63 protein-coding genes and 1 pseudogene (1 of these 64 cut by a window edge) are annotated in these 57,671 nt (G+C 32.5%); 33 read left to right on the top strand and 31 right to left on the bottom strand.

Going from position 1 to position 57,671, the window contains the following annotated elements:
* Positions 1 to 48 precede the first annotated feature (48 nt).
* Both ACFSR1_RS02595 and ACFSR1_RS02590 read right to left on the bottom strand, forming a co-directional pair.
* Entirely contained in the window at positions 49 to 579 is a 531-nt protein-coding gene (locus tag ACFSR1_RS02595) for a hypothetical protein (RefSeq protein ID WP_378289323.1), read from the bottom strand.
* A gap of 6 nt (positions 580 to 585) precedes the next feature.
* Positions 586 to 1,038, bottom strand: coding sequence for a DUF4870 domain-containing protein (locus ACFSR1_RS02590; RefSeq protein WP_378289321.1), 453 nt, complete (start codon positions 1,036 to 1,038; stop codon positions 586 to 588).
* Positions 1,039 to 1,192: 154 nt separating this feature from the next.
* On the opposite strand from ACFSR1_RS02590, the gene ACFSR1_RS02585 reads away from it, so the two are divergent.
* The 3 genes from ACFSR1_RS02585 to ACFSR1_RS02575 all read left to right on the top strand — a co-directional run bounded on the left by ACFSR1_RS02585 (position 1,193) and on the right by ACFSR1_RS02575 (position 2,922).
* Complete coding sequence (locus ACFSR1_RS02585; protein ID WP_378289319.1) at positions 1,193 to 1,648, top strand: DUF4442 domain-containing protein; 456 nt, start codon at positions 1,193 to 1,195, stop codon at positions 1,646 to 1,648.
* A gap of 143 nt (positions 1,649 to 1,791) precedes the next feature.
* Complete coding sequence (locus ACFSR1_RS02580; RefSeq protein ID WP_378289317.1) at positions 1,792 to 2,592, top strand: TIGR00266 family protein; 801 nt, start codon at positions 1,792 to 1,794, stop codon at positions 2,590 to 2,592.
* Between the two features lie 132 nt (positions 2,593 to 2,724).
* Positions 2,725 to 2,922, top strand: coding sequence for a hypothetical protein (locus ACFSR1_RS02575; RefSeq protein WP_027392192.1), 198 nt, complete (start codon positions 2,725 to 2,727; stop codon positions 2,920 to 2,922).
* A gap of 18 nt (positions 2,923 to 2,940) precedes the next feature.
* Here ACFSR1_RS02575 and ACFSR1_RS02570 read toward each other — a convergent pair whose 3' ends face one another.
* A complete protein-coding gene (locus tag ACFSR1_RS02570) occupies positions 2,941 to 3,891 on the bottom strand; it encodes a LysR family transcriptional regulator (protein WP_378289315.1) in 951 nt (316 codons plus the stop codon).
* 163 nt (positions 3,892 to 4,054) lie between these two features.
* Here ACFSR1_RS02570 and ACFSR1_RS02565 point away from each other — a divergent pair, with 163 nt between their 5' ends.
* Entirely contained in the window at positions 4,055 to 4,375 is a 321-nt protein-coding gene (locus ACFSR1_RS02565; RefSeq protein ID WP_378289313.1) for a hypothetical protein, read from the top strand.
* 40 nt (positions 4,376 to 4,415) lie between these two features.
* Positions 4,416 to 4,718, top strand: coding sequence for a hypothetical protein (locus ACFSR1_RS02560; protein WP_378289311.1), 303 nt, complete (start codon positions 4,416 to 4,418; stop codon positions 4,716 to 4,718).
* An 82-nt stretch (positions 4,719 to 4,800) separates the two neighbouring features.
* Here the strand turns inward: ACFSR1_RS02560 and ACFSR1_RS02555 are convergent, their stop codons facing one another.
* The 7 genes from ACFSR1_RS02555 to ACFSR1_RS02525 all read right to left on the bottom strand — a co-directional run bounded on the left by ACFSR1_RS02555 (position 4,801) and on the right by ACFSR1_RS02525 (position 11,776).
* Positions 4,801 to 5,220: a DUF2141 domain-containing protein gene (locus ACFSR1_RS02555; RefSeq protein WP_378289309.1), complete on the bottom strand. Its 420-nt coding sequence runs from the start codon at positions 5,218 to 5,220 to the stop codon at positions 4,801 to 4,803.
* A gap of 269 nt (positions 5,221 to 5,489) precedes the next feature.
* On the bottom strand, positions 5,490 to 6,821 hold the full coding sequence (locus ACFSR1_RS02550) for a DUF58 domain-containing protein (RefSeq protein ID WP_378289681.1): 1,332 nt from the start codon (positions 6,819 to 6,821) through the stop codon (positions 5,490 to 5,492).
* Between the two features lie 5 nt (positions 6,822 to 6,826).
* On the bottom strand, positions 6,827 to 7,918 hold the full coding sequence (locus tag ACFSR1_RS02545; RefSeq protein WP_378289307.1) for an AAA family ATPase: 1,092 nt from the start codon (positions 7,916 to 7,918) through the stop codon (positions 6,827 to 6,829).
* Positions 7,919 to 7,966: 48 nt separating this feature from the next.
* Entirely contained in the window at positions 7,967 to 9,181 is a 1,215-nt protein-coding gene (locus ACFSR1_RS02540; RefSeq protein WP_378289305.1) for a DUF4350 domain-containing protein, read from the bottom strand.
* Position 9,182: 1 nt separating this feature from the next.
* On the bottom strand, positions 9,183 to 9,935 hold the full coding sequence (locus ACFSR1_RS02535; protein ID WP_378289303.1) for a DUF4129 domain-containing protein: 753 nt from the start codon (positions 9,933 to 9,935) through the stop codon (positions 9,183 to 9,185).
* 1 nt (position 9,936) lies between these two features.
* Complete coding sequence (locus ACFSR1_RS02530) at positions 9,937 to 10,815, bottom strand: hypothetical protein (RefSeq protein ID WP_378289302.1); 879 nt, start codon at positions 10,813 to 10,815, stop codon at positions 9,937 to 9,939.
* Entirely contained in the window at positions 10,805 to 11,776 is a 972-nt protein-coding gene (locus ACFSR1_RS02525) for a stage II sporulation protein M (RefSeq protein ID WP_378289300.1), read from the bottom strand. The genes ACFSR1_RS02530 and ACFSR1_RS02525 overlap by 11 nt, the downstream gene beginning before the upstream one ends.
* A gap of 36 nt (positions 11,777 to 11,812) precedes the next feature.
* Here ACFSR1_RS02525 and ACFSR1_RS02520 point away from each other — a divergent pair, with 36 nt between their 5' ends.
* Together ACFSR1_RS02520 and ACFSR1_RS02515 are read left to right on the top strand one after the other, a co-directional pair.
* Positions 11,813 to 12,526: an RDD family protein gene (locus ACFSR1_RS02520; protein WP_378289298.1), complete on the top strand. Its 714-nt coding sequence runs from the start codon at positions 11,813 to 11,815 to the stop codon at positions 12,524 to 12,526.
* Between the two features lie 64 nt (positions 12,527 to 12,590).
* On the top strand, positions 12,591 to 14,099 hold the full coding sequence (locus tag ACFSR1_RS02515; RefSeq protein ID WP_378289296.1) for an Ig-like domain-containing protein: 1,509 nt from the start codon (positions 12,591 to 12,593) through the stop codon (positions 14,097 to 14,099).
* A 42-nt stretch (positions 14,100 to 14,141) separates the two neighbouring features.
* Here the strand turns inward: ACFSR1_RS02515 and ACFSR1_RS02510 are convergent, their stop codons facing one another.
* Positions 14,142 to 14,900 carry a peptidylprolyl isomerase gene (locus tag ACFSR1_RS02510; RefSeq protein WP_378289294.1) on the bottom strand — a complete coding sequence of 253 codons (759 nt, stop codon included), beginning with the start codon at positions 14,898 to 14,900 and terminating at the stop codon, positions 14,142 to 14,144.
* On the opposite strand from ACFSR1_RS02510, the gene ACFSR1_RS02505 reads away from it, so the two are divergent.
* Complete coding sequence (locus tag ACFSR1_RS02505; RefSeq protein ID WP_378289292.1) at positions 14,894 to 15,538, top strand: NUDIX hydrolase; 645 nt, start codon at positions 14,894 to 14,896, stop codon at positions 15,536 to 15,538. The two genes, ACFSR1_RS02510 and ACFSR1_RS02505, sit on opposite strands and share 7 nt — an antisense overlap.
* A 164-nt stretch (positions 15,539 to 15,702) precedes the next feature.
* Entirely contained in the window at positions 15,703 to 16,506 is an 804-nt protein-coding gene (locus tag ACFSR1_RS02500) for a lysophospholipid acyltransferase family protein (protein ID WP_378289290.1), read from the top strand.
* 37 nt (positions 16,507 to 16,543) lie between these two features.
* Here ACFSR1_RS02500 and ACFSR1_RS02495 read toward each other — a convergent pair whose 3' ends face one another.
* From ACFSR1_RS02495 to ACFSR1_RS02465, 7 genes and pseudogenes are all read right to left on the bottom strand, one after another.
* Complete coding sequence (locus ACFSR1_RS02495; RefSeq protein ID WP_378289288.1) at positions 16,544 to 16,969, bottom strand: hypothetical protein; 426 nt, start codon at positions 16,967 to 16,969, stop codon at positions 16,544 to 16,546.
* 162 nt (positions 16,970 to 17,131) lie between these two features.
* Positions 17,132 to 17,314 (bottom strand): hypothetical protein, encoded by a 183-nt coding sequence (locus ACFSR1_RS02490; protein ID WP_378289286.1) that lies wholly within the window; start codon positions 17,312 to 17,314, stop codon positions 17,132 to 17,134.
* A gap of 503 nt (positions 17,315 to 17,817) precedes the next feature.
* Entirely contained in the window at positions 17,818 to 18,018 is a 201-nt protein-coding gene (locus ACFSR1_RS02485; RefSeq protein ID WP_378289284.1) for a hypothetical protein, read from the bottom strand.
* A gap of 142 nt (positions 18,019 to 18,160) precedes the next feature.
* Positions 18,161 to 18,313 carry a hypothetical protein gene (locus tag ACFSR1_RS02480; protein ID WP_378184021.1) on the bottom strand — a complete coding sequence of 51 codons (153 nt, stop codon included), beginning with the start codon at positions 18,311 to 18,313 and terminating at the stop codon, positions 18,161 to 18,163.
* Between the two features lie 207 nt (positions 18,314 to 18,520).
* Positions 18,521 to 18,679, bottom strand: coding sequence for a class I lanthipeptide (locus ACFSR1_RS02475; RefSeq protein WP_378289282.1), 159 nt, complete (start codon positions 18,677 to 18,679; stop codon positions 18,521 to 18,523).
* Positions 18,680 to 18,812: 133 nt separating this feature from the next.
* Entirely contained in the window at positions 18,813 to 20,429 is a 1,617-nt protein-coding gene (locus ACFSR1_RS02470) for a tetratricopeptide repeat protein (protein WP_378289280.1), read from the bottom strand.
* 133 nt (positions 20,430 to 20,562) lie between these two features.
* Positions 20,563 to 20,661: pseudogene (locus tag ACFSR1_RS02465) on the bottom strand (DNA-binding response regulator); the annotation flags it as partial.
* A gap of 324 nt (positions 20,662 to 20,985) precedes the next feature.
* Here ACFSR1_RS02465 and ACFSR1_RS02460 point away from each other — a divergent pair.
* Both ACFSR1_RS02460 and ACFSR1_RS02455 read left to right on the top strand, forming a co-directional pair.
* The gene (locus tag ACFSR1_RS02460) at positions 20,986 to 21,936 is read left to right on the top strand and encodes a hypothetical protein (protein ID WP_378289278.1); all 951 of its coding nucleotides are present in this window, start codon (positions 20,986 to 20,988) and stop codon (positions 21,934 to 21,936) included.
* An 84-nt stretch (positions 21,937 to 22,020) separates the two neighbouring features.
* Positions 22,021 to 22,683: a hypothetical protein gene (locus ACFSR1_RS02455; RefSeq protein WP_378289276.1), complete on the top strand. Its 663-nt coding sequence runs from the start codon at positions 22,021 to 22,023 to the stop codon at positions 22,681 to 22,683.
* 121 nt (positions 22,684 to 22,804) lie between these two features.
* Here ACFSR1_RS02455 and ACFSR1_RS02450 read toward each other — a convergent pair whose 3' ends face one another.
* The 9 genes from ACFSR1_RS02450 to ACFSR1_RS02410 form a co-directional block, all read right to left on the bottom strand.
* The gene (locus ACFSR1_RS02450) at positions 22,805 to 25,747 is read right to left on the bottom strand and encodes a response regulator (protein WP_378289274.1); all 2,943 of its coding nucleotides are present in this window, start codon (positions 25,745 to 25,747) and stop codon (positions 22,805 to 22,807) included.
* 404 nt (positions 25,748 to 26,151) lie between these two features.
* Positions 26,152 to 26,907 carry a LytR/AlgR family response regulator transcription factor gene (locus ACFSR1_RS02445; protein WP_378289272.1) on the bottom strand — a complete coding sequence of 252 codons (756 nt, stop codon included), beginning with the start codon at positions 26,905 to 26,907 and terminating at the stop codon, positions 26,152 to 26,154.
* Between the two features lie 179 nt (positions 26,908 to 27,086).
* Positions 27,087 to 27,392 (bottom strand): 2TM domain-containing protein, encoded by a 306-nt coding sequence (locus ACFSR1_RS02440; protein ID WP_378289270.1) that lies wholly within the window; start codon positions 27,390 to 27,392, stop codon positions 27,087 to 27,089.
* 142 nt (positions 27,393 to 27,534) lie between these two features.
* Positions 27,535 to 27,849, bottom strand: coding sequence for a 2TM domain-containing protein (locus ACFSR1_RS02435; protein ID WP_378289268.1), 315 nt, complete (start codon positions 27,847 to 27,849; stop codon positions 27,535 to 27,537).
* Positions 27,850 to 28,069: 220 nt separating this feature from the next.
* Positions 28,070 to 28,384 carry a 2TM domain-containing protein gene (locus tag ACFSR1_RS02430; protein WP_378289266.1) on the bottom strand — a complete coding sequence of 105 codons (315 nt, stop codon included), beginning with the start codon at positions 28,382 to 28,384 and terminating at the stop codon, positions 28,070 to 28,072.
* An 11-nt stretch (positions 28,385 to 28,395) separates the two neighbouring features.
* Positions 28,396 to 28,728 (bottom strand): 2TM domain-containing protein, encoded by a 333-nt coding sequence (locus ACFSR1_RS02425; protein ID WP_378289265.1) that lies wholly within the window; start codon positions 28,726 to 28,728, stop codon positions 28,396 to 28,398.
* 11 nt (positions 28,729 to 28,739) lie between these two features.
* On the bottom strand, positions 28,740 to 29,105 hold the full coding sequence (locus tag ACFSR1_RS02420) for a 2TM domain-containing protein (protein ID WP_378289263.1): 366 nt from the start codon (positions 29,103 to 29,105) through the stop codon (positions 28,740 to 28,742).
* Complete coding sequence (locus ACFSR1_RS02415) at positions 29,077 to 30,435, bottom strand: 2TM domain-containing protein (protein ID WP_378289261.1); 1,359 nt, start codon at positions 30,433 to 30,435, stop codon at positions 29,077 to 29,079. The genes ACFSR1_RS02420 and ACFSR1_RS02415 overlap by 29 nt, the downstream gene beginning before the upstream one ends.
* A 6-nt stretch (positions 30,436 to 30,441) precedes the next feature.
* Entirely contained in the window at positions 30,442 to 31,062 is a 621-nt protein-coding gene (locus tag ACFSR1_RS02410) for a tetratricopeptide repeat protein (protein WP_378289259.1), read from the bottom strand.
* A 277-nt stretch (positions 31,063 to 31,339) separates the two neighbouring features.
* Between ACFSR1_RS02410 and ACFSR1_RS02405 the strand changes: the two genes are divergently transcribed.
* Entirely contained in the window at positions 31,340 to 32,086 is a 747-nt protein-coding gene (locus ACFSR1_RS02405; protein WP_378289257.1) for a GLPGLI family protein, read from the top strand.
* A gap of 45 nt (positions 32,087 to 32,131) precedes the next feature.
* On the opposite strand, the gene ACFSR1_RS02400 is transcribed toward ACFSR1_RS02405, so the two are convergent.
* Both ACFSR1_RS02400 and ACFSR1_RS02395 read right to left on the bottom strand, forming a co-directional pair.
* Complete coding sequence (locus ACFSR1_RS02400) at positions 32,132 to 32,560, bottom strand: DUF2141 domain-containing protein (protein ID WP_378289255.1); 429 nt, start codon at positions 32,558 to 32,560, stop codon at positions 32,132 to 32,134.
* 108 nt (positions 32,561 to 32,668) lie between these two features.
* Complete coding sequence (locus ACFSR1_RS02395; protein WP_378289253.1) at positions 32,669 to 34,822, bottom strand: TonB-dependent receptor; 2,154 nt, start codon at positions 34,820 to 34,822, stop codon at positions 32,669 to 32,671.
* 178 nt (positions 34,823 to 35,000) lie between these two features.
* On the opposite strand from ACFSR1_RS02395, the gene ACFSR1_RS02390 reads away from it, so the two are divergent.
* Genes ACFSR1_RS02390 through ACFSR1_RS02375 form a run of 4 tightly spaced genes read left to right on the top strand, consistent with a single transcriptional unit; the run spans position 35,001 to position 37,667 of the window.
* Positions 35,001 to 35,864: a GLPGLI family protein gene (locus ACFSR1_RS02390; protein ID WP_378289252.1), complete on the top strand. Its 864-nt coding sequence runs from the start codon at positions 35,001 to 35,003 to the stop codon at positions 35,862 to 35,864.
* Positions 35,865 to 35,880: 16 nt separating this feature from the next.
* Entirely contained in the window at positions 35,881 to 36,765 is an 885-nt protein-coding gene (locus tag ACFSR1_RS02385; protein WP_378289250.1) for a GLPGLI family protein, read from the top strand.
* A 16-nt stretch (positions 36,766 to 36,781) separates the two neighbouring features.
* Positions 36,782 to 37,312 carry a hypothetical protein gene (locus ACFSR1_RS02380; protein ID WP_378289248.1) on the top strand — a complete coding sequence of 177 codons (531 nt, stop codon included), beginning with the start codon at positions 36,782 to 36,784 and terminating at the stop codon, positions 37,310 to 37,312.
* Positions 37,263 to 37,667, top strand: coding sequence for a GLPGLI family protein (locus ACFSR1_RS02375; protein ID WP_378289679.1), 405 nt, complete (start codon positions 37,263 to 37,265; stop codon positions 37,665 to 37,667). The genes ACFSR1_RS02380 and ACFSR1_RS02375 overlap by 50 nt, the downstream gene beginning before the upstream one ends.
* 13 nt (positions 37,668 to 37,680) lie before the next feature.
* Here the strand turns inward: ACFSR1_RS02375 and ACFSR1_RS02370 are convergent, their stop codons facing one another.
* The gene (locus ACFSR1_RS02370) at positions 37,681 to 38,979 is read right to left on the bottom strand and encodes an NAD(P)/FAD-dependent oxidoreductase (RefSeq protein ID WP_378289246.1); all 1,299 of its coding nucleotides are present in this window, start codon (positions 38,977 to 38,979) and stop codon (positions 37,681 to 37,683) included.
* Between the two features lie 209 nt (positions 38,980 to 39,188).
* Between ACFSR1_RS02370 and ACFSR1_RS02365 the strand changes: the two genes are divergently transcribed.
* Entirely contained in the window at positions 39,189 to 39,683 is a 495-nt protein-coding gene (locus ACFSR1_RS02365; RefSeq protein WP_378289244.1) for an RNA polymerase sigma factor, read from the top strand.
* Between the two features lie 2 nt (positions 39,684 to 39,685).
* Complete coding sequence (locus ACFSR1_RS02360; protein ID WP_378289243.1) at positions 39,686 to 40,309, top strand: hypothetical protein; 624 nt, start codon at positions 39,686 to 39,688, stop codon at positions 40,307 to 40,309.
* Positions 40,310 to 40,347: 38 nt separating this feature from the next.
* On the opposite strand, the gene ACFSR1_RS02355 is transcribed toward ACFSR1_RS02360, so the two are convergent.
* Positions 40,348 to 41,529, bottom strand: coding sequence for an LETM1-related biofilm-associated protein (locus tag ACFSR1_RS02355; protein ID WP_378289241.1), 1,182 nt, complete (start codon positions 41,527 to 41,529; stop codon positions 40,348 to 40,350).
* 169 nt (positions 41,530 to 41,698) lie between these two features.
* Here ACFSR1_RS02355 and ACFSR1_RS02350 point away from each other — a divergent pair, with 169 nt between their 5' ends.
* The 15 genes from ACFSR1_RS02350 to ACFSR1_RS02280 form a co-directional block, all read left to right on the top strand.
* Entirely contained in the window at positions 41,699 to 42,370 is a 672-nt protein-coding gene (locus ACFSR1_RS02350; protein ID WP_378289677.1) for a DUF4331 family protein, read from the top strand.
* Positions 42,371 to 42,396: 26 nt separating this feature from the next.
* Positions 42,397 to 43,005 carry a DUF4331 family protein gene (locus ACFSR1_RS02345; protein ID WP_378289239.1) on the top strand — a complete coding sequence of 203 codons (609 nt, stop codon included), beginning with the start codon at positions 42,397 to 42,399 and terminating at the stop codon, positions 43,003 to 43,005.
* Positions 43,006 to 43,161: 156 nt separating this feature from the next.
* Positions 43,162 to 44,454 carry a tetratricopeptide repeat protein gene (locus tag ACFSR1_RS02340; protein ID WP_378289237.1) on the top strand — a complete coding sequence of 431 codons (1,293 nt, stop codon included), beginning with the start codon at positions 43,162 to 43,164 and terminating at the stop codon, positions 44,452 to 44,454.
* A gap of 26 nt (positions 44,455 to 44,480) precedes the next feature.
* Positions 44,481 to 46,712 carry a TonB-dependent receptor gene (locus ACFSR1_RS02335; RefSeq protein WP_378289235.1) on the top strand — a complete coding sequence of 744 codons (2,232 nt, stop codon included), beginning with the start codon at positions 44,481 to 44,483 and terminating at the stop codon, positions 46,710 to 46,712.
* 329 nt (positions 46,713 to 47,041) lie between these two features.
* Positions 47,042 to 47,983, top strand: coding sequence for an SH3 domain-containing protein (locus tag ACFSR1_RS02330; RefSeq protein WP_378289233.1), 942 nt, complete (start codon positions 47,042 to 47,044; stop codon positions 47,981 to 47,983).
* A 156-nt stretch (positions 47,984 to 48,139) separates the two neighbouring features.
* Positions 48,140 to 48,826, top strand: a complete 687-nt coding sequence (locus tag ACFSR1_RS02325; protein WP_378289231.1) for a tetratricopeptide repeat protein — start codon at positions 48,140 to 48,142, stop codon at positions 48,824 to 48,826.
* 94 nt (positions 48,827 to 48,920) lie between these two features.
* Complete coding sequence (locus ACFSR1_RS02320) at positions 48,921 to 50,051, top strand: alpha/beta hydrolase-fold protein (protein WP_378289229.1); 1,131 nt, start codon at positions 48,921 to 48,923, stop codon at positions 50,049 to 50,051.
* A gap of 92 nt (positions 50,052 to 50,143) precedes the next feature.
* Positions 50,144 to 50,935, top strand: a complete 792-nt coding sequence (locus tag ACFSR1_RS02315; RefSeq protein WP_378289227.1) for a hypothetical protein — start codon at positions 50,144 to 50,146, stop codon at positions 50,933 to 50,935.
* Between the two features lie 127 nt (positions 50,936 to 51,062).
* On the top strand, positions 51,063 to 51,779 hold the full coding sequence (locus ACFSR1_RS02310; protein WP_378289225.1) for an SMI1/KNR4 family protein: 717 nt from the start codon (positions 51,063 to 51,065) through the stop codon (positions 51,777 to 51,779).
* Between the two features lie 101 nt (positions 51,780 to 51,880).
* Positions 51,881 to 52,216: an alpha/beta hydrolase family protein gene (locus ACFSR1_RS02305; RefSeq protein WP_378289224.1), complete on the top strand. Its 336-nt coding sequence runs from the start codon at positions 51,881 to 51,883 to the stop codon at positions 52,214 to 52,216.
* A gap of 81 nt (positions 52,217 to 52,297) precedes the next feature.
* The gene (locus tag ACFSR1_RS02300; RefSeq protein WP_378289222.1) at positions 52,298 to 52,864 is read left to right on the top strand and encodes a dienelactone hydrolase family protein; all 567 of its coding nucleotides are present in this window, start codon (positions 52,298 to 52,300) and stop codon (positions 52,862 to 52,864) included.
* A 165-nt stretch (positions 52,865 to 53,029) separates the two neighbouring features.
* Positions 53,030 to 54,157, top strand: a complete 1,128-nt coding sequence (locus ACFSR1_RS02295; protein ID WP_378289220.1) for a helix-turn-helix domain-containing protein — start codon at positions 53,030 to 53,032, stop codon at positions 54,155 to 54,157.
* 63 nt (positions 54,158 to 54,220) lie between these two features.
* Positions 54,221 to 55,609, top strand: coding sequence for a S41 family peptidase (locus tag ACFSR1_RS02290; protein ID WP_378289218.1), 1,389 nt, complete (start codon positions 54,221 to 54,223; stop codon positions 55,607 to 55,609).
* 167 nt (positions 55,610 to 55,776) lie between these two features.
* A complete protein-coding gene (locus tag ACFSR1_RS02285) occupies positions 55,777 to 56,064 on the top strand; it encodes an FEKKY domain-containing protein (RefSeq protein WP_378289216.1) in 288 nt (95 codons plus the stop codon).
* Positions 56,065 to 56,283: 219 nt separating this feature from the next.
* Positions 56,284 to 57,671 carry the 5' portion of a S41 family peptidase gene (locus tag ACFSR1_RS02280; protein WP_378289214.1) on the top strand. The gene runs 43 nt beyond the window's last position, so only the first 1,388 of its 1,431 coding nucleotides appear in the window; its start codon is at positions 56,284 to 56,286; its stop codon lies off the right edge, out of view.

Below are 57,671 nucleotides of genomic sequence, written 5' to 3'. Positions count from 1 at the left end.
TTTTAAAAAGTTAAACTGTTCATTTTTTGATTAATGATTGATGGTTAATTAAAATATATATTGATCCGAGAATACAACGCCAGCAATAAAAACTGTAGTTAAAAGATAATTGATGAGGTTAAATTTTAAATTGTATCTCTGTTCTTTTGATGTTTTGATTAAAAGAATTAATAACGTGAAACCTACTAATAATGGTAAAATCCAATACCCAAGTCCAAGCCAAGCACTTATGCGGGCTTCGTCGTTAGGATTAAATATTGATATAATCATTGCCAATACTCTGGAGTAAAATGCAAAGAATAAAAAAGGATACCAATACTTGTTATTTGTTTTTTTAATGAAATAATAAATAATAAATGCTTGTACTATTGTAAATAAAGGCCCAGCAGCACTTACTAATTGTTGATGCCAAACTGTTCGGTATGCTCCTTCTAATAAGAATGCAGAATTAAGCGTCATTCCCATTTCGTATCCTAAGAGTTTCCCGGTGATGAAGTGGGCTAACTCATGAAAAAAGAAGGAGGATACCACAGCTAAGGCAGTAATTAGAACATATGTTATGTTGATTGATGAATTCATTCTAAATTACTTTATAAATCTTATCGTTAATGGATATCTATATAATTCTCCTTTATTTCCTTTTAATGCTGCAGAGATGATAAAAATGATTTCTAAAAAGAAACCGATCAACGCAATGACCCCTACAAAAGAAGCTCCAATTAATGTTCTGAATCCTCCATCCGTAGAGAAGTTAATATCCAATCCGTTATGATTAAATAAATCAAATAAAGAAGCATCACCAAGGAGGTTAAACATAAAAAATGGAACAGAGATCATTCCTAATATTACGGTATATAGTAGAACACTTAACTGAAAATTGATGGCTTCTTTACCGTGAGTATCTATAAACTCTGATTTTTCCTTATTGGTGGTCCATAATAGTATAGGAACTATAAAATTCCCAAAAGGGATAAAGTATTTTGTAAATACTCCTAAGTGCATAAAGGTTGCGATATTATTGTGGTTGTTAGTGGACATTTTTAAAAGTATATAATAGTTTCTTATGCAAATATATATCTAAAAGAAGGTATTATGCAAAACATAGTACCATAATTTAACATAATTTTATGATTTGAAGCTATTTTGCATGTCCATTCTTTTTCGATACTTTAGGGAAAATAAATATGATATTATGAAAGTTACTCCTGGAAAGTTTAATATGTTCTCTATGTTTAAGTTACCGTCTGCCTGGTTGTGTGGAGTACGCGTAAAAAGTATTGACGAGGATCATTGTGTGACTACTGTTAAGCATAGATGGATAAATCAAAATCCTTTTAATTCTATGTTTTGGGCAGTGCAAGGGATGGCGGCAGAGTTAAGTACCGGCGCTATGGTAATCGCACAAATACGAAAGAGTGGAAAAAAAGTTTCTATGTTAGTTGCTAATAATAATGCAACATTTACAAAGAAAGCAACGGGTAGAATTACATTTGTATGTAACGATGGATCGTTGATTAAAGAAGCAATCCAAAAAGCTGTCGAAACAGGAGAAGGACAAACCGTATGGATGAAATCTGTGGGAACTAATAAAGAAGGTTTGGAAGTTTCTACATTTAATTTTGAATGGACTTTAAAAGTAAAAAGCTAACTATTTGATTGTTTAAACTGCATATTTGGGTCTGATTTATTGAAGATAGTTTGTAACACTTTATGAAAATTTATTACTTATAAATTGAAATTATTCATTAATCAATCTGCTCTAAGCGGATCAATAAATTTAAATAATAAAAGATGACAGCACACGAAATCGACTATACCATTTATGGTGAAGAAATGCAATATGTAGAGATAGAACTGGATCCTCAAGAAGGTGTAATTGCCGAAGCAGGTAGTTTTATGATGATGGATGATGGTATTAAAATGGATACCATTTTTGGAGATGGTTCTCAGAAAGATCAAGGCTTTATGGGCAAGATTTTTGGGGCAGGAAAACGTTTACTTACCGGAGAGAGTTTATTTATGACTGCTTTTTATAATGAAGTAATAGGTAAGAAGAAAGTAAGTTTTGCATCTCCTTATCCCGGAAAAATCATTCCGATTGATCTAACCGAGTATGGAGGTAAGTTTGTTTGTCAAAAAGATGCATTTCTTTGTGCAGCAAAAGGTGTTTCTGTCGGGATTGAATTTTCCAGAAAATTAGGAAGAGGTTTATTTGGAGGAGAAGGATTCATTATGCAAAAACTAGAAGGAGATGGAATGGCATTTGTACATGCAGGAGGGACCACAGCAAGAAAAGAATTAAAACTAGGTGAGAAACTAAAAATTGATACAGGATGTATTATTGGATTTTCTAAAGGTGTCAATTACGACATTGAGTTTGTGGGTGGTATTAAAAATACCATCTTTGGAGGAGAAGGATTGTTTTTTGCCAATCTAACAGGCCCGGGAGTTGTATATATTCAGTCTTTACCTTTTAGTAGATTAGCTAATCGAGTGTTAGCTTTGGCCCCTAGAGGTGGTGGTAAAAGTAGAGGAGAAGGTAGTATTTTAGGAGGTTTAGGCGATCTTTTGGATGGCGATAATAATTTTTAATAAAGTTAAATAAGGGTTAAAGAACTGTTTTTTCGTTTTATTTGACTATATTAGTTCTAACAACTTTAAAAACTGTAAGTATAATCGTACAATTACTTGTTTTAAACCTAACATTTAAACCCCTATTAATTTATGGCGAGAGCAATGTTTGATTACACTAAGACTGTACTAAAAAAGGTTAGTTTTGATGTAAATCTATTTACAAAGGAAGTGATTAAAGCACTAAACAGATTACTTCCCCATGAGATTGAAGAATTAAAACTTTGGATTCAATCTCTAGCACTAAACAAACCAGAGTTAGAACCTTGTTTAATCTATTTAAAATCATAAAAAAATAAAAGCGGCTTTTTAGTCGCTTTTTATTTTTGATAAAGGGCTGATAATTTCTACATTCTGAAATGTAATTGCTCCTTTTATAACTCCGGCAATTGTACTGTGTAATGCCTCTATTATTTGCATCTTTAGTTCGCTTTTATGATAAATAAGGCTTACTTCTCTTGCGGGAGAAGGTTCATTAAAGTAGTGTAAGTTTCCTTTTTCTTTTTCATTTATATCTAGTGTGTGTAAATATGGCAAAAGAGTCATTCCTAATCCCTCGTTTGCTAGTTTTACTAAGGTCTCAAAACTTCCACTCTCCAACTGGAAATGATCATCATCATAGCTTTTTTGTGTTTTACACAGGTTAATGATACCATCCCTAAAGCAATGTCCATCTTCTAACAATAGCATATCATCTATATCCAGATCGGTTACATCTATCTTATTCTTTTGATTTAACCTGTGACTTGGTGGAATGTAACCTACAAATGGTTCGTAATATAATACACGCTCTTTTATATTTTCATTTTGTAATGGTGTGGCAGCAATGGCAGCATCAAGATGTCCGTCTTGTAGCTGTTCTATAATAACTTCGGTAGTGAGTTCCTCAATTTTAAGTTTTACTTTAGGGTACTTCTTTATAAAATTATACAGGAACATAGGTAATAGTGTAGGCATCACTGTTGGTATGACCCCTAATTTAAACTCACCCCCAATAAATCCTTTTTGCTGATCTACTATATCCTGAATTCTTTCACTTTCATTAACTATGTTTCTAGCTTGTTGCACCAGTTTTTTACCTACTTCTGTAAGCTCTATAGGCTTTTTGCTTCGATCAAAAATTAGAATATCCAATTCTTCTTCCAACTTTTGGATTTGCATACTCAAGGTTGGTTGCGTAACAAACGTTTTTTCTGCGGCTTTTGTAAAGTTCTGATGTTCTGCAACTGCTAATACATAGCGTAATTGTGTGATGGTCATGTTGTTGTTTTTGGATCACAAAAATAAAGAAGCTATTGATAAAACTTATTAAGTATTTCCTAAAAATTTGTTTTTTCTATTGAAATTTTTAGAAAAAATGTTAACCTCTAATGAGGTGCAGACACAAATACTCGAAAAAAACTTAATAATAAAATTAAAGAAAATGAAATTAGTAAGAAAAAGTAAATTGATTATAGGAGCAATAATTTTTGCAAGTATGATTTCCTGTTCAGAGGATGATAATCCTTTAAACCCTTTGTCTGGTTGTGTTTATCAAGAAGAGGCAGAAGCTTCGGCAATGGCGTCTCAGGTATGGTCTCAGAATCCTACTCCAGAAAACTGCGAAGCGGCCAAACAAGCTGCGATAGTATATTTACGTGCTTTAGAAGACTGCCCGTTACTTAGTAGTGAAGATTTAGAGGATCTTAGAGAAGATTTACAAAGTACAATAGAGCTTGATTGTACAGATGGAGGTGTAAACTAAGATTACAAAAACAAATTCCAAATTTTTAAAAATTCAAAACATGAAAGTATTTACTAAATTTATATTATTGTTAATCTTGGGAGTGACTACACTAGTCTCTTGTTCAGAAGAAGATATCATAGAAGAACTTTCCGGGGGATGTGTTCCGTTATCTGCGGTAGAGAATTATAGCGCTGCATTAGAGCGTTATTCTAATAATCCAAATGTCGAAAACTGTGAAGCTTTGAAAAATGCGTCCATTTCATATCTAAGAGCATTGGATGATTGTCCACTTATCGAAGATTCCGAATTAGAAGAAGCATTGAGAGACACAAGTGAGGCAAGCTGTGAAAGTGCAGATTAATAAGTGTTAATCAACTATAGGAAGGGTTTTGCTTAAGAATAAAAGCAAAACCCTCTTTTTTGATTGATGAGTTGTTATTATATTAAAATCTAATTTCCAGTTCCACATCTTCGGCACCGACCTGAAATTTAGCATCACTCCACATGGGTGGTCCATAACTCATATTATTATTAGATACTCCATAACTTTCTTTTGGCATTCCATTTTCCTCAAAATCCATTCTTTCATTATTATTAGCATCGTGTACACAAGAGATTCCATATTCGCCGGCAGGAATGTCGGTAAATGTAATTTTAGCTACACCATTTACAATTTCACCTTTTGCTGATTTTATAGGAGCAGCTTTCATAAAAGTTGTTTCATCATATAATCCAAAAAGTACAGCACCGTCAGAGTTAGCAACATTTGGTACAGTTACGGTGATAGTAACTCCATCGGTATCTTGGGCGTTAGTAACAAAATTTACTGCGGTCATTGTTAAAAATAATACTAGAGTTTTCATAAGAGTTTAGTTTTTTGATTTTTATTATTTCGTTTTGATGAGTCAAAAGTCTAAAAATCCTATGCGTATTTATAAAGTATCTAACTCAACTGTAGAATTTAATGGATGAAATGTAACCCCTCTGTCCACATACGGTGGACATCTCCCCTAAAAGGGGAGAAGTTCAAAAAAGGTTTTTGATTTATAACCGGGAGTCGCTTTTGAATTTTGAAACTAGTATATGAATAATCTTAATTCACAATTCGTAATTCTAAATTCACAATTCGTAATTACAGAAGTCCTCTAGCTTTGATCTCCAGGTATTTATTAATCGTATTCACCGTTAGATCTTCTGGTGAGGTTAGCACGGTCTGGATTCCGTGTCTTTGCAGTTCTTTGACCATTATTTTTTTATCGTATGCAAATTGTTGCGCAATGGTTTGATCATAAATAGCTTGCAAGTCTTCTGCATTTTGATGAATTAATTGATGTAATTCTGTATTTTCAAAGAAAATCACTACTAGTAAATGTTTTTTTGCCAATGCCTGCAAATAGGGGAGTTGTCTTTTTAAAGCAGAAATATGCTCAAAATTGGTATAAAACAACAGAAGGCTGCGATGGTTTATTTGCCTTTTGACATGCGCATATAACAATCCAAAATCAGCATCTAGAAACTGAGTTTTTACATTGTATAATGTTTCAGAAACATTATTGATATAGGTTTTCTTTCTACTGGCAGGTAAAAAATTACTGACTTTATTAGAAAAAGTAAGCATCCCAACTTTATCATTTTTTTTGAGGGCGATATTAGAAAAAGCCAAGGTGCTATTTACTGCGTAGTCCAGTAAACTCAATTCTTTAAAAGGCATTTTCATAACTCTACTTTCATCAATGATGGAGTAAATCGGTTGTGATTTTTCGTCTTGGAATTGATTGATCATCAAATTTCCGTGCTTGGCAGTTGCTTTCCAGTTAATGGTTCTTACATCATCACCAATTACATATTCTTTAATCTGCTCAAACTCCATGGTGTGACCAATGCGTCTGATTTTTTTAAGCCCAAACTGGGTTAATTTATTATCGATAGCCAGAAAATCATACTTCTTCATTTGTATAAAAGATGGATACACCTTTACCATTGCCGATTTATCAAAACTATAGCGTCTTTTGACCAAGTTAATTTTAGTCATAACATACACGTGCAAATGGCCAAAAACATACTCACCTCTTTTAACAGGTCTAAGTGAATATTCGAAATCTAATGTTGATTTGGGATTAATTATTCCGGTTTTTAGAAAGTCCCGTTTTTGAAACTGAACAGGAATCTCATCTATTATTTCGGTATAGGTGGTAAATCCATAGTTGCTTTTTACTCTGACCGGAATTGCATTAAAATCACTATTCGAAAACTTTTCCGGCAGCAGTCTACTAGCTTCAACTCCTTTTTTAGTATTGAACAAAATAACAATATCGAATAAAAAAGTAATCACGAATCCCCATACTAACAACCAGGCTAACGGATACAACGTCTGAAACCAATACGATCCCAAAAATAGGACAGATAGGATGGCAAGTATGTAAAATACTCTTGGACTTAGATATAGGGATTTATAGAATTTAATCACAATTAACGTGGAATTTCTACAGATTGTATAATCATTTCAATAACATTCTCGGTAGTCATTCCTTCCATTTCTCGTTCTGGAGATAGAATAATTCGATGACGTAATACCGGGTATAATGATTTTTTAATGTCTTCTGGAGTCACAAAGTCTCTACCATTAATCGCTGCAAATGCTTTTGAGGCATTCATAACTGCTATAGAAGCACGTGGAGAACCTCCAAGATAAAGATGTGGATGGGTTCTGGTTTTTGTTACAATTTCTGCAATGTATCCAAGGATTTTTTCTTCTATAATAACTTCCTGAGTCTTCTTTTTGTATTCTACCAGTTTTTCTGGTGTCATCACAGCACTTACCATTTCTAATGGTTTTAGTGTTTTTCTTTCGTGATGCGTTTTCAGAATATCTACTTCTTCCTGTAAGGACGGATAGTCTACTTTAATTTTAAATAAAAAACGATCCAGCTGCGCTTCCGGAAGTGCATATGTTCCTTCTTGCTCAATAGGGTTTTGTGTTGCCAATACCATAAAAGGTGGTTCCATAGTATATCTTATACCGTCAATGGTTACCTGGCGCTCTTCCATTACTTCAAATAAAGCAGCTTGGGTTTTTGCCGGAGCACGGTTGATTTCATCAATCAAAACCATATTAGAAAATATAGGACCTTTCTTAAACTCAAAATCACTTGTTTTCATGTTAAGTACAGAGGTACCTAATACATCACTAGGCATTAAATCCGGAGTAAACTGAATTCTGTTAAATCCCGTTTCTAGTGTTTTTGCAAACAGTTTTGCGGTAACTGTTTTAGCAATACCGGGAACTCCCTCAATAAGCACGTGACCATTGGATAATAAGGATACGATTAACAATTCGATAAAATCCTGTTGACCAACAATTACTTTGGCTAATTCAGCTTTTAGTTTTTCTACTGCTTGTTGTAGCTCGCTAAGATCAATACGATTTTCAAAGCTTATCTTTTCTGTAGTAGCTTCAGGGCTATCTGAAACTTCTTGTGGCGTATCCAAAGGAGTATTGTTTTCTTGCGTATCCTGTGGATTGTTTTCTAAAGCGTCATTTTGTAACTCTTCGTTTTCCATATGTTTTCTTTTATTCTCCGTAAGAGAGAGAGTTGTATATCGTTTCTGTTATGATTTATTTTTGTATTCGGTTATCATATCATATAATCGAATCAATTCTTCTTTTGTCACTACTCTTTTTCGATTGAGTTCTTCAAAATATTTAAATAGTTTTTTGGTATTTTCTATGTCATTATTACTTCTGGCAGAAATATCTAACAATGTCTTTTCATCCAAAGTGTTGGTTGGTATTCTTAGTTCATGATGCACATAATCCAAAAAAAGAAGATTTTGTTTTTCTACAATTTCTTTATGCTTTTCCTTTTCAAAATACATGGCACTAATCGTTCTGGTAAAAGCTAAAGTCTGATTTTTAAGTGGTTCTATAATCGGAATACTACGTTGTTTCCGTTTTCCTTCAAAAATAACAAAAAGTAATACGCCTATGACCAGTATATAATATGCCCATTTCAGATATCTATTTTGTAACAAAAAGAATAGAGGAGAAGTATAGAATTTTTTCCCTGATTTATAATGATTGTCCCAAAGTATCGTTTTTGCCGGATCAACATAACTCAGTAGATTTTGGGTATAAACGTAATTACTGTCCTTTAGCATAAAATAATTCCCAAATGCTTCAGGAAAAGAATGAAGTAGAATTTCTCCATCACCAAAAGATTGTTTTAGGTAATTTACTTTAGGTTCTTTAATTTTTAAGGTGTCATTATATAATTGGGTAACACCAAGAACTACCGCATTTGTGGTATCTATTTCGCTAAAATGTGGATTATAGGTATCGCGATCATAAAGATATGGTTTTTCTACTTTCAAATTTGTGTTCACCAATTCGATCAAGGGTTGCGTGGCAATATCATCCAGGGATATCATATTATCTGTGTCAATTGATAATGTATCCAGAAGGTTACTGCTAATTGATTTTGCAGATACAAATAATGTATTCCCTTTTTCTACCCATTGTAGCATTCGATCTAATTCACTATCATCAAATCCGACAGAGCCATTGACAAAAAAGTATGTACCGGTTATTGTATCATTATCCAGTAAAAACTCATAAGGAGGTTGGTTGATATCTTTTAATTCCTGATCATCAAAAGTTTCCTTCATCAAATTATAAGATACAAAGGTTCCTAACGGAATTTTATCGGTATTAGCATAGCTTGGAAACCAGTTGATCGGTTCAGGTTCGCTAGCTTCCAAAAAAGTAAGCAAACCTATAGCGGCTATGATGATAATGATAAATATTTTAGACTTTTTACTTAGCAAATTATGAGCTTATACTATTAGTAATCGATTTAAATTTTTGTTCTGCTTGTCGAAATGATACTTGATTGATCTCAAAACTTCCGTACCATATAAAATCATATAGTCTGGTAATATTTTGAAATTTATTTTTCAAGGAATCATCTGTAAGCTCTTTCAAATAATCTGTATTTGTTTTCTGAGACTCCCAAAGGATGAGTTCTTTGTCTGACATTTTTTTAAGTACAGAAAGATAATAATATCGTATTGCCAATCGATAGTTGTTCTCTTTCAACGCGAGTTCTATTAATTGATGAATATCTTGATTCTGAATAATATCTTCGTCTTCTGTAAGGATGATTTGAGGAGCTTCTTGCTTTTCTAAAAGTATATCACGAGGATTTACTTTCATAAACAACCATCCTAATAAAAACAGAACTCCTATAATAATGAGATAAGGTAACAGCTTTAATAAAACTGCCCAAAACCCGGTAACCTTTTCAACGCCAAATAGCCAATTGATCAATTTACTCCATAGTTGACCAAGCCACCTTTTGAATTGAGTCCAAATATTATCTGGCTCTTCATATTCTGTATAATCAAAGTCGTCATCATTTCGTAATTCCTGAATCTTATCGATGCTAAACTTTTTTACTTCTTTGGTAGCATCTAGGTCATATACTATTTCTTGAGATTTGGTAATGGATGTACTGTCCTGAATCTTAGCTGAAACAGATAAGGATGCTGTAAAAAATAAAAAGTAAAGTAGTATTTTCAAATTATTCGGATTTACCTAAAGAGTCGATCTGTTCTAATGTTCCTGTATGATGTTTTCTTTCGTTTAGATTAAAGTAAATAAATGCACTGGAAATCGCAGTAAAAAGATAAATAATGATGTACTGAAGAACGGAAGCAATCGTATTTAACACAATAAAAACCCAATCATATATACTAGAAGGATCTGAGAAAGTACCTTCTGAAGCAGCTGTAAAGGTTTTAAAGAAAGTATACATAATTGCAGGAATAGAAAAAACCATACTAATAATGTATGATAATATTCCGATAACAAGTAGCGTAGCAAATGTAATCCACCATTCATTTTTCACCAATTCAAAGCTTTCGCTTATACAATCAAATACTGCAGATTTTTTGAAAATCAGAATTGGATAAATAAGACTTAAAGGTACATACAAATATATTCCCGGAATAAAACATAACATAAGTCCTACTACCAACATAATTGTGGAAAGAATAGAAAGTCCGATGATACTTCCTAAATCCTTTTTTACTCCATCAACAATTGTTGTTTGATTAATCACACCATCGTTATCTACATATGATTTAATATAGTGTAAAACAGTTCCGAAAACTAATCCATAAAAAAGTAAAATACTAATTAGCATAATCAATGCGGATATGATTAATGCTCCAGAATTAAATATTTCGGGATTACCTCCTAGAGTAAAGGGATCCATTATACTAGAAGATGCATAGGTATAATAAGCAATAGATAACAGAAGTACAACTAAAACAACACCAGTGGTTTTAAATAAAACAGTAAATAACGGTTTAAAATTGGTTCTTATAAATGCGAAAACATCTGTAAGAATTTCTCCTAATTCTCTTTTCTTTTTAAATTCAATATAATTATTGTTCATCTGTAGAAATTGATTTTTTATATAATTGTCTGGGGTATATCACATAATAGAATAAAATTAAGCTCAAAGAGGCAGCAATAATAAATATTGCTAACCAATCAGGCATTTCTGTATGCCTGGTTACAAAACCTTCTAAGAAACCTGCAATGATAAAAAACGGAACGGTGCTTATTACGATTTTTAATCCTGCTTTGATCCCTCTTACAAAAGATGTAAGTCGGGTATATGTTTTTGGAAACAAAATAGAGTTACCCACTACCAATCCTGCACATCCTGCTATGATAATGACAGAAATTTCTATGGTCCCGTGTATCCAAATCGTTCTGGCACTTTCCCATAAGAGTCCTTTTTCGTAAAAAAAATATTGAAAAGAACCTAACATAATAAAGTTTTGCATCAATACAAAAACTGTTCCTATGCCAAGCATAACTCCAAATACGAAACAATATAATGCAACTTTAATGTTATTGATGGTAATGCCAAGAAACATATTCGTTTCTTCCATTTTTTTATAAACCGCCATGGGATCTCCATTTTCAATATTTTCTAGTGTCATATTCACATACCCATCTCCTAAAATTGATCTTACAAAAGCTCCATCTGTTGCAGAGGAATATGCCCCGATCGCTGTAAAAAGTACTGAAATTAAAAATGCAATTAGTAATTGCCGTTGATATTTATAAAATTCTAATGGAAATTCTTTCACCCAAAAAGAATAAAATCTGTTTTTCTTTTCTTTTTTTGTTTTATAAATTTTTTGATGCGCATTAGAAGCTAATCCGTTTAAGTAATTAAGAGTCTGGCTGTTAGGGTAAAAAGTTCGTGCATAACTTAGGTGATCAGTTATCTCAATATATAAACCAGAGAGCTCATCCGGAGTAATTTGTGCATTATTCAGTAGAACGCTTTCAAATTTTAACCATTTATCTTTATTTTGCTTCACAAAAGCCGCCTCACGCATGGATCAAAAATTAGGAGCTTCAAAGAAACATAATTAATGGATAATTTTCAAATAGAAACTGCTCAAAATGTGAGCATACAGCAAAATGCTGCTGGAATTGGTGAACGAATCTTGGCATACTTAATCGATTTATTGATTATTATAGCCTATTTTATCGTGGTGTTATTTGCGATAGGTGCTTTGGATTTGGATGTTGGAGATCAATGGGCTTTCTGGTTGATAGTAGGACTTCCTCCTTTTTTATACTTCTTGTTATGGGAAACTTTTTGGGATGGTAGAACTCCCGGAAAAGCAGCTGTAAAAATAAAGGTTGTTCGTTTGGATGGTTCTAGACCTGCCTTTTCGGGCTACCTAATTAGATGGTTACTCAGATTAATTGATATCAGTCTGGCATCAGGCGGAATTGCAGTCGTGGCGATTCTTTTTAAAGGAACCGGGCAACGACTTGGTGATATGGCAGCTGGAACAACGGTAATCAGTGAAAAACAAAAAGTAAGATTTAATCAGACAATTTTGGTAGACATTCCTGATGATTATAAACCGGTGTATCCACAAGTTACTGTATTTAGTGACGCCGAGATGCGCAAAATAAAAGGGATATATCAAGATGCCAGAAGAAATGGTAATCATAATATCATTTTACAACTTTCTAATAAGGTAAGTGGTATTATGCAGGTTGAACCCCAAGAAAAACCGATTCAGTTTGTTGCCAAGGTAGTGGAGGATTATAACTACTATACGCAGAAATAATGATTCTAAAACTTCAGAATTTTTGGAAAAAGGTAGTATATTTGCGGCCCCAAAATAATTGAAAATGAAAATCTTACTTAAATCTTTCTTGTATTTATTCTTAAGTTTATTTCTATATAGTTGCGGTTCTTCGGATAGTAGTGATGAAGTAATTACAATTGAAGAGGAAGAAGATCCTGATCCAATAGCTACAATCACTATAACTGTTGTAGATGACGTATCTCTTGATTTTGGAGAAGTTGTCGAGAATATCACACAAACTAAAACATTTAAAATTTCTAACTCTGGAAATGTGCCGCTAGAGATTACCGAAATCAAAGTACCAGATGGTTTTTCTCTGGATTGGATATCGGGTTCTATTGCGGCGGGTAGTTTTAGAGATGTAAATTTAAGTTTTATGCCGAACGGTATTAGTGATTTTGGTGGAGAAATCATTATAGAAAGCAATGCAACCAGCGGTAACAATAAGGTAAATTGCTTAGGTGTAGGGATTAGTGATATTTACGAAGGAGATCTTTTGTTAGCTAGTCAAATAGAAATTGAAAATTTTGTAAACAAAGGATATAAAGAAGTTACCGGACAGCTGTTCATTGCTTTTGAATCAGGTTTTCCTAATCGCAACACTACTATTGTTTCCTTGGAGCCACTTTCTCAATTAAGATCAATCAACACCATACGAATTAATTCTACTGCCAATCTTAAAAGTCTAAATGGATTAGAGGATGTAGAGATTAAGGGAAGCGTAGCATTATTCGATAATGTTGGTCTTGAAAATATTGATGGACTGGTCAATATCGTGGATCTCAATGGATTTCTTCAAATTGCTGGATGTAGTTCCCTAACAAATTTAAGTGCTCTTGCTAATCTAGTTTCAGTTAAATCTGTATTGACTATAACTTATAATGATTTATTAGAAAATCTTAATGGTTTAAGTAGTCTGAAAATGATTGGTGGGAACTTAGAAATCAAAAATAATCCATTTGTTAATACTTTAGAAGGGTTAAATAATCTTGAAAATATTGGTGGAAATCTTAGTGTAAGTTATAATGAAAGATTGAATGATTTTTGTGCTATTAAGAATTTATTGGTTTCTAATGGCTTAGATGGTACCTTTTTTGAAACACGTTATAATAAATACAATCCATCAAAACTTGATATCACAGATGGAGATTGTTTTAAAGATTTTCCTCAAGGAGTTTATGGCGGTAATCTGGTCATAAGAAGTAAAGGCGCTTATGAAACATTCATATCTATGAATTATGAAGGAATTGATGGAGACTTAACCATTAATAATAATAGGGATTCCGATATAATGTCATTAGAAGATCTTTCAGGACTAAAAAGAGTTTTAGGAAATTTGTATATAAATCGAATGATAATTGAGGATTTACAAGGATTGGGTAATCTTGAATTAGTAGAAGGAAATTTACAAATAAGTGATAATCCTAATTTATCAGATTTTTGTGAGATACAAGGTCTTTTGCAGAATAATGGTGTCGGAAGCTTTTTTACAAGTGGTAATGTTTACAATCCGTCTGCTCAAGAGATTGTAGAAGAAACCTGCTCTAATTAAAAGGATTCAAAACTTTTTTGTGGTATCAATTAGCTGTTTGATTTATCGAATCACTTCTGCTTTGATAAATATATTTTCTTTAGGCCATTCGCTACCGTCTACAGGTACGTTAGAAATTTTGTCGGCTACATTCATTCCTTTTACAACTTTGCCAAAAATAGTGTGTTCCCCATCCAGGTGATGTGCTCCTTGTTTTGCAATAACAATAAAAAACTCATAGGGGGTAGAACGATTAGAAGGATTATCAACCCATTGTTTGGAGAGAGCGACAGCACCACGCTCATGGGTAAGCCCTTTAATAGGTTCTTGCGGCAAGGTGTAATCACCAATATCGTGACGTTTTTGAGCCATTTGTTTGCGATCGCTATTTCCACCCTGAATAACAAAACCTTTGGCTACGCGATAAAAGAAAGTTTCATCAAAATACTTTTCTTTAACCAGATAAATAAAATTAGCGCGATGTACAGGAGATTCTTTATAAAGCTGAATATGAATATCTCCAAATTTAGTACTAATTCGTACCAGAGTTTCAGGATTTTCTTTACCATATTGTAGTAAAAACTCCTTCATGTTTTCATTGGTAAGCTTAAAAGGCTCTTCGTCCATTACTTTAGGAGCGTGATTTTTATCCTTTGTTTGCGTTTTTAATGTATCATTTTGATTTTCAGTATTTTCCGTAGAAACGTTTTTTTCGTTTTTTTGAACGCTCTGTTTAGTTTTTTTAGATTGTGTATCTTCACAACTACAGAACATAAGAAAAACAATAGAACTATATATAAAAACTACTCTGGTAAATGACATTCGAAACATTTAAAAGTTTGATTCCAAAAATACAGAAAATGTCAGTACCTGGAGCATCCTCTCATTTTATTATGGCTCCCGAGGTTAGAAAGCAAGAGCTGTATAACATCAAAATAGAAGAGAAAAATCCCAGGCATGCAGCTGTACTTATGTTGATGTATCCCAAAGAAACCCGTACGTATATGGCTTTGATTTTACGTCCGACGTATGAAGGGGTACATTCTGGACAAGTAGCATTGCCAGGAGGAAAAGTAGAAACTTTTGATAAAACATTTCAGGATGCTGCATTGCGGGAAACCTGGGAAGAAATTGGAGTAAACTCGGATACTGTAGATGTGTTGAAATCGCTTACCAAAGTATATATTCCACCTTCTAATTTTTGGGTACATCCTTTTCTGGGTTTTATAAATGCGCTTCCTAATTTTGTGCGTCAGGAGGAAGAAGTGGCCGAAGTAATAGAAGTTTCGATAGAAGATTTGTTGGATGATACCAAGGTAACTTCTAAAAAACTATCGACTTCGTATGCAGAAAATATTGAAGTACCATCCTTTGAACTAAATGGTTACGTGGTTTGGGGTGCAACGGCAATGATGCTTAGTGAACTTAAAGTACTGCTAAAAGACGCTTTGGAATCATGATTTTGTATATTTGACTCCTGTTTTTTTCGAAATTTTCACAAGAATTTATCGAATATTTTATCGGTTATTTAATCATTTGTTATTATTTTCATTGATAATCAGGATATTATTGAAAAATGATGTAACAATCGATGCTAAACAACTAATTAAACCAGAATTCATTTATGGGATTGTTTAAAAGAAATCCTTTTGGTCATATACTATTCTTAAAAAAATGGCTCATACGCATTATGGGTGCTATGACTCATCGCAGATATAGAGGATTTAACGAACTACAAATAGAAGGAAGTGAGATTTTTAAGACCCTTCCGGATAATAATGTCCTTTTTGTATCCAATCATCAGACCTATTTTGCAGATGTGGTAGCGATGTTTCACGTATTTAATGCCAGTCTAAGCGGTCGTACAGACTCTATTAAGAATATTGGCTATTTATGGAAACCTAAGCTAAATCTTTATTATGTAGCTGCAAAGGAGACTATGAATGCCGGCTTATTAGCTAGAGTACTGGCATATGCCGGAGCCATTACCGTAGAACGTACGTGGAGAGAAAAAGGACAAGATGTAAATCGCCAGGTAAAGATGAGTGATATTACCAATATCAAAAGAGCGCTGGAAGATGGATGGGTAATTACATTTCCGCAAGGAACTACCAAACCCTTTAAGCCAATTAGAAAAGGGACAGCACACATTATAAGACAATATAAACCGATCGTTATACCAATTGTGATTGATGGGTTTAGAAGATCTTTTGACAAGAAAGGAATCAGAATCAAAAAGAGGAACATTCTACAATCTATGGTGATTAAAGAACCTCTGGAATTTGACTACGAAAATGATTCTATAGATGATATTGTGGCCAAGCTGGAGTATGCTATTGAACAGCATCCTTCATTTCTTAAAGTAATTCCACAGGAAGAAATAGAAGCAGAAGAGGAGCTGAACAAGAAGCGACAGTGGGAGTATTAGAAGATTGAATTCTAATATAATACCCGCTGCTTTTTATTTATTGTTGAATAGTAAGTTCCAGATTTCCGGATACTAAGCTAACGTGACAACAATCGCTACTAACCGTGTAGTCACTGCTAATAACTTCTTGGTTATTAATAAATCCTCTAAACCTAATTTGTTGTTGCCGGTTTACTCCAATCACATCATCTTCGATCAATGGATATTCTCCAAATTGTAATGCTTCTTCCAGTTCGGTTGGTGCTAGGGAAATGGTAATATTCTCTCCGTTTTCGAGGTTAATCACTTCATAGGAGTCTAATGCTACAGGATTTTGATTCTGATCGGTTACGGATACCGAAAATCTTACCAATACTAGCGTACAAATTGCATCTTCACAATCATCATTATTATCACAAGAGATCTGTGCATTTGCCAATAATAAAGACATGAATATTACTAAGAATTTAAATGGTTTGTTCATTTTTTTAGCTTTTTTATAAGATGTACTAATCTTTATAGGGTTGCGTAATATTCTCGAATTTCAAACCATGCTGTTTTGCCTAAAGAGCAACTTTATTAGAAAAAGGCCAAAATATCGTATGATACTTTGGCCTTTTATTTATTTCAAAACACATAAAGTTTATTACATAATCTGGCAATAGCCCCAATGACAGAAGAATTTTTCGTGTTCTCCCCATGGTAAGGAGTTTAGAACGCTACAATCTGCATGACTATTACACTGCATCCCTGTATTTCCTCCGTTAATAGTTTTTTGCTCTTTTTTATTTAAAATCTGAGCTCCTTTTAATTGCATTAATTTTTTCATGTTGTTAAAAGTTAATTATTCTAAGATGACCACGAGCATTTTGAGACAGTCGTGGTTTTCTGTCTGTGTTGTATAGAAACTTGTAAGCGTTTGGTTTATCATATCATTGAGATTTATAGATAGATCAAACATCTTTCTATAGCTCTTTGTCAAAGTGAGGAGACTATTAAGCTCCCTTTCTTCGAAGGAAGGGCTCGGGATGGATGTTTTGTTATAAACCTAAAATACGCTCCTTAATCCCTGCCTGACTGCTAGGTAGGCTCATCAAGTGAGGAAACTTTACTTTTTATAATATCCCCTTGAGGGGATTATAGGGGTGTTTTTTTAATCAAAAGCCAATTCATCCGAGTGCTTCGACCCCCAAATAGAAGTATGCTTCGACAAGTTCAGCAGGACTAACGAGCATAGAAACATTTGGTTCAAAAAGCTATTCTCGATACCACCCAGAGGCAGGCAGGCAATCCGCCTTGAGCGGATACTCGAATTGACGCTTTTTGAACTATTTAATTAAATGAACAAATAGAAAGTGTCACAACGTTTCCGTTAATGATTTTTTCTACACCACAGCTTCCGGAGCAGCAATCACTGTCATCTACACATCTACGAGCTACTTGTTGGCATCCATAGGTGCCACCTTGAATCGATTTTTGGTGTTTTTTGTTTAATATGCTGACACCATCTATGTTTAAAAATTTAAGAGTCATTGTGTGTTGATTGTTTGAGTTAGGGAATGTTTTAACAAAAAAGAAAAGTTCTTTTCTCTGTTGTTTTGGGCGTAGTCGAAAAATCATCCATATCGTTTTAGATACATTTCGACTACGCTCCATATGACAGTTTTGGTTATTACTAGTCTAATTGTTCAAAACAACGTCCAAAAGAACAACGACCACTGCAAAGACTAAGACACTGATCACCGTAGTATGTTCCGGCTTTAATGGATTGCTGTTCGTTTTTGTTTAATGTTGTAACTCCTTTTAAATCTAAAATGTTATTAAGCATGATATTATGTTTTTAATTACCTACTCTGTCCATAAGGTTTTCGGTGGCCCCTTGATCAAAATATAGTGTGTATTGCATTTTGATACGGTTACGAATGTAGAAGGTAATTAGGGAGATTGAAAGGGGAGTGTGACCATTTTAAACAAAATAGCCATAAAAAAACCCTGCATATAAGCAGGGTAATAGGTGTTTTGAAAATACCGTTATTTATTTTATGTCATAACAATAGCCTACTATTTCTCCATCTTCTGGTTGTTGACTTGTAACAACACTAGTTCCCCCTTCTATCCGTTTCATTGAATCCGTACTGATCCTTGCTATGGTTAACTTTTTTAGACTGATGTTTTGTGTTTTGTTTTTTTTCATTGTAAAATGATTTTTTGATTTGTTAGTATTTCTGTTTTTATCAGAAGTATAAAAATGTATTTCGTAGAAATATATTTGATTTTTGGGGTTTGTACTAATTGCATATGGCTAAATTGTTTAAAATAGTCATGATTTACACCTCTATTTCTGATGCTTTGTGCTGTTTGTCAATACTCTTGATATAATACGATGGATTGATCCCAGTTTTTGCTTTAAAATGCTTTACTAAGGAGTAACTACTTTTGTATCCAATTTCTGAAGCGATGGATTGTATAGAAAAGGACCGGAATTTTTTATCATCTTTTAATCTTTTTAATACATACTCAATTCTTAAGTCATTGATATACTCGGTAAAGTTTTTCTCTTTGTGTGTGTTTATAGTTTGGGATAAATAGGTAGCATTGGTTTTTAACTTCTTGGCCATAGATCGAAGGCTACATTCAGATTTCAAAAAATATTCTTGTACCTCTAATTTTTCCAGTCCTTTTATAATATCGTTTATGGTATGATCATCAATAGTTAGTTCTTTTTTCGGTTCTTCGTTAGCTTTTGTTTTTGCTTGAATGGATTCTAAAATATTAATTTCCTCCATTAAGTTGTGAAACAAGTTTTTATTGGATCGTTGTTTTTTAAAATATAAGAATATAACACCTATGAATAGGATGGAGATGATTAATATAATCAAGAATGTTTGGCTTTCATTTTCTGCCTGTTTGGACATAAGAGCAGCAATTTCTTTTTCATGAATGATATCTATAGTTTGATCTTTATCTTTTTGATAAGAATCATTTAGGATTACATATTGACGCTGCCACAGATTTGCTTTTTGGTATTCTTTTATTTCATTATAACAATTGGCTAGTAACAAATGAGATCGAATTGCCGGAGGTTTATAAAGATCATTTTCTTCAAAGTTTGCGATACTGTTTCCCAGAACCTCAATAGCCTCTTGATAACGTTGCTGTTGGTAGTAACAACTTGCAATAAAATAGTTGGTGTTTATCGTAGGAAATGATTTATTGTTTATTTCTTGTTTGGATAGAATGTCTTTTGCTTTAAATAAATAATTTAGAGATTCTTCATGTTTTTTTTGGTAATAATACACCATTCCCTTTTTAATGTATAAATCCAAAATAGCTTCTTTATAATCTAACTCTCTACTGATCTCCAGTGCTTTTTCTGCATAATATAAGGTTGAATCATATTGTTCTTTATCCAGATATACCTCACTGGTCAGAACCAAAATACTGACGTGAGCTCCTTTTTTATTAAACTTAGTATTTGGTATTAACTTAAGTGAATGGAGGGCGGTTTTTAAAGCTTTATCTAACCTATTCATTCTTCTTAGGATAATTATAAGTCCTGCTTTTGCTTTAATTTCTAATTCTTTATGTTTTGTTAGTTGAGCAATATCTAGAGCTTTTGAATAGGCCTCGAGAGCATCTTTATTTTTTCCATCCCTAAGATGTACGTGCCCTTTTCTGGTGTAAATGATAGACACTAAAGAATCATTTTTCAATTCTTTAGCTATTATTTCTGCTTTTACATAATACTCCATACTTTTTTTATAACTCTCTATATCATAAAAGCTATTTGCTTGTTTCAAATATGTTAACGCATCTTTGATACTATTCTCTTGTGCATCAATAGAAAATGGATCAAAGAATAAAGAGAAAATTAAAAAAAAGAAGTATTTGCCGAAAATGGCTTTATGATGAGTTGTCATTGTGATAGAGATGTGTGTTTTCAAAAGTAAGTAATACTTTTATTTTTTTATAGTTTATCTATCAAGACCACCAAATGTTACCACGCTGTGCTGGTATTTATGTTTAAAAAAGTAAGAAGTAAAAGAGGGTAGCAGGAATAAGAAATGGAGGTATCGATTACTCTAACCATTCTTTAAAATCCTTGACACGTTCTCTGGCTACAATGATTTCTTGTTCATTAAAATGATGTAGTTTGATCTGTAGTCTGGAATTTATACATGTTTTTACTTCCTGCATTCAATTTCATGTCGATTTTGAAACAGACTCCCCTTAGTGCTTTCATTTTTATAGCATTATAACGTTACTGCTTTTAATATTACATCTACATAACAGTCATTTTTGTTTCATTCTTTATGATTTTGGTGTAACAAAATAGCCATAATTGCAACGGTTTTTAATGGTATATCCGAAAATGTAATTATTTGTCCTTTGGTGAAAGTTTATGTCCTTTTCTGCATCTTTTAACGGGATATTTCTCCATAATTTCACATTGTTGTACAACACAAATAAATTTAATAATAACTCTTAAAACCATTAACAATGAGAGATTCACCAATTTTTTTTGAAGATTTATTTCCTGACCCTAAAGTAGAAGTCAGGTCATTTGAAAAAAAATCATTAATAATTAATAATTTAAAAATATTTAAGATGAAAAAAATATTGTTTTTAGCATTAACCGTAATGTTTGTTGTTGGATGTAGTAGCGACAATGAGGCAGAAATTCAAAATACTAATCAGATAGATTTTGAAAAGTACAGTTATTTATTTGAGGACTACCAAAGTTTTAGAGTAGATGGTCAAGTTATGACAGATAAACAAAAGATAATAGAGGGTTTATTAAATGCTCAGGCAACTCATTATAATACCGTAGATAGTGAAGTAGATTTTTATACATCCGAAGAAGTTTATCAGAAATTAACAAATCAAAATTTTAATAAGTTTGCCAAACAGTATCTAACAGATAATTTAGAAAACTCAACATATAAAACAGGTAGTTTTAATGAATACGGTGAGCTAGTAGAGGATAAAGATTCAAATACTGAAACGGCAAGTAAATCTAGTTTACATGGAATTTCAGGATTAGGCTCTGTTGCTGGAGACTCAGATTTAAAGGCTATGGCTCATAGAGTTTTTTTTATTTTTGCTTATAACACTTCAAATAATAAAGATGTTTATTTTCAACGAGCCCAGAATAATAGTAATTTATCAAATAACCCTCATCACGCCGTAAAAGTTGATGGAAAAAGCGCTTATGTAAGTTCACCTTGGGTGTCTTCTTCATTTCCTTTTTATAAAATGTATTCAGGAAATAATACAATTCAGGTTAAGAACGATAAAAATGGAAACTCAACAGTTTATTTTTGTGAGTACCCCAATTATGGAGGAAAAAGAGTTTCAATGTGGGTAGGCAAGGATCAAATTAAAACTATTAGTCGTTATACTTTTAGCAATTTTTCTCAGGATCGTCCACAATCTTTAATAGTACAATAACTCTTATAGATAATTTTAAACTTCAAGATAATTAGAAGTTGAAGATTGTAATAAGAATTATAACAAATCTTAAATAAAACTAAAATGAAAAATATATTGATAATCATAGTAACTCTGTTTTTAGGTCAAAACGGATTTAGTAATAACAATCTTGATAATATTTATAATAATCACGAGGAACTGATAGAGAATCTATCCTGTACAGAAGAAATTAATACGATAAGTAAATTATCTTTCGCATTAGGTATGTTTAATACTAAAATTCAGCTTGAAACTGAGAAACGAGAGAAAATATCAAAAGAAGATAAAGAAACAATTGCCGATATTGTTGATATTTCAAGGCGAACTTTTAAAGAAATTATAGCTAAAAATCCAGAATTAAAAATAATGGATTCAACTGAGAGAATGCAGATTGTTAATAGTGCGTTGATGAGAAATAGAAATAGGGGTATAACTGCTGGTGAGGTAGCAAATTGTTTTGCTGGAGCTATTGCAGCTATTTATTCTTGCGGTAATTTTAATGCTGTATCTAAAGGAGTTTTTTGGACTTGCATGGTGGTGACCGCAGAAGCTGATATTATTGTTGTAACAGAGAGCGGCGGATCATTAGCACTTGCCATAGAGCCATGGGTGAATGCTGAAACGGCTTTTTGTGCTAGAGTTGGTTTTGGGGGTGCAGTTGCGACCTGTGTAGTAACTGCTGTTGGTGATGTGGCTTATTGCATTTGGAAAGAATTTAAAGATTAAAATACTTTATATCCAAGAACAATAAATTTGGAGGCCGTCATAAGATTACTTTTGTACGGTCTCTTTTTTTCTTTTTAAAAATAATTTAAAGATTTCCAGTAGACTAGATGAGATTTTTTTATTAAAAATTTAGATAATCAGCAGGTCTTTTACCGAATCTGTTTTCAAATAAATTATTAAATCGTGTAACGTTATTCATGCCTACAGATAATGCTACAGCCTTTACACTACTATAGGTTTTGTTTTCTAGTAGTTTGAGTGCTTTTTTGAGTACTATTTCCTGTTGAAATTGTTTTGGACTTAATCCTGTAATGATCTTAATTTTTCTACGTAAATGCCGTTCTCCCAGATGTACTTCTTCACTTAAGTCAGAAAGTTTAAAAGTATAATTCTCTAAATTTGTCTCTATAATCTTGGCGATAGTTTCTATTAGTTCAATATCTGCTTTGGTATTAATTTCTTCAACTAATGCTGTGTTTTTACCGATAGAGGTAGTGGTTTTTTGTTGATTCTCTGGGGTGTTAACGTTTTTTTCGGTTAATGTTATGGTTTTATTTGTTTTACGAACCTTATATCGCTGTATAAGATTATATACTCTTGCCAAAAGCTCTGTTTGTTCGAATGGCTTGGTTAAGTAGTCATCTACGCCTATGGTCAGTGCTTTAAGCTTTTTATCGTTAGCCGATAATGCTGTTAACATGATAAATGGAATACCATACGTATCAGTGTCCTGCTTGACAGCTTCTAAAAATGTATATCCATCCATAACAGGCATCATAATGTCTGATATGATTAAGTCCACTTGTATATTTTTTAAAAGAGTAATTGCTTCTGCTCCATTTTTAGCGGTGACAATTTTATAGTTTATTTTTAAAATAGAAATAACATAAGAAAGCATGTCGGGATGATCTTCTACGACCAGAATAGTATATATTTTCTTTTCATTTTCAGGTAGTTCAAAAGTTAAAGGGTAATCATCTGATTCTGATAGGCGATTCATATCATTGTCTACAAATTTATTACTATTTATAACAGATTTGGTAACAGGTAGTGTTACTATTACTTCGGTTCCTTTTCTCAAAGTACTTTTGAGTGTTATTTCTCCGCCCATCAAATTCACTAATTCTTTTACCATAGATAAGCCGATACCTGATCCACCTTCTGATGGTTTGTTAGGGTCATTACTCTGAAAATAGCGATCAAAAACACAAGGAAGGTCTTTATCTGATATACCTATACCAGTGTCTTTTATAATAATTTGTAAGGAGTGTTCATTATTAGAAACAACTAGCTGTATGTTGCCAAGATTGGGTGTATACCTAAAGGCATTACAAAGCAGGTTATTGACAATTTTTTCTAGTTTAGAGGTGTCAATTACTAATTCTTGTTTTTTTAAATTCTCAAAATTATATTCAAAGGTAATGTCTTTTTGTTCTGCTAATCCATTAAATTTATTAGTCATTTCTCTAAAAAAGTACTTTAAACTAATGATTTTTGGCGTTAATTGAAGTTTGTTTGCTTCTAGCTTTGATAAATCCAGAATATCATTGGTTAGCGTTTTTAAGCTTTCCGTATTTTTATCAATAATTTCTATCTTCTCCCGTATTGATGGATGTAATTGAGGTTTAGCCTGACTTAGTATTTGTTTAATAGGACCATAAATAAGTGTTAATGGTGTACGTAATTCGTGAGATATGTTTGTGAATAGTCTGGATCTTGATTCGTTTAGTTCTTTTAATTGATTTTTTTGTTCTAATAGTAGTTGATTGATTTTTCTTCTTTTTTTCAATCCGTAGTAAAATGAAATTGCTAGAATTATGGTAATGAAAAATAAACAACTTAAGATAATGATCAACCAATTTTTTTGTTGATTTATCTGTTGTTCTAAAATAATTTCTTTGGTATTTGCATCGATTTTAGCTCGTAAAATTTTTGACTCCAGTTGTAATGTTTTTTCGTTAAAATTATCGTGTTTAAAATCATCAATTAATGGAATGACATTGTTAAATACTTTAATAGCTTCTTCGGTTTGGTTGAATTCATTTAAGGTTTCGGCATATAACATACCGGTGTGAAATAGTTCATGATTGGATGAAACATCCTTTAGGGAGCTGTGGTATGCTAATTTCGAATATTGTAATTTTTTGTTTTGATTTCCTCTCTTACCTTCTAGTATACTAAAGTTTTTGTAGGTTGTTGCAATCATTGCTTTATGATCAATTTCCAAAACGGCTTTTAGTGCTTTTTCCAGATAATATGGAACTTCATCAATTTTATTTAAGGATATCAAAATTTCAGCCATCACATTTCCTGCTCTTCCAATACTAAAATCATCGCCATATGTAAGGGATGCGTCCCAAGCTTTATTGGCATAGGATAATGCTTTGTCAATTTCTTCAAGTTGATAATAATTTTCTGAAACTCTTATTAATAATATTGGATGTGTATTAAAATTAGTGAAGTTATTATCTTCTATGAACTTTCGAAATGATGTATAGGCATCAATAGCATCTTCAAAGTTTCCTTGTGATGTGTAATTTCGACTCAATTCATAAGCTATTAACTGTCTTGGTTTTAAAAGACATTTTTTATTTTTTGATAAAGCGATCATATCTTCCGCTTTTTGAAGATATAAAATACTGATAGAAGTATTGCCTAATTGATGATTATAAGTAGCTAATCGTACTAAGCTTTCTATATGTACTTTTTCTTTTAGATCAGATTTTTCTTCATTTTTGATTAATTGAAGAGAGGTTTGAGCAAAATAGCCGGAACTATCGTGTTTTTTCAATTTATGATAGACCATTGATAAACGATTACAAATGGCAGCTTTCTCTAATATATTTGTAGATGAATCTAGTTGATTACGTATTTGCCTTATTTCCTCTGGAGTCTTTTTTTTGAAAAAAATTTCAAAACTATTTTTATTACAATCTGAAGACTGAATTATTTTATTAGTATCATTCTCGGTTTTTTTTTCTTGATAAGCAAAATTGAAACCAGAAGTTAAAACACATAAAATAATCAACAGACCTTGGGTCGTATTTAATCTCTTAGTATACATTAAGTTTAAGTTGGTTAATTTATTAGGTATAGAGCAAACTAAATGTACATAATTATTTATAAACTTAATAGTTACTACTTGTTTTAATGTCCGATTTTGGAAGGGTTTTTTGTTTATGTCCGTTTTTGAAATATTAAGAATAGATTATTTATTTGATCTAAAGAGGAATTAATATTTTTTATAAGGAAGGATATAATGTTTAAATTAATTGTTAGACTAGCTTTGTTGATAGTATCAACTAAAAAATAATAACTTTTCACTTAGATTGGATTGATTCTGATTGTTTAAATTAAGATCAATTGAAATTATTTGATAAACTAATGCTTTCATCAAAATACCGGTTTTATTCAACTACACCAATAGCATCTAGGATTACAAGACTTTTTTATTGATTTGATAATTCTTTACTCCAACCACTCCTTAAAATCCTTGACACGTTCTCTGGCTACAATGATTTCTTGTTCATTAAAATGATGAAGTTTGATCTGTAACCTGGAATTGGTATAAGATATGATATCTTTTATTGCATTAATATTAATATAGAACTTGCGGTTTACCCGATAGAATTGCTGAGGATTCAGTTCATCTTCTAATGATTCTAAAGTAGTGTCTATAAGGTAATTTCGATTATCCGTCGTATGTAAATAGGTGCCTTTGTTTTCAGAATAAAAACATTCGATATCCTCTACAGAGAATATTTTAAGATGTTGACCCACTCGAGCTGTAAACCGTTTTTTATACACCCGATCCATAGGATTAATTAGCAACTTTTTGATATCCTCAAAATCAACTTTTAGCGATTGGGTAGAAGGGAGTTGGTTTTTATATTTTGTCACCGCAGCTTCTAATTCTTCATCATCAATGGGTTTTAGGAGGTAATCAATACTATTTAGCTTAAATGCTTTTAGCGCGTATTCGTCATAAGCGGTTGTAAAAATAATAGAACTTTTGATCGTAATGGTGTCAAATATTTCGAATGATAAGCCATCACTTAATTGAATATCGAGAAATATAAGATCAGGATGTTCATTGTTAGTAAACCATTCAATAGATTCACTCACAGAATGTAACATGGTGTTCACCTTAATATCCAGGTCATCCAACATTCTACTAAGTCTTCTGGCAGCAGGTTTTTCGTCTTCTATGATTAGTACATTCATGTTTTTAAGTTACAAAGTTTTAAAGTCTAATAGTTGCAAAGTTGTAAAGTTGCAAAGTTACAAAGTTTCAGAGTTTCAGAGTTTCAAAGCTATGTAGAAGCAAAGTTTAAAAGAATCCAACAATCCAATGATCCAGCTAATCTAATAATCCAACAATCCAACTAATCCAATAATCCAGATTATTCCCAAAGCTCTTTATCTTTATCCTCTTCGTCCATATACTTTCTGATTCTACGTTCTTCCCAATCTTTGTCAAACATAGGATTAATTCTAAACGCTTTTACGGCGTGGAATGCTAATCCGATTCCCCATCCAAAAGCAGCCCATAAAAACCAGGCGTACCGCCACTCATTAGTATAATAATTAATTCCTGCAAGAAACCCGATAATAACAATGTATGAAAAAAGGTTATTATAAAATTTCTTAAGCTCGTCTACACGTTCTTTTGCTCGTTCGTATCTTTTTTGTTGTTCAAAATCTTTCATGATGATTAGTTTTTTATGTTTTGATTAATGTTATAAAGTGAGATCGATACAAGGAAACCACTATTCTCGATACCCTCCAGAGGCGGGCACTCGAATTGACGCTTTTCTTTTATATTTTGTTCTAAATACACAACTGGTTTAATTATAATACGTCGAGCGTATCATCTTCATCCATCAATTGTTTGATTTTACGTTGTTCCCAGTTTCTTCCAAAAATAAAATTCTGTTTAAAAACCCTTAACCCGTGAAACAACAATCCAATTCCCCAAAGTACAGGAGTAATATACAGATGCCATTGACCCCAGTTTTCGAATCCCTGACTTTTAAAATTGGTATTGATAAAAAGTATCACAAGATTAATAACAATGTAAATAGAGAGATGTGAATAAAACCCTCGTTCATCGTCCACTCTTTTTTTAGCGTTTTTATATCTTTTTTCTTTTTCAGAATCTTGCATGATGATTGGTTTTAAATGGTTGTTTTTTTGGATTCCAGCCTACGCTGGAATGACAACACTCTATTATTTTTTTACTTTTTCTGTCATTCCGGCGCAGGCCGGAATCTATTTCTTTTGTAATAAATCTTATTTTGGAGGCATACAAACTAAAAAAGATATGAAAAGTATCAGTTTCATTTTAAATGCCACTTTCTCTGAATCACTTCATTGAAGTTGCTATCTATAAATAATCTTTAGTATCATCGTTATCCATAATTTCCTTTATTTTTCTTTCTTCCCATTGTTTGCTGAAAATGATATTAGGGTTAAAAACTTTTATCCAATGAAAGAATAAACCTATTCCCCAGAAAAACGGAGTGATATATAAATTCCATTCTAACCAGTTGTTAAAACCTTCATCCATAAAATCAGAGTTTACAAACAATAAAAAAATGTTTACAATTACATAAGCCGTGAGATGACTGTAAAACCCTTTTTCTTCTTGCACCTTTTTTTTGGCGATTCTATATTTTCTTTGTTTTTCTAGATTTTCCATGTTCTGTTCTTTTAAAGATCATCGATCTCATCCATTATCTCATTAATTTTTCGCTCTTCCCATTTTTTACTAAAAATGGATTTACTAAATAATTTTTCAAATTTGTTCCTTTTTCTAAATGTCCATAATCCATGTCCTAGCAAGAAGATACCCCACGATAATGGTGGGATTATTAAATTAGGAAGCAAGTAACCGTCGTAGAAATAATCTTTTAGATATAAAATCACCAGGATAATGGCAATATTTACAACAATATATACGCTTAGATGTGTATAAAATGATTGTTCTTCTTGAACCCTTTTTTTTGCTTTTCTATATCTTTTTTGTAGTTCAGAATTTTCCATTTTCAGTTCTTTTAGAGGTGATCCTTTTCATTCATAAACTCTTTGATCTTTTTTTCTTCCCATTTTTCACTAAAAATAGATTTGTTAAATAGTTTTCCTAATCCGTTTTTTTCTTTAAATGTCCATAATCCGTGCCCTAGTAAACCTAATCCCCATAACACCGGAGTAGCAATTAAATTCCAGGGGAGAAAGTTGCTGTATCCTTCATCATCTATAAAATCACCTAATTCTATTTTGAAAATAAAAATGACAATATTCATAACGACATAGATGGCAACGTGCGTGTAAAACGATCTCTCTTCTGTAACACGTTTTTTTGCTTTTTTGTAAGCTTTTCTTTTATCAAAATCATTCATAATTTCTTCTGTTAGATTCATCCATATACTTTCTGATTTTTTTCTTTTCCCAATCTTTACCAAAAATTGGGTGTCGGTCAAAGGCTTCTCCATAATGAAAGAGTAAGCCTAATCCCCATCCTGCCATCGGAAAGATAACCCAGGGTAGGTCAAAACCTGTAGTTCTGTAATTGATAAATACTAAAAATGGAATCACTATACAATAAGCAGTTAAACTACCGTAGAATTCTTTCATTTTCTTTACTCGATCTTTTGCCCTTTTGTATTTAAGGTCCTTTACGATTTCTATATCTTGTGCTGTTGTCATATCGATTGATGTTATTCTTTTAGTTAATATGGGAAGCTTTGCAATAAATGCTGTCTCGGTTTTAAATACAGAGAACTCTCTTTTTGTCAGTAATCCGTATCGTTGTTTTACGTTTCCTAAACCTACACCGCTACTTTGTTTAATTACTTGTTTAGGTTGCAGGTTGTTTTCTACAATCAGAAAACCGTCATCTTCATAAATTTTAATATGCAATGGCCTGTCTGGCATGACCACATTATGTTTGATAGTGTTTTCTAATAAAATCTGCAAAGACAATGGCACCACTCTGGCTTCGGGATTAGAGGCTTGCTCTGGTATCTCAAAAATAATACTGTCTTCAAACCTTAGTTTTAATAAGGTCATATAGGTTTTTGCAAATTTTAATTCTTCATCTATGGTTACTAATTCTTTATCTTTTTGTTCTAAAACATATCGGTATACCTTTGACAAAGAAGTTGTGAATTTCTGAGCCATTTTTGGATTTTCATCTATTAGCGATGTCAATACATTTAGGCTGTTGAACAAAAAGTGTGGATCCAACTGATTTTTTAAAGCGGCAAACTTAGCCGAGGCTGTTCCTGCTATTATTTTTTGTTCGGTAACTTTGGTTTCCTGTCTGTGTTTCCAATAGAATGCTCCATAAAACAGAAAGGTTACTACGGTCGCTATAGAAAGAGAAACCAAATAATACTGAGGCCTCTCTGCACTCAGAAACTCAAATAATCCTTTTTCATAAACAAATACGTGGTAAAATAGTCTAGCAATAAATATTGCGATCACCGATACCAGTGTTGCAAGAATGATGTTTACAGATAAATTTCTTACACTAAAAAACTTTTCTTTACATTTTTCTCTTCGATATAAGAACAGGTATACATTTGCTATGTAAATGATGATAGAAAACATCACATTCTCTAAGTACTCATTTAGCAATTCTCGGTCAAAATTTATTTCAATTCCTTTAAAATAATATACAATGAGGAATGCTATAAATATTGTGGTTCCGATTAAAATACCTTTTCCTATTTCTTTAAAAATGTTCATTTAGTTTTATTTACAATTTTCCTGAATCCTTGCTATCTGGTTTTTTCCCCAATCCGGGTAAAATGGTATGCTAGAAGGTTCTTTTTCAAAGTACAAGATAGCTTTTTCTATCTCAGGACAAAAGGCTTTTGGGTCTTTACCCCAGAATTTTGCAGCACCCATTTGCCATTCTGCGTGATATAATATGGCTCTCGGGTTTTCAGGTTCTATAATTTTAGCTTTTTGGTATAATTCTTCCACTTTTCCAGAATGTGTCATCCCGTATTTTGCACCATCATATACCACATAGGCTGTATTTAACATAGCTTCCATAATCAGGATTTCTGCATTGTCCTTAGAAAAAGTTTTAGCCTCATTAAGGTAATTCTGTGCTTTTGTTAAACGAGATTCTATTTCCTCGGCATCTTTGGTATTAAAAGTCTTTACAATATGTATTTGTGCAGCATAATAATATGGTAACCAGTTGTCTTTTTCTGCTTTCCCAATACGTTCGAATAAATTGGCAGCTTCGTCGTTTTTTTGATTTCCCCATAACTCAAATGCTTTTCCCATTCCTTTTTCGTAAGCTGCTTGAGAATTTACAGAGGTTATTGCAAAAAAGCTAAGTATGATAATGATAGTTTTCATTTGTTCGTGTTTTAAGGTTTTGTTTAATTATTGATTACACTTCGACAGCACTTCGACAGCACTTCGACAGGCTCAGTGTGCCAGCTCAGTGTGCCAGCTCAGTGTGCCAGCTCAGTGTGACAGCTGTTTTTGTTTTACAGTGTAAAGATCCTTTAAAACAGAGGGTTTTAGAAGTATATCTTACCGAACTGTAGTTTTTATATACTGAATTGTATTACAAATAGTCTTTAGATAAAAGAAAAGGGTATATTGTGATTTTAATACATGAAAATTTATAATGAAGAAGGTAATTTTTAGTTTAATGTTTTTTTGTGGATTGCTAGGGCAAGCGCAGTCAATTTCAATAGAATACAACAAGAAGATTATCAATATTGACCGCGAAGATTTTAATTCGGAAGCTGATTGGGTTTTGGAAATAAACGATGATATTTCTTTATACAGACCCGTTGGTAAAATAAGAGATACCTCTTGGACAAAGGAATTCGAAGTAATGGGAGAAAGGTATAAAGCTCCTTCAACACACTATATAAATTATGAAGTTTATCATATGGATGTGAATGCTAAGGAAAAAATCACAGTTCATCATTTTGCAGGAAAGGATTATATGGTTAAGGAACCGCTGGAAATAATGAAGTGGGAGATTACAAATGAAACCAAAAAGATCAAGAGCTATAACTGTCGTTTAGCAATTTCTGAAAAAAACGGATTTCCAATCGAAGCTTGGTTTACAGAAGAAATCCCAGTTTCAACCAATCCAAACGGACTTACAGGTTTACCCGGACTTATACTAGAATATCATCTAGCACGCAGTCATCTCTTTGTAGAAGAAATTGATTTTGATAAAGAGGTTAACATTAAACAACCAGATTGGGGAACTAGCATCAGTAGAGCCGAGTATAACAAAATTGTAGCAGACCAGTACAAATATCCTGAGGGAACAACAATTATTGATACAAAAAATGATGATGGTAGTGTTTCCACAAGAATCATTGAGGTCGAATCTGTTAAAGCGAAAAATGAATAAATATAATGTTGGAGGGCAATAAGTAGGTAAGTTGGGATGAGTTATCTATAGTTTAATCGACTGTACTACATCGGTATCTTTAACCGTAAATTTTGCATCTTCCCAACTCGGTGGCCCGAAACTTCCTTTCGCATTATTACTAGTTCCATAAGGTTCTTTAGGTATTTTAAACATATTTCTATCCAATATTCCGTTATCATTCTTATCGTGGTACAAAGAGATCGCATAGTCGCCGGCAGGGATATTTTTAAAAAAAACATTTAGCTCACCTTTTTTACTTTGTGCTTTCACAGATTTGAAGACTGTTTTATAAAATGTATCCTCACCTTTATACAAACCTATTTTGATGGTTCCTTCTGAGGATTTGATATTTGATATTTGAATTTGGATAGTGTTTTCATCACTTTGTGCTTGTACAGTAAAAGTAGATAAACAGCAAAGTATAATACAAGAGAAATAATGTGTGATTTTCATAGCTTTAGTTTTATTTATAAAATTAATCATATGGTTTTTTAAGTGTTTGATTTGTAATGTTTTTTAAGAGTAATTTTACTTTTGTTTATGAATTTAAAGACAGTAGACCTAAAGGTTATCCAACTGATTATCGGTTTTGTTATCACTAATCGTCCAGAAGAACCCAATGATAAAAAAACGATCTGCAGTGGGTCTTATGGCACGTCTGGCAAAGTCTCCATTAACATTGGGAGTATTAGCATATTGGTAATTAAATACATTGTCAAATCCTAATACATTAGACACCGATACAAATAGAATCTTTTGTTGACTAATTAAATACGCCCAACTCATATTCAGAGAATTAAAAGTTCTTGTTTTTTCGCCTAAAAAGTTATTGGTGTTTGGATCAGTGTATGGGCGCCCTGAGGCAAAATTGTACGTAGCGCTTATCAAAGATTTCCAATCTTTTGCCCAATATTTTCCAACCACAGATAGATTATGTTTTGTAGCAAAGTTAGGAGTAGCACGTTCCGGATAATTTCTATATGCTCTTTCTGTATCCAGGTAAGAATAACTAGTCCAGTACTCAAAGTTTTTAATCGACTTATTATCTCTCCAATACAAATCTAATCCAGCAGCATATCCGTCTCCGTTGCTATTATAATTACTTCCAAACTCCGGCATTTCTCTGTCAAATTTTACCAAGCGATCATAACTTTTATAGTACGCCTCTGCTCTTAAGGTTCTTCCATCGTTTTGATATAGATAGTTAAGAATAAAATGCGATGATTTTTCCGGATCCAAGGAGCTGTTGTATTTAAGAATATCTTGTTGTGGAGCTTGATAAAAATCCCCATATGCCAAAGAAATTTGAGATTTGTCTGCGACTTTGTAAGCCAATGAAGCTCTTGGAGATACCTTGGTAAAGTCCAATAGTGCATTATGAGTTGCCCGTATTCCTAATTGCATCGCCAGGTTTTTATTGAAAAATATGTTTGCTTCAGAAAAAGCTGCTGTGCTGTTATTTTTAAAACTACTCTGGAAATTTCCGAAGGAAACAGCATTCACTTCTTCTTTAAAATTTCCAAGAAATTGTTCTACACCAAAACTCAATTTAAATCGATTATTGAATCTTTTTCTCAGTTTTACCTTTAAGTGGGCTGCATTATCATCATTATCGATATTGGTTTCTTCGATTTTTATATCGTTATGATCATTGGCAAAACTTGCGCCGGTTGCCAATGTCCAATCATTTCCTAGATCACCTTTATAAGAAGCATTGATATATAAGTTTCTGTTTTTAAGACCAAAATTAATACCTTCTGGCACATTGATATCTTCTTGAATTAATTGAAAATCTGTATAGTTTAATCCGCCATATAATTTGAACAACCCATTACCTAATTGGTGTCTGTAAACAGCTTCTCCTGATAAAGATTCAAAAGGTTTTATCCAATCTACACGCTGGGATATGATTTCTTGATATGGTTTTAAGTTAAGGTAAAATGCATTAATACTTAAAGAATTCTTTTTCCATTTTTGAGTATTTCCTACACCAAGCCCCACACTAATAAAAGATAGATCTGTTTTTTCCTGCTCTGGCTCATCGATGGTGTTTAGCAGTAAAACACTGGATAACGCGTCGCCATATTCTGCGGAGTATCCACCTGTAGAAAAATTAGTCCCTTTAAATAAGAAAGGGGAGAAGCGACCACGTGTTGGAATATTATTAGCCGTTGCTGCAAAAGGCTGAAAAACTCGCAGTCCATCAATATATACATTTGCCTCATTAGCATCTCCACCTCGCACAAAAAGTCTACCATCTTCTGCAACTGTAGAAGTACCAGGTAATGTTTGAAATGCTCCTATATAATCACCGGCTGCTCCTGCTGTGGTAACAATATCTAAGGGAGTCAGTACAGATGCTTTGCTGTTATCACCCGCAGAGAAGGTACCTGCATTAAGAATAACGCTACCTAATGAATTGACGTCCTCTTTTAAAGCTATTTTTAAATCTTTCATTTCGCTTACAGAGGTGCGCAATGAATAGGTTTCAAAAGAAAGAAATGAAATGACCAAAGTTTGTTCACCGATTTCTGAAGTAGAAAAATTGAAAGTTCCATCATCAGAAGAAGAGGCGCCATCATATGTACCTTCTAGGTAAATATTAGCTCCTGGAATTGGAGTTCCGGATGGTTCTGTGACAATTCCTGAAACCGTGATTTGTGCGTTTAAACAAGTGATCGTTAAGAATAGGAGTGTGGTTAGTATTGATTTCATTTGGTTGTTTTTGATTGATGGTTCAAAAGTGAGATAAAGAATCGGACGATAAAATTGTATACGACCGAACTGTAGAAAAAATAGGATGGATTGTGATCGGGTAAAAAATAAACTAAGAAATTAGTTGAATGATTCAACTAATTTCTTAGTTTTATGCTTTAAAATCAATCAATCAAAAATGAAAAGACTATTACTGGCAATTATTATCTTATTATTCTCATCTGCAAAAGCCCAAGAACTCACAGTATTTTATAAAGAAAAAAGAAAGCCCGCTCAGGTGTCTACTCGACAAGCACAAATGGATATGGAAGAATTTGAAGTTTATATGGTGGAAATCGCAAAAATTAAAGCATCCATAAAAGCAGACAAGGATCGGGATTCATTGGATTATTTTAGGAAAAAAATGCAGGAACAGGCAGATAAAATATCTGCTCATTCTATGAAAATAAAACGTAAGCCTTTAGAAATTCCTGAATATGATTATATCACAGTATTAAAAATAGATCACGAAAAGTCTTTGTACTACCCACAGGAGCAAGTCGGTAATGATACAGTGTCAGAGACAAGAACCAATAAAAAAGGACGAGAGTTTAAACGAGAACGTATCAATTATAATAATTCCGAAATCATATTCTTGGATCAGTCCCAAAAGAAAATGATAAGCTCATTAAAGGTATATGAATTTGATCAAAGGGGTAGAGAATTTTTAATTGATGAAGTATTAGAAAATAAAGAATGGATATTGACAGAAGTATCAAAACAAATTGATAAATATCTATGTTACAAAGCGATATTAAAAAACTCGAATAAAAAGGTAGAAGCCTGGTACACGAAAGACATAAAAGTTACTCACGGACCGAAAGGATATTATGGATTACCGGGACTTATTCTTGAACTAAAAGAGGATAAAAAAATAGTAAGGTTTCACAAAATTCACTTATTTACCGAAGAGGGTTTTGAACTGAAACCACCCACAGAAGGAGAAAAAATAACCAGGCAAGAACTTGAAGATTTACCGGCTAAATTGTTTAATCAATACTAATTTAAAAATGATCAATATGATAAAAAAGATAGTATTGCTTACTCTTATTTTGAGCTCATTAAAAGCAAATGCGCAGCAGATCACAGTATTTTATAAAGAAAAAAGAAAGCCCGCTCAGGTTTCCAAGCAGGAGTCGGTAGATCATTCAGAAATTAATTCGTTTGTACAAGAAGGACTTGCAAAATTTAAAGCAACTCATAAGCCAGGTGCAGGCAAAGATTCTATAAACTTATACAATCAAAAATTCTTAGAAGAAGCAGATCGTCTTTTTTCTATTGTTAAGGAAAAGCAGGAAAAAGAACAACTAAAAAATGCTCCTTTAACAATTCCATCTTATGATTACATCACCATATTAAAAGTTAATAAGGACACATCGTTGTATTACCCGCAGGAAAAAGTAACAAATGATACCATTTCTCGTATAGAAACAAATGAAGCAGGTCGGGAATTGGTAGACGAAAAAATCAATTATAATGACTCTGAAATTATTTATCTGAATATTTCTCAAAGAAAAAAAATCAGCGCATTAAAGGTATATCGGTTTGATTTTAAGGGGAGAAATTTTCTGATTGAAGAAGAGCTGGGAGATCTGTCATGGAAACTTACTAATGAGACTAAACGTATAGATCAATATACTTGCCAAAAAGCAATTCTCTTAAACTCTGATAAAAAGGTAGAAGCTTGGTACACCAAAGACATAGAAGTTACTCACGGACCGAAAGGATATTATGGATTACCGGGACTTATTCTTGAACTAAAAGAAGATAAAAAAATAGTAAGGTTCCACAAAATTCAGTTATTTTCCGAAGAGTGTTTTGAAGTGAAACCACCCACAGAAGGAGAAAAAATAACCAGGCAAGAACTTGAAGATTTACCGGCTAAATTGTTTAATCAATACTAATTTAAAAATGATCAATATGATAAAAAAGATAGTATTGCTTACTCTTATTTTGAGCTCATTAAAAGCAAATGCGCAGCAGATCACTGTGTTTTATAAAGAAAAAAGACAAGCGGCTCAGGTTTCCAAGCAGGAGTCGGTAGATCATTCAGAAATTAATTCGTTTGTACAAGACGGACTTGCAAAATTTAAAGCAACTCATAAGCCAGGTGCAGGCAAAGATTCTATAAACTTATATAATCAAAAATTCCTAGAAGAAGCAGATCGTCTTTTTTCTATTGTTAAGGAAAAGCAGGAAAAAGAACAACTAAAAAACGCTCCTTTAACAATTCCATCTTATGATTACATCACCATATTAAAAGTTAATAAGGACACATCGTTGTATTATCCGCAGGAAAAAGTGACAAATGATACCATTTCTCGTATAGAAACAAATGAAGCAGGTCGGGAATTGGTAGACGAAAAAATCAATTATAATGACTCTGAAATTATTTATCTGAATATTTCTCAAAGAAAAAAAAATCAGCGCATTAAAGGTATATCGGTTTGATTTTAAGGGGAGAAATTTTCTGATTGAAGAAGAGCTGGAGGATCTGTCATGGAAACTTACTAATGAGACTAAACGTATAGATCAATATACTTGCCAAAAAGCAATTCTCTCAAACTCGGATAAAAAGGTAGAAGCCTGGTACACGAAAGACATAAAAGTTACTCACGGACCGAAAGGATATTATGGATTACCGGGACTTATTCTTGAACTAAAAGAGGATAAAAAAATAGTAAGGTTCCACAAAATTCAGTTATTTTCCGAAGAGCGTTTTGAACTGAAACCACCCACAGAAGGAGAAAAAATAACCAGGCAAGAACTTGAAGATTTACCGGCTAAATTGTTTAACCAATACTAGAGTTTCCTAATTTTCACACACGTTCTACAGTATTTTCTTCTTTGTTTTTAAAAGGTCTTACAATAAGTCTGGCGGCTTTATCGTAATTGATGTAGTTATATGTCCAGTTAAAAAATGTCACTAAACGATTTCTAAAACCTACTAAGAACCATAGGTGGATAAACATCCATATAAACCAGGCGAAGAATCCACCGAAACGAAATTTTCCTAAATCTACAACAGCTTTATTACGACCTATAGTGGCCATAGATCCTTTATCGAAGTATCTAAAAGGAACCATAGGTTTTCCTTTTAGATGTCGTTTTAGATTTTTTACCAAATGATTTCCTTGTTGGATAGCCGGTTGTGCTACCATAGGATGCCCCTTTGGATATTCTTCGGTTTCCATTAATGCAATATCTCCCAGCGCATAAATATCATCATACCCTTCAATTTGGTTAAACTGATTTACTTTGTATCGATTGGCTCTTGGTATCAAGGCATCTGCTTGCAGCCCTTCTACAGGAGCACCTGTAACACCGGCAGACCAGATAAAAGTTGCTGTTTTTAGAGATATATCTGTATTGGTGGAAACCAGATTGTTTTCATAATTTGTTACTTGGGTATTAGTGTGGATGTGTACCCCCATCTTTTTCAAAAAACCAGCTGCTTTTTCTGATGCATTTTCACTCATTGGTGGCAAAACCCGATCAGCACCTTCTATTAAGTGAATTTCCATTTCACTAAAATCCATATCGGGATAATCACGAGGCAGCACATTAAGTTGTAGTTCTGCTATTCCTCCTGCTAATTCCACACCGGTAGGACCGGCACCGGCTAACACAAAACGTAATAGCTCCTTTCTCTTTTCGGGATCGGTTGTAATAACTGCCTGTTCCAGATTTTCTAGCATCAAACTTCTTAGATTCAATGCTTGCGGTAAGTTTTTCATTCGCATTGCATTCTTTTCTATAGTTTGATTTCCAAAGAAATTAGTCCGTGCTCCTGTGGCAATCACCAGATAGTCGTAAGTAATGCTCCCGATAGATGTATGAACCTCTTTTGTTGTTGGATCTATAGAAGTAACCTCAGTCATTCTAAAATATGTATTCTTGCCTCGTTTTATAATTTTTCGAAGTGGATACGCAATAGAATCAGGTTCTAAAGAAGCGGTGGAGACTTGATATAATAAAGGTTGAAATGTGTGGTAATTGTGTCTGTCTAATAATATGAGTTGTACATTTTCTTTTACCATTTTTCTGGCTAATGCAACTCCTGCAAAACCACCTCCGATAATCACTAATCTTGGTAAATTAGTATAAGGAATATTCATAAATATGATGTTGTTTTACAAAGATAAAGTGATAATATTACTTAGGCTATATAATATTTATTTTTATTAGGAGACAATTATAAACCTTCTGGTTATCAGATGATAAAGCTGATGTTTTTTTGAAGGAAGTTTAGAACAAAAAGAAAATTTAATTTTTAATGTGTAACAGATTTGTTGTATTGTCTACATATAAGATGTAACTAACCAAAGTGAATAAAGAATTAGAACATAGTTTTGTAACCAATCTTGAGCAAAATCAAAATATTGTGCACAAGGTCTGTAGGATATATACCAATGACCCTGACTCACATAACGATTTGTTTCAGGAGATTACGATCCAGTTATGGAAAGCGTATCCTAAGTTTAGAGGGGATTCTAAATTTAGTACCTGGATGTACAGGGTCTCTTTGAATACGGCAATTACCTTATATCGTAAATCTAAAAGAAGCATTAAAACTTCTGATTTTGATGCGATGGATTTTAAAATAAAGACAGAGGAATATGATGATGAGGTAGAGCAACAGCTTAAGTTAATGTACTCGGCAGTAAAACAATTGAACGATATAGAGAAGGCATTAGTTTTCTTATATCTGGAAGACAAATCATATAAAGAAATTGCAGAGACGATGGGGATCTCTGAAGTAAATGCAAGAGTGAAGATGAATCGAGTGAAAACAAAATTGAAAAAAATATTAAACCCATAGGCATGGATGAATTAGAATTATTAAAAAAAGACTGGAAGAATCAAGAAGAAGGGCTTCCTAAGTTATCATATAATGAAATCTATAAGATGATTTTAAAGAAGTCATCGTCAATGGTAAAATGGATTTTTATCATTAGTATTTTAGAATTTATTTTATGGTCGTCTATCGATATCATAGTAAGATTAAGTGGTCAGTATGATGAACTCGAGGTTATGGGGTTAGAAGGCTTTTCGCTGGTGTCTACAATATTGTCATATGGTATATTACTGTATTTTATTGTTAGGTTTTATCTGAATTATAGAAATATCAAAACAACAGATTCCGCATCTGTATTAATGAAAAATATTCTCAATACCAGAAGGACGGTAAAGCAGTATATATGGATTAATCTTAGTTTCTTAGCAGTGACTTTTTCAATTAGTATGTTTTATATTATATTTTATACAGAAGCACATACCAATGCAACGGGAGATAAGGAAGTACCAGCATATTTAATAATAATTACTACGATAATTGTTTTAGCTACTTTTATAGGTCTTTTAGCACTATTATATAGATTGATATATGGTATATTAACAAGGCGACTTAAAAAGAATTATAAAGAACTTCAAAAACTAGAAGTATAGCAAAGAACTAAATCCCTGTTTATTAGTGCAGGGATTTTTTATTTATTCTCATTAAAAGCTGATGGCAATAACTGAGGAATAAACTTTATTAATAATGGCATTAATAAACTTCCTCCAGGTAAAATAAAAATAGCCAGAGAAGGAATCGTTTTACATACATCCAGTAATTGTTGTTTTACTTTTTGTTTTTCTTCTTTAGATAAATCCCTTACCGCAGATTGCCCCAATAAAATCATTAAATCTTTACTTTCAGTAATCTCCTTAATTAATCGTTTTTTATTTCTAAGAATTAGCACGCTTACTGTTCTCGAGGTTTGCTTATAAAAGTGATGCGCCGGGTTTGAATAATTAAAAAAGGAAATATTTTCTTTGTGTTCTTTTACAAAAGATTGTACAGAATGTAGGGATTCCTTCACCCACTGATTCGATAATTGTAGTTCTGCACCCAATGCGCGTATAAAATCCTGTTCTCCAAGATCAATCTCTTTATCATTCCATACCGCCAGACTGGTGAGATCAAGAATATATCTTTTTTCTAACACATCAGTGTATGCTTCCAGATGAATCTGATCAAAAGTGGCGTCTTCATCTGTATTTACTTTCGTATAGCGAACAGAAGAAGCAAATAATTTGACCAGCAACTCATCATAAGTATCTTTTTCAATTTTAGAGTTTAATGCAAGAAAAACAATATTGGTCAAACTCTCTTCTAGTGCTGATGCATACTCAATAGGATTCTTATCGTGAATTAGAAAATGCTCAAAAGCTAATACATCAATAAATAACAGAGCATTGGTTAATAAATGACTGAAGTTTTTCTTAAAGATAGATTCATTGGTTTGGATACGAGTATGTACAATCTTTTCTAATTTTTCGCTCTTGCTGGTTGTCAAGGTATTAATAAAAGAAAAGAAAGATTTTTTTGTATCCAGATATTCATAAAATTCGATAAGTGCTTTTATACAATCTTTTTGATCTCCATTATCAATAGTCTCATAATAGGTAACTACGAGCGCTGCAAAAAGATTGATTTTAGTTTTCTCTTCTTCAGAATAAATAATTTCTGAATCGTGAGTCAAAACAATATCTACTGATGTTCCGTATATAAAACCTGCTTCCCTAAGCTTAGGATAGAGCATATCCAAAGAATATTGAGAAAGAGAGTCGACATCAAAATCTCTTAGAAATTTATCAATCCAACCAGAAGTTGATGGGTTCATTAGTTCATCAGTTTATGGCAAAGTTAAATTTATTTTTTAGGTAATCACAGGCTTTCGGTATAGTGATGATTTTTTTGATAACAAATTTTTAACGTTTCTTAGAAAACCGTACTTCTTTATTCCTCGTATGTATTGCTGTAAACATTTAAAATTAAATAAAATGAACAAGATTAAAAAAACAAATTTATTCATCCTTGGAGGGCTTTTTAGCTTAGGAGTAGTACTGATGGCAGCGGATCATATCGATGCACCAGCGGTAGTAGGATCCACAGCAGACATTACAGATCTTTATGCTTTTGAAGGCGCTAATCCGGATAATACCGTATTTGTAGCCAATGTACAAGGGTTATTAGCACCTGGAAGCTCTGCTACTTTTGATGAAAATGTATTGGTGGAGATTAACATCGATAATGATGGTGATTTGGTAGAAGACCTTGTGATCCAGGCAATACCCAGAGATGGAATTATGTATTTCTTTGGACCTTATCAGCCTTCACAAACCGGACTAAACAGTACTATCGATGATGACACACAGTATTTAGGTCAGGTAGCTATAAGCTCAGGCTCTAATGCTATCACATCAGAAACTAATGGAATCTCATATTTTGCTGGCTTAAGAGAAGATCCTTTCTTTTTTGATTCCAATCAATTCAATGCGATTATAGGGGGAATGGCTTCAGGAGGATTTAATAATCCGGGGAACGATGATTTTGATGGAACCAATGTATTATCTATCGTAGTAGAAGTACCTAATTCACTTTTAGGTGGAACATTTAGTCATCCTGCAGGAACAGGAGTAGAAGTATTCAATACCTGGGCAGAAGCAAAAAGAAAACAATAATCAAGAATTTTAAAACAAAAGATATTATGAAACTAAATAATTTAAAAAATATAGCAGCCACTTTAATGATTGTAATGGGGCTGGCAAGTTGTAGCAGTGATGACGATGCAATTGTTATAAATCCACCTGCAACTGTCGACTTCTCTGGAACATTTTCTCAAGAAGATCAGATGGGACGTCCGGGAATTAATACGGTATTCAGCGCAACACCTGATATCGAAAATAGCTTTAATGTTACGATTCCTTCACAACAAGGTGCTGCTTTTCAATCTTTATTTGAAACGCAATTAGCAAATTTACATGGAGCATTTGGAGTAAGTTATGAAAATAATATCCTTGGTTTGGATATCACGACACTTACTACTGTATTGGCTTCAGATGTACTACAAGTGGCTCCGGAAGCTCCAACAACATATTTTGACGGTACCAATGTGTTAACAGGAAGAACCCTAACGGATGATGTTATCGATGTTTCTTTAATATTATTATTTGGTGGGCAGAATGGAGATCGTTTTAACGGTCAGGACGATGGCAACGGTGGTACTTTACCCATATTAGTAACGGATGGGGTAAGTGCATCAGGAGAAACCCCTTCGGCTACTTTTCCATACTTAGAAGCACCACACGGGTCGTAAATAGATCAATTCTAACATTTTTATTGTCTTACTGAGTCTGTCAGTGATTATTATAAGTCAGCCCTCAAATGACTTTGTATGCCTTATTTAGGATATAGAGATAGGCTCAGTATGGCATAACATATCGGTTATAACAAATTTTCAAAAAACAAAAATATGAAAGCATCAAACTGTATTATAGGAGTAATGGTTGGCATACTGATTATTTCCTGTCAGAAACAAGAAACTACGATCACAAATCCAGAAGATTATGCATCATACCTCAATGCCCAGAATAATGAAACTGCGAAAGAAGCTATAAAGACACTTCAATTTTGGAACACTAAAATAAAAGAAGACAGTCTTCAGATTACTGCACTAGCACCAGCTGCAGGAGCCTATACGGAGCTATTTCAATCAACAGGAGAAATTAAGTATCTCATGCTAGCTGAAAAAGCATTGACTAAATCTGCAGACATAGCAACCATAGGAAAATCAGGACATCTTTTGGCGTTAGCACATAATTATATCTCTCAGCATAGATTTATAGAAGCCGAAGAAGTAGCACAGGGAGCATACTTATTGAAAACGAACACAAAGGCTACAGAAATGGTACTTTTTGATGTTTCTATGGAACTGGGAGCCTATGAAAATGCTCAGAAATATTTAAAAAGGATCGCAAATCAAAGTGATTATAATTTTTTGATACGCTTGGCTAAATGGAACGATTATAAAGGGAACCTGGATGCTACCATCAGAAATATGGAAAAAGCATTGAAGATTGCAGAAAGTAGCAAAAAGGAAAGTTTATTAGTATGGTCTTACACCAATTTGGCCGATTACTATGGTCATGCAGGAAGAATCGGAGAATCCTATAAAAATTATCTAAAAGCATTAGCTATAGATCCGGCAAATGCATACGCTAAGAAAGGAATCGCCTGGATCGTGTATTCTTATGAAAACAATCCTGAAGAGGCATTAAGAATTCTGGATGCAATTACAAAACATCATCAAAGCCCGGATTATTTCCTTTTAAAGGCAGAGATAGCAGAGTTTCAAAAAGAGGATAATAAGAAAAAAGTAAATCTCCAGAAGTATGAGCAAGCAGTTAATGACGAACGTTACGGAGTAATGTATAATTCGCATACTGCTTTATTACTTGCAGAAGAGCACCAAAAATTTGATCAGGCACTCGATATAGCCGAAGAAGAAATACAGAATCGTCCTACGCCTGAATCCTACGATCTAAAAGCACATATACTTAATCTAAAAGGAGCACATAAAGAAGCACTAACGATTGCAGAAAAGTATATCCTACATAAGACTTTTGAACCTGTAGCAAACTTTCATATTGCTCAGATTTACAAGGCAAATAATTTATTAGAAAAAGCGAATCCGATCATAGAAGAATTAGTGGAAAGTAGTTATGAATTAGGTCCGGTTATCGCACAGGAAATAATAAACCTGTAAATATCCCCAACGTCAAAACAACACTCATGAAAAATTTACTTATACTACTTCCACTGATATTCGGTGTGTATGGTTACGCTCAAAATCAAACCCTAAAAGGTAAGGTGGTTGATAACTATGATACTCCACTTTCTGAAGCTTATGTATACAATGTCCGAACTGATACCCACACACATACCTTAGAAAACGGAACTTTTATACTTCATAATATTCAGATTGGTGATACACTAACAGTACGTTTGTTAGGTTTTGAAACTAAAAAGCTGATCCTTAAAAAAGAAGCTATAGATAATGGTATTAAAATACTATTAGAGGATAAAATTTTTCAGTTGGATGAGTTGGTTTTGAAACAAGAAGTGAACCCATTGCAGTTAATAAATAAATTGGATATGAAAGTGAATCCGGTAAATTCTTCTCAGGAGTTATTACTGAAAGTCCCTGGCTTGTTCATTGGTCAACACGCCGGTGGAGGTAAAGCAGAACAAATTTTTCTTAGAGGGTTTGATGTAGACCACGGAACTGATGTGTCTATTTCTGTAGATGGTATACCTGTTAATATGGTATCTCACGCCCACGGACAAGGATATGCAGATTTACATTTTATTATTCCGGAAACGATTGACAAAATACGTTTTGGGAAAGGTTCATATACAGCAGATCAAGGAAACTTTAATACTGCCGGATACGTAGCATTCAAAACCAAGGAAAGTTTTACTGATAACGAGATTAAAGTAGAAGCCGGTGATTTTAATACACTTAGAACTGTTGGGCTATTCAATTTGTTAGAAGCTTCTAAAAAAGAAAATGCTACGCTTGCCATGGAATATTTAGAAAGTGATGGGCCTTTTGAGTCTCCTCAAAATTTTAATCGAATTAATATAGCTGGTAAATACACTGCCCAGTTAAATGACAATACTAAATTATCGCTTGCTGCTTCACATTTTACCAGTAGGTGGGATGCCTCAGGACAAATACCAAATAGAGCAGTAGCACAAGGGATCATTTCGCGTTTTGGAGCTATAGATGATACAGAAGGAGGAAACACATCCAGAACTAATTTTAATGTAACCTATAACAAGTTTATAACCGATAATTCAACGTTTAAAACGAATGTATTTTATACGCTATATGATTTTGAACTGTATTCTAATTTCACTTTTTTCTTAAACGATCCTATCAATGGAGATCAGATCAGACAAAAAGAACATAGAAATCTATTTGGTTTTAATAGCACTTATAGTTCTCGAAAATATTGGGATCAGGTAGAATTGGAGTTTAACTCTGGAATAGGTCTAAGAAATGACGCAATAAAAGGGAATGAGTTATCCAGAACAGTTAATAGAAATGAAACCTTGGAGAATGTTAGCTTAGGGAATATAAATGAAACGAATGCGAACGCTTTTGCAGATGTTACATTAGACTTTGGGAAACTAAAGGTTACACCGATAGTGCGTTTGGATTATTTTAAGTATACTTACGAAGATGCATTATTAACACCATTCGAAATACAATCTGAAACTAAAGCGATTGTTACTTCTAAACTACGGGTCTCATATGATCCAACTGATAACTTACATCTTTTTGCCAAATCGGGAATAGGATTTCACGGGAATGATACTCGCGTAGTCGTTGCACAAAAAGGAGATCAGGTTTTACCTAAGTCTTACGGAATTGATATAGGTGCGAGTTGGAAGCCTATCTCGAAAGTATTTCTAAATTCCACACTTTGGTACTTAGGCTTAGAACAAGAATTCGTGTATGTAGGTGATGAAGGAATTGTGGAGCCTAGCGGAAAAACGAGAAGAGTTGGAATCGATTTTAGTGGTAGATATCAGATAAATGACTGGTTGTTTTTAGATTCTGATGTAACCTACACCCATGCCAGAAGTATTGAAGCACCTGATGGAGAAGACTACATTCCATTAGCGCCTAAGGTGACTGCTGCAGGAGGAATAAGTATAGAGGATTTTCATAGTTTTTCTGGCGGAATACGGTATCGATATCTGGGAGATCGAGCAGCAACAGAAAATAATAGTATTGTGGCAGAAGGATATACGGTTATTGATATGTCATTAAATTATAAGTGGAAACAGTTTGATTTCTCGGTAAGTATTGAAAACCTGTTTGATACTGAGTGGAATGAAACCCAATTTGCTACAGAATCAAGATTGGCAAATGAAGCCCAATCAGAAGAAGAAATCCACTTTACACCCGGTACACCATTCTTTGCAAAAGCAGGAATAACCTATAGATTTTAGTATATGATAATAAATAAAAATAAAGCATTATAAAAGTAATTGAGTCAATTGGTTTTGTTTTTGATGTTGTTAGAAAGAGCTTGTTTGTTGAGGTGCAAACAGGCTTTTTCTTATTCATATAAAAATCTAGTTGTAGATTTATATGTTTATTATGCGTTTGTAAATGGTTGGAACTGTATAAATAAGAGAAATATGTGTAATATTGCGTATATAACATTATTGTAGGCAATCAACTAAAATAAGGATATTAAAATGTTGGTTTAATTTTTGATAAACATATTTGAAATCTAAACTAACCCTTCATGCGAATTACCATAATCCTTTCTCTTTTGTCTTTTTTAAATTTTTCTACTTACTCTCAAGAACCAAAAAGCAACGTTCATAAAGGAACATATTCCGTAGTTTCAACTACTGGCGTAAATTTGAGAGAAGCTCCGAATTTGAAATCTAAAATTCTTGTCAAATTACCATTTGCAACTAAAATAGAAATAACTGAAAACAAATCTTTTGGTATAGATACTATTGGTGAAAACATTTTATACCGTAATAGAAAGGAAAAAATCAAAAACCACATTGTTGGAAATTGGGTGAAAATAAAATATAAGAATTATGAAGGTTATCTCTTCGATGCGTATTTAGGAGAAATTGCTTCTCTTAAAAATATTGTATTGGATGATTCCGAGTTGGACTTAAACAAAAATTTTATTTTGTTATTTCCTGGTAGCTATTGTCACAATAACTTTTGGTCTGTCAAAAACATGAACTGGTTGGGCTTATATCAAATAGGTGATCATTTTGAATTTAAAACAATTGAATTGAGCTATTCATATTTTAGAGATTTTATTCCTGATTATATGGCAATTGAAGATTATACGATTAGCACCAATAATAATGAAAATTTAATGTTCATAATAGGTAGTAAGATAAACCTGAAAAAAGGGTTTATTAATGGTAAACGGGGCAAATGTCTTGAAGGTAGTAATTTTGAAGATTTTGATAAACTTCAAATTTCAGGAACGGCTATGTACCCCGAATTAATCTTAAAATCTAAAAACAAAAAACAAATTATTAATTCAGCTCATCGATCTATTACTTATTATTCTCCTACTTGTTTAGTTTGGGAAGGTGATATAGATCAAGATGGAAAACTAGACTATATTATAAGTTATGGAGAAAAATCAGTCAGAACTTATCTATATTTAAGTTCTGAAGCTGATGATAACCAAATCGTAAAACCAGTAGCTGTCTTTTCTGATGGATATTGTTGTTAAATAAAAAGTGTATAACAAATTGTATATTGCATATACCACCTTCGGTAGACAAACGTAACATACAAGAAACGTTAGGTTGCATTCGACTCGTCTTGAATAAAACCGTGTAATTGAAAAATTAGAAATAAGAAATACATTAGTTCTATTTAAAATTTAATGAAAAAAATATTATTAATACTACCACTTATAATTATAACTTTTACTTCTTGTGATTTCAAATCCTCATCCGATTATAACGCAGAAGCCGAAAATCTTGAAAATGAAGGTAGATATAAAGAAGCTATTACTCTTCTAGATAAAGCTCTTGAAAAAGATCCAGAAAATATTTATGCTTTATTAAACAGGGCTCTTGATAAATCAATTTTAAAAGATTATGAAGGTTCAATTAAAGACTATTCCAAAGTAATCGAACTTGATGAGCGTAATACACTTGCCTATATAAATAGAGGGAATGTTAAAAATGTGATCAATGATTTTAAAGGGGCAATCGAAGATTGTGAAAAAGCAATTAAAACCAAAGGAACCGAGTCTATCTATATGGACTTATCTGAAAATTCTTTTGTTGATTTGGGGTTCGAGTTTGACGTGAAAATGGAAAAAATAAGATTTGAGAGAGGAATAGCTAGGTACAATATCGATAGCTTAAAACTTGCATTCGAAGATTTCGATTTTTGTGTTGAAAAAAATTATGAATTGGCCTTGAGTTATTATTGGAGAGGGATAATTTTTTTATCCTATGGAATGAATAACGAAGGATGTGAAGATCTATTTGAATCTCAAAAGTTAGGTAATGAAAATGCTAAAGAGTTGATTGAAAAAAATTGTAAACAAACGAAAAACTAACAATTTGTATATTACATATGCCAGCTTCGGCTGGCAAACGAAACATAAACAAAAAGTTAGAACATTAGGAACAATAAAAAAACAAATTCACTCTATGAAAAGCTTACTCATTTTCACCATGTTTTGTTTTATAAATACAGGGCTGTGTATATCACAGGAGGATAGTTCTGTAGTTAGTGTTGGTGAAAATCACACAATTAAGTCTTCAATATTAAATCAGAATAGAACGATTCAAATTTATACACCGGATAGTTATTCAGATTCCACAGGGAAATATCCTGTACTATATGTCTTAGATGGACAATGGTTTTTTTTAAGTGGTGTAGCGATTCAGAAAGCTATGAAAACTCCTCGTGCTATTCCAGAAATGATTGTAGTAGGAATCAATACCAGCAATTCACAAAGACAAGATCTATTTGGTGACGAAAATGAAAAGTTCACTGATTTTTTAGTTAAAGAAGTTGTTCGTTATGTAGACTCCAATTTCAGGACAAGCGATGACCGAGTGATTTTTGGATGGGAAGCGGCTGCTTATTACCTAAGCGGATTAATACTACAACAAAGTAAAACCTTTAATGGAGCTATCATCACTAATGGAGGTTATGCCACCGAAGATCAAGTGAAAGCGTTTGCCACAGAAAAAGATGTGTACCTGTTTATGGCTAACTCCAAAAAGGATATTTATTATATAGGTTCTACAGACGCGTTCTATGAAATATTAAAGACTAATGCACCCAAAAACCTTATTTGGAACTACAGTTTGTTTGATGACGAAATACACGAATCCTTGGCCCATTTGTCAATCTATAAGGGACTAAAATACTATTACCATAATTATAATTCGCCAGTTTTTGAAAGCATACAACAGTATATTGATTTAGGCGGAATGGACTACCTGACTTCCTATTTTGAAGAACGGGCAGAACGATTTGGTATGGATAAACAAATAGATAACAGCACAAAAGATGCGCTCATTTGGTTAGCCTGGAAAAGAAACAACTTTGAGTATTTTACTTTTTTCATGACCGAATTTAAAGATGTTTTAACAACAAAAAGATATTCATCGGCCTATTGGCAAAATCGTTTTGGGCAATTTTATTTAAAGCATAAAGATTACCAAAATGCCATCAAATATTTTAAGGCAGGACTTACCAAATATCCAAATTCGCAATTCGAAAAAGAAATGCAAAAGGGACTTACCGATGCCAAAAACGGGAAAGAATAATTAAAGAAGAACCTATAAAACGTTCTACAATACGGTATGCGTAATAGCAGTTTAAGTGATAAAACTAAAATGTAAATAAAAAATATAAACTTTTGAGAAATAGAAAAACTAATCTTAAAACCATTTGGCAAAGAGCTAAAATTAGACCAATTTTATTACTTTCTGCTTTTCAAGGAATTACATTTTCATTGCTCCTTTTCCTTCCTTTAACCTTAATGATGAACTCATTCAAAAGTAGTTTTCCTTATGTTGAAAATGTTGAAAAGATAGAATCTAGTGGAACAAACGAAAGTGCAGTTTTGACCGAAATTGAGCCAATTGAGAATGTCACAATAAATGGAAATAACCCAACAATTTTAACCTATAAATTTGATTTAAATGGACAAATAATACATTCTAGATTTAGTGTTTTTGACCCAATAAAGATTAAGAATTTAAAAATAGGAGATGTAATTCCAATTAAACAATTGAATGGAAATTCAATTGTACTGGGATTTGAGCAGTACTCATTTAGTATGGATTTTATGAAATATATTGCCGGAGCAGCTATGCTAGTTGGATTAGTATTTTTCTGTCTTTTATTTTTACGAATTAAAAAAGAAATTGACTTGTATAAAATGGGGAAATTAAAAGAAGGAAAAATTATTTCTATAAATCAAAATAAGGGTTTTACATTCTCCAAATTTGGGTCATCAATGGATGTGTATTATGAATATGATGTTAATGGAACAAAAGAAATAGGAAAATCACGCACTAATAATTTTGCATTGACTAACAATAAAACAATCGGAGATACAGTTCGAATTTTAGTTTCAGAAGACGGGAAAAATTCTTGTCTTTATCCTGAACTTATCGCTAAAATGAATCATTGGAAAGAAAATTAATTGCTAATACTCGTATACTTAAAAAAAACCTCGTGGTTCTGCTATTCGGTTTGTATTTGCTAAATTCGTCGTTAAACGAGGCGACTAATCTTATACAAAACAGCGTATCTTAACGAACATAAAAATTATGAAAGAGAAAGTGTTATCAATTTTAATTGACTTAATGGAACAAAGAATCACTACTATAGAATTTCGTGATGTTTTTTTTAGTGAATATCTTAGTTTTGAGGCCGTTTTAATTGGTGAATCAGAAGATAAATTTAATAGTGATATATTTTATAGACTCATAGAGTTAAATTTTGATTCTCAAGCTAGCGAAGTTCTTAGTCTTGTTAAAAAATATCTTAACTATAACAAAATTGAGATATTATTAACCGACGAAAAAATAAAATCAGTTGAGGAAAAGTTAGGGTATTCACTTCCAGAATCTTATAAGGACTTCATCAAGAACTATAATAAAAACTACTTTGAAGATTATTCTGTTATTCCAATTAATGAAACTATACCGGATAATTTAAAATACTATCTAGGCGAAGGGTTTTGGACAATAAATTCTATATATAGAATATCTCTTGACGAAAATGACACAAAAAGTATCCTTTATGGCAAATCTCTTGCAGTAGAATGGGGATTACCAAATGACATTATTCCTTTAGAAGGAGATGGACATACTTGGTTAGCTTTTGATTATAGAGACTGTATAATAGAACCTACAATAATATTTATAGAGTCAGACGCTCTCTTGTCGTTTAAACTGGCTGAGAATTTTACCGAACTATTAAATATACTTCTTCCATATGATTCAGTTTACAATGAAAATGGAGATATAATATATAACAGATAAAAAATTGCTTTAGAATTCAATAAAAGAAAACGACTTGATTAAAATAAAAATACATTAAACCCCATTGTTCGTTTAGCGTTAGCTTCAAGTTGAAAATTAATATGGGTAAGCAAAAACTGATTGATTTTGAATTTGAGGAGATTAAGCTATCAGGGGTTTTAAATTTTCCAAAAGACTCAGAACCAAAGGGAATTGTATTAATCGTTCATGGAGACGGAAAAACAAATGCAGTCGAAGGTAATTGGTGGTATGACGTTCGGGTTGCAATAATGAAAGCGGGTTACGCCACTTATATGTGGGACAAAATGGGCTGTGGAAATAGTGAAGGAATTTATAAGAACGGAAGATCTGTTGAAAATGAAGCTTTGGAAGTGATTGCTGCCATTAAAAACCTGGAAGAAAATAAGATAAGTGGCTCTAACAAAATAGGCTTATAGGGAATCAGTAGAGCTGGTTGGATTAGTCCCATAGTTATTGACCAATTCGAAAAAATTGATTTTTGGATTTCAGTTAGTGGAGTGGATGATGATGAAACCTTTAAATATCTATTGGAACAAAATTTACACCTCAATGGTCATCCCCGAGATTCCATTAACATTATTGCTAGTGAATGGCATAACAGTATTTTATTATCTCGTGGAGAAGCAAGTTATGAGTACTACCTATCGGCAACCAAAAATCTTCAAAAAAATAAATTTTGGCAAAAAATAACAAATGGCGGTATAAATGAGAAAAGCTATTATAAATATCAAAAAAAACTAAAGAAGTTAGCTTTAGATAAAGAAACCGAATTACCATTATATGTGGAAAATTTTGACCAAATGTTATCAAGAATTAATATTCCAGTACTTGCTTTATTTGGAGAAACTGATATGACTGTAGATTGGAAAAAGGCAAAGAAGCTCTATGAAAATACACTAGAAGCGAACACTGATTTGACAATTAAAACCTTTCCAAATTGTAATCACAATATGTGGCAGGCTAAAACAGGAGGTATTTATGAGTTTGAAGAGAGCAATTGGGAATATATTAGATGTGACGGATTTCTGGACTCAATCACAAACTGGTTGAATAAATTAAAATAAAACTACCACCAACACCGTGTCCTATGAAAACTAGTTGCTTATTCTTACCAACTTACGAGCATTCTTGCGGAATATTCTATCTGTGATTTATTTGCTAATTTTAGTGCTTAGATACGCAACGAAATCATGCACAAGACCGTTGGCAACAATTAAAACTAATTTAAAATGATTACGTCCAATCCCGTTTTATTCACTATTATGTGTGTATTTGGTCTGCAAGCATTGATTTTGAGTGGTTTAATTGCTTTTAAACGCCCTAGACGACTCGCTAATATTTTTCTAGCTTTACTAGTCTTTTTTTTTGCGCTTATTGTTATAAATATTGTTTTAGTAAACGTATTAAAAGATCAGGGGTTATTATATGTATTTCGCTATATTCAATTAGAAATGCTCTTTGGTATTGGGCCCTCGCTCTATTTTTACACAAAATGTATTAGTGATCCAAATTTTGAATTTAAACGAATACATTACCTGCATTTTTTTCCATTAGTTTTGGAGTTTATTTTTTACAGAACTACTTTTTACAGAACTGGATCTGATGGTTTGTATTTAGATGTACTACCAACCTATTCATATGTATATTTAACCCAACAATGGCTAGGAATAATTTCTATTCTTGTTTATAGTTTTATTTCATTAACCATTTTAGTAAAACACCAGAAACGGCTTAAAGAATATTATTCAAAAATTGATAATCTTACTCTTAGATGGCTCCAAACTCCAATAGTTATTTATGCTTCCTATTTTGTTTTATGGAATGTTATAACGGAAATAGATCGATTTGTATTCGACCGTAGTTTAAGAGAATACTATTTTTTACCGAACTTTGTAATTCTATCTATAGCAACGTTCTGGATAGGATTTAAAGGTTATCTTCAAAAAGAACGCGATTTTATTTCCTTAAAACAACTTCCTAAAAAAACTAAAGCAAATTTTGTTGAGAAAGACAAAGTTTTCATATCAAGACTTAATGAGTTAATGGATGCTCAAAAACCTTATCTTAACCCAGAATTAAATCTTAACATGCTTGCTGAGTTGCTTAATATGAAGCCTAAACTAGTATCTTTAAAAATCAATCAAAATTATTCTCAAAATTTCTATGATTTAGTTAACTCTTACCGGGTTAATGAATTTAAACAACTTGCTAAATCCTATAATTTTCAAAAATTCTCTGTTTTAGGTTTAGCTTTTGAAAGTGGATTTAATTCTAAATCTACTTTTAACAATACTTTTAAAAAAATCACACAACTAACTCCTACACAATATATTAAAAAATTAAAAAACAAGTCCTAATAGAAGCATCTGGACGATTAGCACTAAAATGGTGTATAGTTTTGCACACAAATTCAACGCATCATGAATAAATATTATATCGTAATTTTAATTTCTTTAATACTTAGTTGTAAAAGCATAAACCGAACTAATTTCAAAGTACAAAATCAATTTTCAAAAACAGATATATTATCTGATCTAGAATTTTTAAAAACCTCTCTAGAAAACACGCATATCAACCTATACGCATACACAAGTAAATCTGAATTTGAAGAAAACTACAGCAAAGTTAAACATGAAGTTAAAAAGGATAGCTTTAGTATTTTAGAAGGTGTGAAAATATTTCAAAAAATTGTGTCAAAAGCTAATAATGGGCACACAAGGATTCCATTTCCTGTCCAACCCTATATTTCCTTTGCCCAAAATGGAGGTACTATTTTCCCCCTAGAAGTAGCAATTGAAAATGGTAAGGTTTTGATTAGAAAAAACTGGTCAAAGAACTCGAATATAAAGATTGGTGATGAATTAACAAACATTAATAATATACCAATAAATAAAATTCTTAAGAAAATATATCCTCAAATTTCGGCTGAACGTTTATATTTTAAAAATGCACAGTTAGAAAATTTAACGCTCCCAAGGTTATATTGGCTAGTCTTTGGAGAGCAAATCACTTTTATGGTAATGGTCATCCAAAAAGGGGAGCGATCAACATACAAGCTTAAGTCTATAAAGGCTAAAGAAGAATATGAAATGAAACGTGATGATATTATAAAGCATGATAAACTATTAAAAATGCTCTCAAATAATACAGCATATATAAGACCTGGGGATTTTGGAGGAAATTTAAATAAGTTCAAACAGTTTATAGATTCTTCATTTATAGAAATAAAAAATAAAAAAAACTTGATTATCGATTTAAGAAATCACTCAGGAGGAGATAATGAGTTTGGAGATTATTTAGTTTCTTACATTGCTAACAAACCTTTTCTATGGTCATCTAAGTTTCAACTTAAAACTAGTACTTTATTAAAAGAAAACACTAGACAAACCAAAGATACTACTCAAAAATATTGGAAATATATCTTGGAGCATAAAAATGGAGAAATTTATGACTACGATTTTGGTTTTTATAAGCCACAACCTATAGCTAAACGTTATCAAGGCAAAGTATATGTATTAGTCAATCGTCAATCTTATTCACAATCTACAGTTACTACTGCTCAAATTCAGGATCACGGTTTTGGCACTATAGTAGGAGAAGAAACAGGAGAATATCCTAACCTTTATGCTTCTATTTTTAACTACAAGTTACCTAAAACAGGTATAAGTGTGGACATATCTAAAGGAAAAATTAATCGAGTAAGTGGTATTGATAATAACAAAGGTGTTGTTCCCAATATTATTATTAAAGATCATCTTTTAGATGAAAAAGATGAGATTTTAGACGGGCTCTTTAAAAAAATAGAATAAGATAAAAAATTAAAAAAGTAACTATTGCCAACACCACGTCTTATGAAAAGTAATTGCTTATTCTTGGCTACTTGCGAATATTCTATCTGTGATTTATTTGCTGCCTTAGTTGTATAAAATACGTAAAAAACCATATACCAAACCGTTGTACAACATTTTTGACTACAATGGAATTAGTAATTTTTACTATATTAATTTTAACAAGTTTTGGTTGCAAACAGGAAACTCAAAATAAATCAGATGAATTAAAATCGGACAGGCTCGAATTACTTCCGAAACCGGATAAACAGGAAAAAAAATATCTAAGAAACAAAAAACTGGTCTCTTTTCTTGAAAAACCAATTGACTTACAACAATACAAGAGTATTAAAAATAAAACTGTTTTTGAATACCTTGACAAGAAGTATGGAAAAAAATGGCGCAAAGAAATACAGAAAGATATAATCGGATTATAATATAAATAAAAACACCTTGTACAACCACATTTATGCTGTCATAGCGGCTAAGTGATGAATGATTGGTTGTTGTATTTTTGTTAAGGCGCAATGCTTGCAAAACGAAAAATATAGCAACCAATGCGCATAAAATGTAGATGGTTTGGTAACATTTAACTCCGATATGATACATATATTTACATTGTGTAAACTATGTATCTTAACGAACATAAAAGTAAAATGAAGAAAATACTTGTACCTTTTTTTACAATTCTAGTTTTTTCCTGTTTTAGTAGTTCGAACTGCTTAGTTGCCCAAGAAACTCTGAAAAAAGAACAGCTTTTGGAGGATTTTCAAATTTTTGAATCAAGTCTACGACAGAATCATCCCCAACTTTTTCTTTATACATCAGAACAGAAATTAGATTCTTTTTTCATTAATGCAAAGAAGTTGATTAAAAATGAAATGAGCCCTATAGAATTCTATAAGATTCTGACACCGATTCTTCCTATGGTGGGGAATAATCATACAAATATTTTACCTCCCAAATCATTTGTTGAATTTATCTCAACAGAAACTAAAAGACTGCCATTTAGCTTTTTCTACAAGAATGATACTTTATATGTCTTAGAAGATGTGTCTAAGGAATATCTTATTGGAGAAGGAAGTATCGTAACAGCTATCAATGGGTTGGAAGTATCTTCAATTATCCATAAGTTTCTTGAAAATATTACCACAGACGGCTACAATAAAACACAACCAGTTTATAGGGCAAGCAGAGGCTTCAGTCGATATTTTGGGTATTACTTTGGCTTTCCGGAAACCTTCGAAGTTAGATATATCGATTCAGGAGGCAAATCACGCATAGCAGTGATAGAGGCTATCACTCTAAAAGAAATCTCAAAGAATAGGAAATCAAGAAATACAACTTTAACAAATGGCAGAGAAGACTATAGATTTGAAGTTGTCGATGATATAGGCATTATAACTGTAAGGACATTTTCGCTTTCCAATCCAAAGTTGTTCAAAAGATTTTTAAGAGAGACCTTTCAAGAAATCGATACTAAAGATATCAGTACGCTGTTAATTGATTTAAGAGACAATATGGGTGGATATCCAGAGGCTTCAAATCAATTATTGGAATATCTAATTAACGAAACGATAACTCCTTATAAATTGGAATATGCAATTACTGATAATATTTTTAACCATGAATATTTTGAAGATGATATTTACTTTAAGCATTTTAAACGACAGAATCTGGTTGAAAGAGAAGGTAAGTATTTCGTCAAGGGTGCTGTTGATACTAAGTTAATGCCCAATAAATATGCATACAATATGGAATTGTTTATTTTAATGAATGCAAGTTCATCTTCCACGACGGGTCAATTGATTGGTCTTATTAAAGCCTATACAGAAGCAATATTTATTGGTGAGGAATCCGGTGGAAATCCGGTGGGCATTGTTGCTAATGATATATTGACTCTTATGCTACCCAATTCCAAAATCGAAGTGAAATTACCTGTAATCTATTCAGAATTGAATGTAGATTTTCAAAATTCAGGAAGAGGGATTATTCCTGATATACCAATTACTCAAACAATAGATGATTTATTAAAAGGTAAGGA

The sequence above is a fragment of the Aquimarina rubra genome, from assembly GCF_042684305.1.
Taxonomy (GTDB): Bacteria; Bacteroidota; Bacteroidia; order Flavobacteriales; family Flavobacteriaceae; genus Aquimarina; species Aquimarina rubra.
This window is presented reverse-complemented; position numbering and strand designations above follow the sequence as displayed.

Coding starts and splice junctions, on each gene's coding strand:
- ACFSR1_RS02400 (WP_378289255.1), bottom strand. CDS start 32,560: ATGAAAATCACACATTATTTCTCTTGTATTATACTTTGCTGTTTATCT.
- ACFSR1_RS02385 (WP_378289250.1), top strand. CDS start 35,881: ATGATAAAAAAGATAGTATTGCTTACTCTTATTTTGAGCTCATTAAAA.
- ACFSR1_RS02345 (WP_378289239.1), top strand. CDS start 42,397: ATGAAACTAAATAATTTAAAAAATATAGCAGCCACTTTAATGATTGTA.
- ACFSR1_RS02395 (WP_378289253.1), bottom strand. CDS start 34,822: ATGAAATCAATACTAACCACACTCCTATTCTTAACGATCACTTGTTTA.
- ACFSR1_RS02440 (WP_378289270.1), bottom strand. CDS start 27,392: ATGAAAGATTTTGAACAACAAAAAAGATACGAACGAGCAAAAGAACGT.
- ACFSR1_RS02420 (WP_378289263.1), bottom strand. CDS start 29,105: ATGAATCTAACAGAAGAAATTATGAATGATTTTGATAAAAGAAAAGCT.
- ACFSR1_RS02295 (WP_378289220.1), top strand. CDS start 53,030: ATGATTACGTCCAATCCCGTTTTATTCACTATTATGTGTGTATTTGGT.
- ACFSR1_RS02565 (WP_378289313.1), top strand. CDS start 4,055: ATGAAATTAGTAAGAAAAAGTAAATTGATTATAGGAGCAATAATTTTT.
- ACFSR1_RS02455 (WP_378289276.1), top strand. CDS start 22,021: ATGAAAAATATATTGATAATCATAGTAACTCTGTTTTTAGGTCAAAAC.
- ACFSR1_RS02585 (WP_378289319.1), top strand. CDS start 1,193: ATGAAAGTTACTCCTGGAAAGTTTAATATGTTCTCTATGTTTAAGTTA.
- ACFSR1_RS02480 (WP_378184021.1), bottom strand. CDS start 18,313: ATGCTTAATAACATTTTAGATTTAAAAGGAGTTACAACATTAAACAAA.
- ACFSR1_RS02325 (WP_378289231.1), top strand. CDS start 48,140: ATGAAAAAAATATTATTAATACTACCACTTATAATTATAACTTTTACT.
- ACFSR1_RS02485 (WP_378289284.1), bottom strand. CDS start 18,018: ATGACTCTTAAATTTTTAAACATAGATGGTGTCAGCATATTAAACAAA.
- ACFSR1_RS02445 (WP_378289272.1), bottom strand. CDS start 26,907: ATGAATGTACTAATCATAGAAGACGAAAAACCTGCTGCCAGAAGACTT.
- ACFSR1_RS02410 (WP_378289259.1), bottom strand. CDS start 31,062: ATGAAAACTATCATTATCATACTTAGCTTTTTTGCAATAACCTCTGTA.
- ACFSR1_RS02460 (WP_378289278.1), top strand. CDS start 20,986: ATGAGAGATTCACCAATTTTTTTTGAAGATTTATTTCCTGACCCTAAA.
- ACFSR1_RS02590 (WP_378289321.1), bottom strand. CDS start 1,038: ATGTCCACTAACAACCACAATAATATCGCAACCTTTATGCACTTAGGA.
- ACFSR1_RS02360 (WP_378289243.1), top strand. CDS start 39,686: ATGGATGAATTAGAATTATTAAAAAAAGACTGGAAGAATCAAGAAGAA.
- ACFSR1_RS02580 (WP_378289317.1), top strand. CDS start 1,792: ATGACAGCACACGAAATCGACTATACCATTTATGGTGAAGAAATGCAA.
- ACFSR1_RS02495 (WP_378289288.1), bottom strand. CDS start 16,969: ATGAACAAACCATTTAAATTCTTAGTAATATTCATGTCTTTATTATTG.
- ACFSR1_RS02505 (WP_378289292.1), top strand. CDS start 14,894: ATGACATTCGAAACATTTAAAAGTTTGATTCCAAAAATACAGAAAATG.
- ACFSR1_RS02380 (WP_378289248.1), top strand. CDS start 36,782: ATGATAAAAAAGATAGTATTGCTTACTCTTATTTTGAGCTCATTAAAA.
- ACFSR1_RS02570 (WP_378289315.1), bottom strand. CDS start 3,891: ATGACCATCACACAATTACGCTATGTATTAGCAGTTGCAGAACATCAG.
- ACFSR1_RS02500 (WP_378289290.1), top strand. CDS start 15,703: ATGGGATTGTTTAAAAGAAATCCTTTTGGTCATATACTATTCTTAAAA.
- ACFSR1_RS02530 (WP_378289302.1), bottom strand. CDS start 10,815: ATGAACAATAATTATATTGAATTTAAAAAGAAAAGAGAATTAGGAGAA.
- ACFSR1_RS02450 (WP_378289274.1), bottom strand. CDS start 25,747: ATGTATACTAAGAGATTAAATACGACCCAAGGTCTGTTGATTATTTTA.
- ACFSR1_RS02575 (WP_027392192.1), top strand. CDS start 2,725: ATGGCGAGAGCAATGTTTGATTACACTAAGACTGTACTAAAAAAGGTT.
- ACFSR1_RS02405 (WP_378289257.1), top strand. CDS start 31,340: ATGAAGAAGGTAATTTTTAGTTTAATGTTTTTTTGTGGATTGCTAGGG.
- ACFSR1_RS02520 (WP_378289298.1), top strand. CDS start 11,813: ATGGATAATTTTCAAATAGAAACTGCTCAAAATGTGAGCATACAGCAA.
- ACFSR1_RS02415 (WP_378289261.1), bottom strand. CDS start 30,435: ATGAACATTTTTAAAGAAATAGGAAAAGGTATTTTAATCGGAACCACA.
- ACFSR1_RS02545 (WP_378289307.1), bottom strand. CDS start 7,918: ATGGAAAACGAAGAGTTACAAAATGACGCTTTAGAAAACAATCCACAG.
- ACFSR1_RS02320 (WP_378289229.1), top strand. CDS start 48,921: ATGAAAAGCTTACTCATTTTCACCATGTTTTGTTTTATAAATACAGGG.
- ACFSR1_RS02555 (WP_378289309.1), bottom strand. CDS start 5,220: ATGAAAACTCTAGTATTATTTTTAACAATGACCGCAGTAAATTTTGTT.
- ACFSR1_RS02430 (WP_378289266.1), bottom strand. CDS start 28,384: ATGGAAAATCTAGAAAAACAAAGAAAATATAGAATCGCCAAAAAAAAG.
- ACFSR1_RS02290 (WP_378289218.1), top strand. CDS start 54,221: ATGAATAAATATTATATCGTAATTTTAATTTCTTTAATACTTAGTTGT.
- ACFSR1_RS02335 (WP_378289235.1), top strand. CDS start 44,481: ATGAAAAATTTACTTATACTACTTCCACTGATATTCGGTGTGTATGGT.
- ACFSR1_RS02595 (WP_378289323.1), bottom strand. CDS start 579: ATGAATTCATCAATCAACATAACATATGTTCTAATTACTGCCTTAGCT.
- ACFSR1_RS02490 (WP_378289286.1), bottom strand. CDS start 17,314: ATGAAAAAATTAATGCAATTAAAAGGAGCTCAGATTTTAAATAAAAAA.
- ACFSR1_RS02310 (WP_378289225.1), top strand. CDS start 51,063: ATGAAAGAGAAAGTGTTATCAATTTTAATTGACTTAATGGAACAAAGA.
- ACFSR1_RS02435 (WP_378289268.1), bottom strand. CDS start 27,849: ATGCAAGATTCTGAAAAAGAAAAAAGATATAAAAACGCTAAAAAAAGA.
- ACFSR1_RS02340 (WP_378289237.1), top strand. CDS start 43,162: ATGAAAGCATCAAACTGTATTATAGGAGTAATGGTTGGCATACTGATT.
- ACFSR1_RS02560 (WP_378289311.1), top strand. CDS start 4,416: ATGAAAGTATTTACTAAATTTATATTATTGTTAATCTTGGGAGTGACT.
- ACFSR1_RS02515 (WP_378289296.1), top strand. CDS start 12,591: ATGAAAATCTTACTTAAATCTTTCTTGTATTTATTCTTAAGTTTATTT.
- ACFSR1_RS02510 (WP_378289294.1), bottom strand. CDS start 14,900: ATGTCATTTACCAGAGTAGTTTTTATATATAGTTCTATTGTTTTTCTT.
- ACFSR1_RS02390 (WP_378289252.1), top strand. CDS start 35,001: ATGAAAAGACTATTACTGGCAATTATTATCTTATTATTCTCATCTGCA.
- ACFSR1_RS02475 (WP_378289282.1), bottom strand. CDS start 18,679: ATGAAAAAAAACAAAACACAAAACATCAGTCTAAAAAAGTTAACCATA.
- ACFSR1_RS02285 (WP_378289216.1), top strand. CDS start 55,777: ATGGAATTAGTAATTTTTACTATATTAATTTTAACAAGTTTTGGTTGC.
- ACFSR1_RS02355 (WP_378289241.1), bottom strand. CDS start 41,529: ATGAACCCATCAACTTCTGGTTGGATTGATAAATTTCTAAGAGATTTT.
- ACFSR1_RS02370 (WP_378289246.1), bottom strand. CDS start 38,979: ATGAATATTCCTTATACTAATTTACCAAGATTAGTGATTATCGGAGGT.
- ACFSR1_RS02425 (WP_378289265.1), bottom strand. CDS start 28,728: ATGGAAAATTCTGAACTACAAAAAAGATATAGAAAAGCAAAAAAAAGG.
- ACFSR1_RS02525 (WP_378289300.1), bottom strand. CDS start 11,776: ATGCGTGAGGCGGCTTTTGTGAAGCAAAATAAAGATAAATGGTTAAAA.
- ACFSR1_RS02305 (WP_378289224.1), top strand. CDS start 51,881: ATGGGTAAGCAAAAACTGATTGATTTTGAATTTGAGGAGATTAAGCTA.